55 protein-coding genes and 1 riboswitch (1 of these 56 running past the window's edge) are annotated in these 57671 nt (G+C 40.5%); of the genes, 38 read left to right on the plus strand and 17 right to left on the minus strand.

Annotated features, from left to right (window positions below):
• Positions 1–217: 217 nt before the first annotated feature.
• Entirely contained in the window at positions 218–472 is a 255-nt protein-coding gene (locus tag HNQ80_RS18235; RefSeq protein WP_184312116.1) for a hypothetical protein, read from the plus strand.
• 128 nt (positions 473–600) lie between these two features.
• Positions 601–750, plus strand: a complete 150-nt coding sequence (locus HNQ80_RS18240; RefSeq protein WP_184312117.1) for a hypothetical protein — start codon at positions 601–603, stop codon at positions 748–750.
• 399 nt (positions 751–1149) lie between these two features.
• Here the strand turns inward: HNQ80_RS18240 and HNQ80_RS18245 are convergent, their stop codons facing one another.
• From HNQ80_RS18245 to HNQ80_RS18255, 3 genes are all read right to left on the minus strand, one after another.
• The gene (locus HNQ80_RS18245; protein ID WP_184312118.1) at positions 1150–2064 is read right to left on the minus strand and encodes a pseudouridine-5'-phosphate glycosidase; all 915 of its coding nucleotides are present in this window, start codon (positions 2062–2064) and stop codon (positions 1150–1152) included.
• Positions 2064–3152: a PfkB family carbohydrate kinase gene (locus HNQ80_RS18250; protein ID WP_184312119.1), complete on the minus strand. Its 1089-nt coding sequence runs from the start codon at positions 3150–3152 to the stop codon at positions 2064–2066. Before HNQ80_RS18250 ends, HNQ80_RS18245 begins: the two co-directional genes overlap by 1 nt.
• Before the next feature lie 128 nt (positions 3153–3280).
• Positions 3281–3793, minus strand: a complete 513-nt coding sequence (locus tag HNQ80_RS18255; protein ID WP_184312120.1) for a ferritin — start codon at positions 3791–3793, stop codon at positions 3281–3283.
• 270 nt (positions 3794–4063) lie between these two features.
• Here HNQ80_RS18255 and HNQ80_RS18260 point away from each other — a divergent pair, with 270 nt between their 5' ends.
• The 21 genes from HNQ80_RS18260 to HNQ80_RS18360 all read left to right on the plus strand — a co-directional run bounded on the left by HNQ80_RS18260 (position 4064) and on the right by HNQ80_RS18360 (position 23609).
• A complete protein-coding gene (locus HNQ80_RS18260) occupies positions 4064–5332 on the plus strand; it encodes a sensor histidine kinase (RefSeq protein ID WP_184312121.1) in 1269 nt (422 codons plus the stop codon).
• The gene (locus tag HNQ80_RS18265) at positions 5307–6347 is read left to right on the plus strand and encodes a response regulator (RefSeq protein ID WP_184312122.1); all 1041 of its coding nucleotides are present in this window, start codon (positions 5307–5309) and stop codon (positions 6345–6347) included. Before HNQ80_RS18260 ends, HNQ80_RS18265 begins: the two co-directional genes overlap by 26 nt.
• Before the next feature lie 877 nt (positions 6348–7224).
• Positions 7225–7497, plus strand: a complete 273-nt coding sequence (gene pduA, locus HNQ80_RS18270; protein ID WP_069981016.1) for a propanediol utilization microcompartment protein PduA — start codon at positions 7225–7227, stop codon at positions 7495–7497.
• A gap of 32 nt (positions 7498–7529) precedes the next feature.
• Entirely contained in the window at positions 7530–8321 is a 792-nt protein-coding gene (pduB, locus tag HNQ80_RS18275) for a propanediol utilization microcompartment protein PduB (protein WP_184312123.1), read from the plus strand.
• A gap of 32 nt (positions 8322–8353) precedes the next feature.
• Positions 8354–10015: a propanediol/glycerol family dehydratase large subunit gene (locus tag HNQ80_RS18280; protein ID WP_184312124.1), complete on the plus strand. Its 1662-nt coding sequence runs from the start codon at positions 8354–8356 to the stop codon at positions 10013–10015.
• A gap of 28 nt (positions 10016–10043) precedes the next feature.
• Complete coding sequence (locus tag HNQ80_RS18285) at positions 10044–10703, plus strand: propanediol/glycerol family dehydratase medium subunit (protein WP_184312125.1); 660 nt, start codon at positions 10044–10046, stop codon at positions 10701–10703.
• Positions 10704–10717: 14 nt separating this feature from the next.
• The gene (locus HNQ80_RS18290) at positions 10718–11227 is read left to right on the plus strand and encodes a diol dehydratase small subunit (protein ID WP_184312126.1); all 510 of its coding nucleotides are present in this window, start codon (positions 10718–10720) and stop codon (positions 11225–11227) included.
• Positions 11228–11257: 30 nt separating this feature from the next.
• Positions 11258–13087 carry a diol dehydratase reactivase subunit alpha gene (locus tag HNQ80_RS18295; protein WP_184312127.1) on the plus strand — a complete coding sequence of 610 codons (1830 nt, stop codon included), beginning with the start codon at positions 11258–11260 and terminating at the stop codon, positions 13085–13087.
• Positions 13084–13545, plus strand: coding sequence for a glycerol dehydratase reactivase beta/small subunit family protein (locus HNQ80_RS18300; RefSeq protein ID WP_184312128.1), 462 nt, complete (start codon positions 13084–13086; stop codon positions 13543–13545). Before HNQ80_RS18295 ends, HNQ80_RS18300 begins: the two co-directional genes overlap by 4 nt.
• 20 nt (positions 13546–13565) lie before the next feature.
• Entirely contained in the window at positions 13566–14147 is a 582-nt protein-coding gene (locus tag HNQ80_RS26705; RefSeq protein ID WP_279289012.1) for a BMC domain-containing protein, read from the plus strand.
• Positions 14141–14422 (plus strand): BMC domain-containing protein, encoded by a 282-nt coding sequence (locus HNQ80_RS18310; RefSeq protein WP_330602946.1) that lies wholly within the window; start codon positions 14141–14143, stop codon positions 14420–14422. The genes HNQ80_RS26705 and HNQ80_RS18310 overlap by 7 nt, the downstream gene beginning before the upstream one ends.
• A gap of 78 nt (positions 14423–14500) precedes the next feature.
• Positions 14501–15151: a phosphate propanoyltransferase gene (locus HNQ80_RS18315; RefSeq protein ID WP_330602943.1), complete on the plus strand. Its 651-nt coding sequence runs from the start codon at positions 14501–14503 to the stop codon at positions 15149–15151.
• Positions 15152–15165: 14 nt separating this feature from the next.
• Complete coding sequence (gene eutJ, locus HNQ80_RS18320; RefSeq protein WP_207727088.1) at positions 15166–15987, plus strand: ethanolamine utilization protein EutJ; 822 nt, start codon at positions 15166–15168, stop codon at positions 15985–15987.
• A gap of 17 nt (positions 15988–16004) precedes the next feature.
• Complete coding sequence (locus tag HNQ80_RS18325; protein WP_330602947.1) at positions 16005–16769, plus strand: flavoprotein; 765 nt, start codon at positions 16005–16007, stop codon at positions 16767–16769.
• Positions 16770–16821: 52 nt separating this feature from the next.
• Positions 16822–17091, plus strand: coding sequence for a EutN/CcmL family microcompartment protein (locus HNQ80_RS18330; RefSeq protein WP_184312132.1), 270 nt, complete (start codon positions 16822–16824; stop codon positions 17089–17091).
• Between the two features lie 13 nt (positions 17092–17104).
• Positions 17105–18091 (plus strand): cob(I)yrinic acid a,c-diamide adenosyltransferase, encoded by a 987-nt coding sequence (locus HNQ80_RS18335; RefSeq protein WP_184312133.1) that lies wholly within the window; start codon positions 17105–17107, stop codon positions 18089–18091.
• Between the two features lie 7 nt (positions 18092–18098).
• The gene (locus tag HNQ80_RS18340; protein ID WP_330602948.1) at positions 18099–19487 is read left to right on the plus strand and encodes an aldehyde dehydrogenase family protein; all 1389 of its coding nucleotides are present in this window, start codon (positions 18099–18101) and stop codon (positions 19485–19487) included.
• Positions 19488–19501: 14 nt separating this feature from the next.
• Complete coding sequence (locus tag HNQ80_RS18345; RefSeq protein ID WP_184312135.1) at positions 19502–20833, plus strand: 4Fe-4S dicluster domain-containing protein; 1332 nt, start codon at positions 19502–19504, stop codon at positions 20831–20833.
• A 12-nt stretch (positions 20834–20845) separates the two neighbouring features.
• Complete coding sequence (locus tag HNQ80_RS18350; RefSeq protein WP_243183391.1) at positions 20846–21706, plus strand: hypothetical protein; 861 nt, start codon at positions 20846–20848, stop codon at positions 21704–21706.
• A 29-nt stretch (positions 21707–21735) separates the two neighbouring features.
• Positions 21736–22284: a BMC domain-containing protein gene (locus HNQ80_RS18355; protein ID WP_184312136.1), complete on the plus strand. Its 549-nt coding sequence runs from the start codon at positions 21736–21738 to the stop codon at positions 22282–22284.
• Between the two features lie 152 nt (positions 22285–22436).
• The gene (locus HNQ80_RS18360; protein WP_184312137.1) at positions 22437–23609 is read left to right on the plus strand and encodes a 1-propanol dehydrogenase PduQ; all 1173 of its coding nucleotides are present in this window, start codon (positions 22437–22439) and stop codon (positions 23607–23609) included.
• Positions 23610–23667: 58 nt separating this feature from the next.
• On the opposite strand, the gene abc-f is transcribed toward HNQ80_RS18360, so the two are convergent.
• The 3 genes from abc-f to HNQ80_RS18370 all read right to left on the minus strand — a co-directional run bounded on the left by abc-f (position 23668) and on the right by HNQ80_RS18370 (position 26572).
• Complete coding sequence (gene abc-f, locus HNQ80_RS18365) at positions 23668–25557, minus strand: ribosomal protection-like ABC-F family protein (RefSeq protein WP_184312138.1); 1890 nt, start codon at positions 25555–25557, stop codon at positions 23668–23670.
• Positions 25558–25758: 201 nt separating this feature from the next.
• Positions 25759–25881, minus strand: a complete 123-nt coding sequence (locus HNQ80_RS26330) for a hypothetical protein (RefSeq protein ID WP_279289013.1) — start codon at positions 25879–25881, stop codon at positions 25759–25761.
• Positions 25882–25948: 67 nt separating this feature from the next.
• Entirely contained in the window at positions 25949–26572 is a 624-nt protein-coding gene (locus HNQ80_RS18370) for a peroxiredoxin (RefSeq protein WP_184312175.1), read from the minus strand.
• Positions 26573–26877: 305 nt separating this feature from the next.
• Between HNQ80_RS18370 and HNQ80_RS18375 the strand changes: the two genes are divergently transcribed.
• A complete protein-coding gene (locus tag HNQ80_RS18375) occupies positions 26878–27600 on the plus strand; it encodes a DUF421 domain-containing protein (protein WP_184312139.1) in 723 nt (240 codons plus the stop codon).
• 19 nt (positions 27601–27619) lie between these two features.
• On the opposite strand, the gene HNQ80_RS18380 is transcribed toward HNQ80_RS18375, so the two are convergent.
• Entirely contained in the window at positions 27620–28672 is a 1053-nt protein-coding gene (locus HNQ80_RS18380) for an asparaginase (RefSeq protein WP_184312140.1), read from the minus strand.
• Positions 28654–29727, minus strand: coding sequence for an asparaginase (locus HNQ80_RS18385; protein ID WP_184312141.1), 1074 nt, complete (start codon positions 29725–29727; stop codon positions 28654–28656). Before HNQ80_RS18385 ends, HNQ80_RS18380 begins: the two co-directional genes overlap by 19 nt.
• Positions 29728–29934: 207 nt before the next feature.
• Here HNQ80_RS18385 and HNQ80_RS18390 point away from each other — a divergent pair, with 207 nt between their 5' ends.
• On the plus strand, positions 29935–30666 hold the full coding sequence (locus HNQ80_RS18390; protein WP_184312142.1) for a class I SAM-dependent methyltransferase: 732 nt from the start codon (positions 29935–29937) through the stop codon (positions 30664–30666).
• A gap of 15 nt (positions 30667–30681) precedes the next feature.
• Entirely contained in the window at positions 30682–30936 is a 255-nt protein-coding gene (locus HNQ80_RS18395) for a cysteine-rich small domain-containing protein (protein WP_184312176.1), read from the plus strand.
• 35 nt (positions 30937–30971) lie between these two features.
• Here HNQ80_RS18395 and HNQ80_RS18400 read toward each other — a convergent pair whose 3' ends face one another.
• On the minus strand, positions 30972–34085 hold the full coding sequence (locus HNQ80_RS18400) for a cation-translocating P-type ATPase (protein WP_184312143.1): 3114 nt from the start codon (positions 34083–34085) through the stop codon (positions 30972–30974).
• 231 nt (positions 34086–34316) lie between these two features.
• Between HNQ80_RS18400 and HNQ80_RS18405 the strand changes: the two genes are divergently transcribed.
• The 5 genes from HNQ80_RS18405 (at position 34317) to HNQ80_RS18425 (ending at position 39786) form a co-directional block, all read left to right on the plus strand.
• Positions 34317–34574, plus strand: a complete 258-nt coding sequence (locus HNQ80_RS18405) for a hypothetical protein (RefSeq protein WP_184312144.1) — start codon at positions 34317–34319, stop codon at positions 34572–34574.
• Between the two features lie 112 nt (positions 34575–34686).
• Positions 34687–36858, plus strand: coding sequence for a heavy metal translocating P-type ATPase (locus tag HNQ80_RS18410; RefSeq protein ID WP_184312145.1), 2172 nt, complete (start codon positions 34687–34689; stop codon positions 36856–36858).
• A gap of 9 nt (positions 36859–36867) precedes the next feature.
• On the plus strand, positions 36868–37104 hold the full coding sequence (locus tag HNQ80_RS18415) for a hypothetical protein (protein ID WP_184312146.1): 237 nt from the start codon (positions 36868–36870) through the stop codon (positions 37102–37104).
• 17 nt (positions 37105–37121) lie between these two features.
• On the plus strand, positions 37122–37523 hold the full coding sequence (locus tag HNQ80_RS18420; RefSeq protein WP_184312147.1) for a hypothetical protein: 402 nt from the start codon (positions 37122–37124) through the stop codon (positions 37521–37523).
• A gap of 88 nt (positions 37524–37611) precedes the next feature.
• The gene (locus tag HNQ80_RS18425; protein WP_184312148.1) at positions 37612–39786 is read left to right on the plus strand and encodes a heavy metal translocating P-type ATPase; all 2175 of its coding nucleotides are present in this window, start codon (positions 37612–37614) and stop codon (positions 39784–39786) included.
• Between the two features lie 133 nt (positions 39787–39919).
• On the opposite strand, the gene HNQ80_RS18430 is transcribed toward HNQ80_RS18425, so the two are convergent.
• From HNQ80_RS18430 to aroF, 4 genes are read right to left on the minus strand one after another with little or no spacing between them, the layout of a single operon-like run.
• The gene (locus HNQ80_RS18430; protein ID WP_207727090.1) at positions 39920–40717 is read right to left on the minus strand and encodes a chorismate mutase; all 798 of its coding nucleotides are present in this window, start codon (positions 40715–40717) and stop codon (positions 39920–39922) included.
• 50 nt (positions 40718–40767) lie between these two features.
• Positions 40768–42051, minus strand: coding sequence for a 3-phosphoshikimate 1-carboxyvinyltransferase (gene aroA, locus HNQ80_RS18435; RefSeq protein WP_184312150.1), 1284 nt, complete (start codon positions 42049–42051; stop codon positions 40768–40770).
• Positions 42052–42105: 54 nt separating this feature from the next.
• Positions 42106–43248, minus strand: coding sequence for a chorismate synthase (aroC, locus tag HNQ80_RS18440; protein WP_207727091.1), 1143 nt, complete (start codon positions 43246–43248; stop codon positions 42106–42108).
• A 6-nt stretch (positions 43249–43254) separates the two neighbouring features.
• A complete protein-coding gene (gene aroF / locus HNQ80_RS18445; RefSeq protein ID WP_184312152.1) occupies positions 43255–44262 on the minus strand; it encodes a 3-deoxy-7-phosphoheptulonate synthase in 1008 nt (335 codons plus the stop codon).
• 592 nt (positions 44263–44854) lie between these two features.
• Here aroF and HNQ80_RS18450 point away from each other — a divergent pair.
• Together HNQ80_RS18450 and pheA are read left to right on the plus strand one after the other, a co-directional pair.
• Entirely contained in the window at positions 44855–45964 is a 1110-nt protein-coding gene (locus HNQ80_RS18450; RefSeq protein WP_184312153.1) for a prephenate dehydrogenase, read from the plus strand.
• Between the two features lie 55 nt (positions 45965–46019).
• On the plus strand, positions 46020–46853 hold the full coding sequence (pheA, locus tag HNQ80_RS18455; RefSeq protein WP_184312154.1) for a prephenate dehydratase: 834 nt from the start codon (positions 46020–46022) through the stop codon (positions 46851–46853).
• 144 nt (positions 46854–46997) lie between these two features.
• Here pheA and HNQ80_RS18460 read toward each other — a convergent pair whose 3' ends face one another.
• Together HNQ80_RS18460 and HNQ80_RS18465 are read right to left on the minus strand one after the other, a co-directional pair.
• Positions 46998–47138 carry a hypothetical protein gene (locus HNQ80_RS18460; protein ID WP_184312155.1) on the minus strand — a complete coding sequence of 47 codons (141 nt, stop codon included), beginning with the start codon at positions 47136–47138 and terminating at the stop codon, positions 46998–47000.
• A 195-nt stretch (positions 47139–47333) separates the two neighbouring features.
• Positions 47334–48731 (minus strand): oxaloacetate decarboxylase subunit alpha, encoded by a 1398-nt coding sequence (locus HNQ80_RS18465; RefSeq protein WP_184312156.1) that lies wholly within the window; start codon positions 48729–48731, stop codon positions 47334–47336.
• A 206-nt stretch (positions 48732–48937) separates the two neighbouring features.
• Here HNQ80_RS18465 and HNQ80_RS18470 point away from each other — a divergent pair, with 206 nt between their 5' ends.
• The gene (locus HNQ80_RS18470) at positions 48938–49369 is read left to right on the plus strand and encodes an Lrp/AsnC family transcriptional regulator (RefSeq protein WP_184312157.1); all 432 of its coding nucleotides are present in this window, start codon (positions 48938–48940) and stop codon (positions 49367–49369) included.
• Between the two features lie 142 nt (positions 49370–49511).
• Here the strand turns inward: HNQ80_RS18470 and HNQ80_RS18475 are convergent, their stop codons facing one another.
• Positions 49512–50705 carry a pyridoxal phosphate-dependent aminotransferase gene (locus tag HNQ80_RS18475; protein ID WP_184312158.1) on the minus strand — a complete coding sequence of 398 codons (1194 nt, stop codon included), beginning with the start codon at positions 50703–50705 and terminating at the stop codon, positions 49512–49514.
• A 339-nt stretch (positions 50706–51044) separates the two neighbouring features.
• On the opposite strand from HNQ80_RS18475, the gene HNQ80_RS18480 reads away from it, so the two are divergent.
• On the plus strand, positions 51045–51776 hold the full coding sequence (locus HNQ80_RS18480) for a lysophospholipid acyltransferase family protein (RefSeq protein ID WP_184312159.1): 732 nt from the start codon (positions 51045–51047) through the stop codon (positions 51774–51776).
• Positions 51777–51865: 89 nt separating this feature from the next.
• On the opposite strand, the gene HNQ80_RS18485 is transcribed toward HNQ80_RS18480, so the two are convergent.
• The gene (locus tag HNQ80_RS18485) at positions 51866–53560 is read right to left on the minus strand and encodes a stalk domain-containing protein (RefSeq protein ID WP_184312160.1); all 1695 of its coding nucleotides are present in this window, start codon (positions 53558–53560) and stop codon (positions 51866–51868) included.
• A gap of 134 nt (positions 53561–53694) precedes the next feature.
• A riboswitch (cyclic di-GMP riboswitch) is annotated at positions 53695–53777 on the minus strand.
• A gap of 523 nt (positions 53778–54300) precedes the next feature.
• On the opposite strand from HNQ80_RS18485, the gene rsgA reads away from it, so the two are divergent.
• The 3 genes from rsgA to addB form a co-directional block, all read left to right on the plus strand.
• Positions 54301–55371 (plus strand): ribosome small subunit-dependent GTPase A, encoded by a 1071-nt coding sequence (rsgA, locus tag HNQ80_RS18490; protein ID WP_243183392.1) that lies wholly within the window; start codon positions 54301–54303, stop codon positions 55369–55371.
• A 269-nt stretch (positions 55372–55640) separates the two neighbouring features.
• The gene (locus HNQ80_RS18495; RefSeq protein ID WP_184312161.1) at positions 55641–56147 is read left to right on the plus strand and encodes a hypothetical protein; all 507 of its coding nucleotides are present in this window, start codon (positions 55641–55643) and stop codon (positions 56145–56147) included.
• 130 nt (positions 56148–56277) lie between these two features.
• Positions 56278–57671: the 5' end (the start) of a helicase-exonuclease AddAB subunit AddB gene (gene addB, locus HNQ80_RS18500; protein ID WP_184312162.1), read on the plus strand. Its footprint extends 2014 nt past the window's final position; the window shows 1394 of its 3408 coding nt (coding positions 1–1394); its start codon is at positions 56278–56280; its stop codon lies beyond the right edge, outside the window.

The following is a 57671-nucleotide window of genomic DNA, read 5'->3' on the forward strand; positions in this document are numbered from 1 at the left end:
AACACATCAAAATTTGAATTATTCTTCAAATTTTGATGTGTCTTATTTTGTACAATTGATTTAGCTGAAAAACTATCTATTTTTCAGCGGCCTCGATATTTCTGGGGTTTTTCTATATCTTGCAATAATTGGAAGGCACTTAAACTTGTGATAGAATGATAGTATCAAAAAAGTGGGAAATACATAGATAGAATAAGGAATGAAGGATGGGGTCGAAATGTGGGAGGAGATTATAGAAAGTGGAATGCCAAGGGCATATATAGAAGCATACCTTAACAGTCTAGGCGGAAGCAATGATGAAAAAGGCTTATATCAAGGCAATGATTGGGAGATTCAAATCTATGAGGAAGCGGATCGATGCTTTGGAAAGCTTTGTCTGCCTGCGAACCGGGTGCATTTCAGGGGAGAAAAGTCTAAGTGTATGGAAATGGTAGAAAGGTTTCGGCTAAATTTCTTGTCGGCAGGTGGATGATGAGTCAAGGTATGGAAAGGAGAAAAAAGTGGGAAAGAGAAAAGTCATCATAGGTTTGCTATTATTACTGATGGCATAGGTTTTGTTGGAAGTTTTATCTTATGGTGAATTATAGGATGTCCATCTTTATGGCATTTTCCATCAATATAAATATCCAAATAGCTCCTTTCTGGATTGTATTCATCATCGCAGGATTGGCAGCAGAACTTCTATTTATCGGGTTGATCCGACATGCTGGCAAGGTCCTGGGAAGCCCTATCGAGCCAATTCAGGATTGAAAGATTGAAAATATGGATACTTCATTGTATTGTGTCAGATATGTAGAAAATTGCGACATAACAATAACGGTTGGACAGGGTCGTCCAACCCTATAAAACCACAAAAAATCATGTTTTTGTAGGAAACGATGCCCCCATCGTTCCGAAAAAGATAGGGATTCAAAACCACGGAACGGCGAGGGCGCCGATCCCTACGAGATACTGAATACATTGGTAGGGGCGATTCATGAATCGCCCTTTGACCTTCGCTACGCTCAGTATGACATGATCTAGGGATTGACACATATACGACAAATACAGGCGAACAATGTTCGCTAACCTTATCTTACGTGATTCATCATGTTGCATCTTTTATTTATTACGAATCAAGGTTGCTAATACTACATCCAATCTGTGAATCTATAATTTTGCCAATTCTACTGCCAATTGGGCACCTACCTTGGCGTTGTTGGATACCAATTGTATATTGGACTCCAAGCTCTTGCCCCCAGTCAAGGCCTTTATTTTAGAAAGGAGGAAGGGGGTTGTTTCTTTTCCTTTAATTCCTGTCTCCTGTGCTTCCTTTAATGCATCTGCAATGGCATGGTGAATTGTATCATAGTCCATCTCAAAGGCTTCTGGAATGGGGTTTCCAATGACCATACCACCTTTTAAATTGAGATCCCACTTGGCTTTTAATGCCTTGGCCAATTCTTCGGGGGAATCAACGCGATAATCAGTTTGAAAGCCGCTTCTTCTCGTATAAAAAGCAGGAAATTCTTCTGTCTGATAGCCTATAACAGGAACTCCATGAGTTTCTAAATATTCTAGCGTTAATCCAATATCAAGAATAGACTTGGCTCCTGCACAAACGACAGCTACATTGGTGTTGGCTAGTTCTGTTAAATCAGCAGAAATATCGAAGGTTTCCTGAGCATCGCGATGCACGCCGCCAATGCCGCCGGTAACAAATACTTTGATGCCAGCTAAGGCTGCAATGATCATAGTAGAAGCCACGGTGGTAGCACCATTTAACTGCTTTGCCACAACAAAAGGCAGATCCCTTCGGCTAACTTTCAGAATATCCTTGCCTTTACCCATATATTCTAACTCTTCATCGGTTAGACCTACCTTTAGCTTGCCATGCAGTATGCCGATGGTAGCAGGTATTGCTCCATGCTCGCGGACAATTTCTTCAACTCTTCTGGCAGTTTCAATGTTTTGGGGATAGGGCATACCATGGGAGATGATGGTGGACTCTAAGGCAACCACTGCTTTGCCAGCAGCAAGAGCCTCTTGCACTTCGGGATGTATTTCTAAATATTGTTGATACATTATTTCAACTCCTTCATTATATTTTGAACGCTGTGAACAGACATCATAGGATGGATGGTATTTTCATGGGATATAGCTAAAGTAGAGGCAGCCATGGCAAAACGAACACTTTGCTCCAATGAGTATTCTTGTAAGAAGCTAAATACCAAGCCTGCCATAAAGGCGTCTCCGGCACCCGTGGCATTGACTACGGCTGCCTCTGGCGCTGCTAAGAAACGGATATGCTGATGATTTCCGTAGCAGATGCCCTCCTTACCCATACTGATAAACACTTGTTGAACACCTTTATTCAGAAAATAGTAGCATGCTTTTTCTGCATCCAATTTTGAATCAATGGAGATCCCCGATAATGCCTCTGCTTCATACCTATTTGGCTTAATGGTATGAAAAGCACCGATGATTTCTTTGACTTTGATTGCCTTACTGGTAGACACTGTATCTAAGAAGAATAAACGATCTTTAAACTGGGTAGTTACAAATTCGATGGAAGGTTGGGGTATATTGGTATCAAGGACAATCAACTGAGCATTATTGAGGATCGGCCCATGACTTTTTAAATAATCAACAGAAAAATTATCGAAGATATCCATATGGGATACGGCTACGGCCATATCTCCATCGTGATCCAGAATAGAAAGATACGTAGAAGTAGATGTGTTTTGCAGCATAAGACAATAGTCCATATCTATTCCAGATCCTCTCGATTCTTCCAGTAGTTTTTTTCCGTAAACATCGTCACCTATAGCAGAAAAAAGTTTTGTTTGGATATCAAGCTTTACTAGATTTTCTGCAATATTCCTTCCCACGCCCCCAAGGGAAATGCGAACATAGCCTGGATTCGAATCTTTGAGTATCAAAGGTTTTGGAACAAAGCCTTGGATATCAATATTTGCTCCTCCAATTACAGCCACATAGTCTGCTTCTTTCAATATATAGCCTTTACCAGCAATAAAGCCCTTCTTTACTAGATTTGTAATATGAACAGCGGCAGAGGAACGGGTAATTCCTAAGGTATCCGCCAGATCTTGCTGAGAGATCATGGGATTTCTTCGGATCAAGTCTAATATTTCTTTTTCTCTTTCGGTCAAGGAATTCACCAACTTTTGCTTATAATATAAACATATGCTTATTTATAGTATAACCTATTCTATAGGATTTAGGAAGAAAAATTTAAAAAATCCCATGATTTTTCATGGGATTTTTAGATTCTTTTCGACTATTCTGCTGCCACTGGGGGTGTAAAGACTCTCTGGGCCAATTCAGCATCCAGCATATATAGGGCATTGGCATTGTCACCAATTCTTTGAAGTTTTTTAACTAAGCCATTAAACATGGATTCTTCCTCTACTTGCTCATCAATAAACCATTTTAGAAAACTGATAGTGGCGTGCTCTCTTTCCTCCATGGCCAGATCCATAAGGGTATAGATTCTTTTGGTTACAAATTGTTCGTGCTCATAGGCATGCTCAAATGCATCTAGTACAGAAGAAAAATCACTCTTTGGTTCATCTAAAGCTGAAATCTTTGCTCTGCCGTTCCTTTCGATAATATAATCAAAAAACTTCATCGCATGGAATTTTTCTTCTTCCGCCTGCACTCTAAAGAAATTAGCAAAGCCCATTAAATCTTCATCGGCACAATAGGAAGCCATAGATAGGTAAAGATTTGAAGAAAAGAGTTCATGCTTGACTTGTACATTTAATTCATTCATTAGTTTTTCACTGATCATATGTAATCCTCCTTCTTTCTCTTATGTATTTCATACCACAAATTATTGCCATAAAACAAAAAACCAATTCCTTCAGAAGAATAGTTTAACACAAACGACATCTTTTGTTAATCAGAATCGACAAAAATAAATATCTCAATAATCGGAAAATTCCAATGAATTTTAAATTTATTGATGAGAGATTGTTTTTTATCAAGAATATTTGTGGTACAATGCTAATAAGTATAGAATGTGGACAAAGATTCAAAAGATCTCTTAGGGGGTGTGATAATGGAGATAGTGCATCTAAGGGATATCATTGACGTAGAGATTTTGCAGGAAATTCAAGATCGGTTTTCCGAAGCTACGGGGATTGCAGCAGTAACAGTGGATTTTCGGGGTAAGCCTATCACCAAGTACAGTAAGTTCTCTCGATTTTGCAGCCTCATACGTGAAAATGGTAGATGCAGAGATGCATGTTATCAGTCTGATGCCCATGGTGGGTTAGAAGCGGCAAGACGAGAAGAACCGTATATTTATCGTTGTCATACTGGATTGGTTGACTTTGCGATTCCTATCACTGTGAATGGGCAATACATGGGATCCATTATGGCTGGACAAGCTAAGATAGAAGAAAGCGAATTAAATCGACTGGATCAGATTGTAAAGGAAGTGCCTGGCTGGAAGGATAAGGAAGAAATCAAGGCGGCCTATGATGAGATTCCAGTAATTTCCTATGATAAAATTGTGGGCGCTGCTCGGATGATGTTCTTAGTATCCAATTATATGGTAGAAAAAGACATGATGAACTTAATGCAAGAAGAGCTCAATGCGAAAAATTTGAAGCTCATGGAGCAGGTTAAGGCTCGAGCTGAATTAGAAAGAGCATTAAAAGATACAGAAATAAAAGCTTTACAATCTCAAATCAATCCCCACTTCTTGTTCAATGTGCTCAATACAGTAGGCAGATTGGCTCTGATCGAGAAAGCGCCTAAGACTCAGGAAATCGTTTACGCCTTGGCTGAATTGTTGCGGTATATATTAAAGAATATCAACCAAATGGTAAAATTAGAGGATGAGATCGCCCACATTGAAAGATATTTAAAAATACAGTCTGTACGATTTGGAGATCGTATTCAGTTCATGTTAGATATTCCAGAGTCTATTCGAAATATTTGTGTACCTTCTATGATTTTACAGACCCTCGTCGAAAATGCCATCAATCATGGATTAGAACCTAAGGAAGAACCAGGGACCATTAAGATTATTGGGTATACCTTGGAAGATGACGCAGTGATTGAGATCATTGATGACGGTGTAGGTATGTCAAAGGATCGATTGCATATGATTCAGGATGAGTATCTCGATATGGGTGCTATCAGCGATTCTACAGGCATTGGCATCAACAATGTAAACAAGCGATTAATCTATCACTATGGGCCAGAATATAAGATAAAAATCAAAAGCAAGCCCAATGTGGGTACTACAGTAAAGGTAAGAATTCCGATGAAAATAAATGCTAGGAGAGTTGCCCATGTGCAAAGTGCTATTGGTCGATGACGAATACTTAGAACGAGAGGCACTGAAGATTATACTCCATGAAGAGCTGGAGGGAATGATGATTGTAGGGGAAGCATCTACTGGTAGAAAAGCCGTAGAACTGTGTGAGACTCATAATCCAGATATGATTTTTATGGATATTCGGATGCCTGGAATGGATGGATTAGAAGCCACAGAAATTATTAAAAGTCGAGACAAAGAGAAAGTAATTATTATTTTGACAGCCTATGACGATTTTCGTTATGCCCAGAAGGCAATAAAATCGGGTGCTGATGATTATATATTGAAACCTGCGCGGCCTGCTGATATTGTTGAAGCCGTGAAAAAACACAAAAAATTAAAAGAGAGTTATAGAGAAGCTCGGGAATTAAAAATTGATGAATTGATACATCAGATTCATATAGAGGATTATAAGTGTGCCAAAGAAAAATTAAAGACAGTTGTCCATCAGTTGATCCGTTTGTATGGGGAACAACAAGAGCAGCTCAAGGAAAATGCCCAGATGATTGTAAAAAAAATGCTGGAGACCTGTGAAGAAAAAGATTTAAAACCTATGCAGCACTGGAGCAAAGGAAGTAGTCCTCTGGAAGGAATCACCCTATTTACGGTAAAAGAAAGACTATTTAAGGTCTTGGATCATATATTTGAGGAAATCGTTCACGGGAAAGCTGTGGAGGACAACAAGGAGATTTATGCCATTTTGAATTATATCGAAAAAAATATCCATCGCCCCATTACCTTGGAGGAAGCCGCAGAATATGTACATTTGAGCTCCTTTTATCTCAGTAAGCTCTTTAAAAAGGAACTCAACGTGAATTTTATCCAATATGTGACGGAGAGAAGGATGGAACGGGCCAAAGAACTATTGGAGAACACAGATCTGCCGATTTTGAATATTGCATTAGAATTGTCATATCATGAACCCAATTATTTCAGCAAGGTTTTTAAAAAAGTCGTAGGGATGACACCTACGGAATACAGAGAGTCGAAAGGGAAAGAAAAAAGTCAATCATAAAATCGACAAAAAAACACCCAAAGGATACGGAATATCCTTTGGGTGTTTTTTTGTCGAAAAGTTGAGGCTGTAGGGGCGAACAGTGTTCGCCCAGCAGACCCAAGAGATCACTCTGTCTGTCATCCTGAACGATCGTGAAGGATCTATTATGAGGCCTTAAGATACTTGGCAGCGCTCAACATGAGGTAATCTAGGTGTTGCCACAAATGGGGGAATATTAGGCGATCACTGATCGCCCCTACGGGTTTTTTATATCTAGCAGGAAATTATGTGGCTAGGAGTTCTGTGGATGAATTGAATTAGAATATCGAAGCTGTTTAAGCAACGGAAATTACGAGAGTTCGTCTCGAGTAATTTTGTTGGCGCCACGAAGTTTTAAGCAACGGAAATTACGAGAGTTCGTCTCGAGTAATTTTGTTGGCGCCACGAAGTTTTAAGCAACGGAAATTACGAGAGTTCGCCTCGAGTAATTTCGTTGGCGCCACGAAGTTTTAAGCAACGGAAATTTCAAGAGCCTTGCTCGAAGGAATTTCGTTGGCGACATGAGGAGATGCGGTAGCAGCATCCGAATTTTTTTCTCTTAGCGCTGATTTGCACAAAAAAGTATCCAAAGATAGCAAGAAAGTATCATTTCCAGCAATAAGACAAAATGTTGTGGTCCTATGGTAAAAAGATGCCTGTATCGTGTATACACGCACACAAATCATTATCCCTTGAGGACAAATACGTATCAAGGCTATTGGCACTAAATATCGAAATTTATAAATACACATATAGCAAGTCGCTATAGACGAGCCTGAAGGGCAAACGTTTTGCGATAGACATATGTTATAAAGCCCTAGGGCTTAAATAAAAAAACAAAAAGGAGGCATTTCAAATGACCAAGGAAGCATTAGGCATGGTAGAAACAAAAGGATTGGTAGGCGCCATTGAAGCAGCAGATGCTATGGTGAAGGCAGCCAATGTTGCATTAGTTGGCTATGAAAAAATCGGATCAGGTCTTGTAACCGTTATGGTAAGAGGAGATGTTGGCGCAGTAAAAGCTGCAACAGATGCAGGTGCTGCAGCTGCAGAAAAAGTAGGCGAAGTTGTTTCCGTTCATGTAATCCCAAGACCACATACAGACGTAGAGAAAATACTACCAAGATAGTAGAAATGTAAATTTAATGGAGGTGTAAGAAAATGAAAGACCAATTAATTGAAAAGATTATGGAAGAAGTAATGAAAAAAGTTGATCAACCAAAGGCAGAGGCAAAGGCTGAAGAATGCAAACCACAACAAAAATTCTGCGGACTAACTGAATTTGTAGGGACAGCCATTGGAGATACTATTGGTTTGGTTATTGCTAATGTAGACAGCCAAGTCCATGAAGCCATGGGCCTTGATAAGAAATATCGTTCTATCGGTATCCTAGGTGCTCGTACAGGAGCAGGTCCTCATATCTTTGCAGCAGATGAAGCTGTAAAAGCAACGAATACAGAAATTATCAAAATAGAATTACCAAGAGATACAAAGGGCGGCGCAGGACATGGTTCCTTGATTATCTTCGGGGCTGAGGATGTATCCGATGCAAAGAGAGCTGTAGAGGTAGCGTTAAAAGAATTAGACAGAACTTTTGGAGATGTTTATGCGAACGATGCAGGTCACTTGGAGTTCCAATATACAGCGAGAGCTAGTTATGCATGCAATAAGGCATTCAATGCACCAATAGGAAAAGCATTCGGTATCATCGTAGGTGCTCCTGCTGCCATCGGTGTTTTAATCGCAGATACAGCTGTAAAGGCTGCCAACGTAGATGTTATTGGTTATGCTTCCCCAGCAGGCGGAACAAGCTTCTCCAACGAGGTAATTCTATTCATCAGTGGAGATTCAGGAGCTGTAAGACAGGCAATCATCGCTGCAAGAGAAGTAGGCGTGAAGCTTCTTGGAACGATGGGCGAAGAACCAAAGCCAGTAACAGTTCCTTATATATAAAAAGTCAGTAGCATATAAAGGAGGGAAAACGGATGAAATCAAAACGCTTTCAAGTTTTAGCAGAGCGTCCTGTAAATAAAGACGGTTTCGTAAAAGAGTGGTCAGAAGTAGGTCTAATTGCCATGAACAGCCCTAAGGACCCAAAACCAAGCATCAAGATCGTAAACGGAAAAGTAACAGAGCTTGACGGTAAAAGAAGAGAAGATTTTGATATGCTTGACAGCTTTATCGCAGACCATGCCATCAATTTAAGTAGAGCTGAAGAGGCAATGGCAATCAACTCCCTTGAGTTTGCAAGAAGACTTGTGGACATCAACATTCCTAGAGGGGAAATCGTAAAATATACAACAGCGATGACACCTGCAAAAATTGTAGAGGTTGTAGGACACTTGACTGTTTTAGAAATGATGATGGCAGTGAATAAGATGAGAACAAGAAGAGTTCCATCCAATCAATGTCATGTTACAAACTTAAAGGATCATCCTGTTCAAATCGCCGCTGATGCTGCAGAAGCAGCAGTAAGAGGATTTGATGAGCAGGAGACAACTGTAGGGGTTGCTCGATATGCTCCTTTCAATGCCTTAGCATTAATGGTAGGTGCGCAGGTTGGTAGACCTGGTATCTTAACACAGTGCGCAGTAGAAGAAGCAACTGAGTTAATTCTTGGTATGAGAGGACTTACTGCCTATGCAGAAACCGTTTCTGTATATGGTACAGAACAAGTATTTATCGATGGTGATGATACACCATGGTCAAAATCCTTCCTAGCTTCTGCCTATGCATCTAGAGGATTGAAGATGAGATTTACATCCGGAACAGGTTCTGAGGTACAAATGGGTTACGCAGAAGGCAAATCCATGTTATATCTAGAAGCTCGTTGCCTATATGTAACAAAAGGTGCTGGTTCTCAAGGTACACAAAACGGTTCTGTAAGCTGCGTAGGGGTACCTGCAGGGGTTCCTGGTGGAATCAGAGCCATCTTGGCTGAGAACTTAATCGCCATGATGTTGGATCTTGAGTGTGCATCCAGTAACGATCAAACATTTACCCACTCTGATCTTAGAAGGGTAGCAAGATCCTTGATGCAAATGGTACCTGGAACAGACTTCATCTGCTCTGGCTATAGCGCAACACCAAACTATGATAATATGTTTGCTGGTTCCAACTGGGATGCAGACGATTATGACGATTGGAACGTTATCCAAAGAGACTTGAGAATCGATGCAGGATTAAAGCCAGTAACAGAGGATGTTGTCGTAAAAGTAAGAAATAAGGCTGCAAAAGCAATCCAGGCTTTATTCGAAGAACTTGGACTTCCTGCAATTACCGATGCCGAGGTTGAAGCAGCTACCTATGCCCATGGAAGTAAGGATATGCCAAACAGAAATGTAGTGGAAGATTTAAAAGCGGCTGAAGAAATGATGGCAAGAGGCGTAACAGGTCTTGATGTAGTTAAAGCCCTTTATAAGAGAGGATTTGAAGATGTGGCCAATAGCGTATTCTCTTTGTTAAAGCAAAGAGTTGCTGGGGACTACCTTCATACTTCTGCTATTTTAGATAAAGACTTCAAGGTAATCAGCTCTGTAAACGATCCTAACGACTATCGTGGTCCACAAACAGGATACGTCATCAGCGAAGAAAGATGGGAAGAAATCAGAAACATTCCTAACGCTGTGAATCCAGAAGACTTTTAGAGACTAATAAGGAAAGGGGTGCAACGAAATGAATTTAAATGAACAATTAATCCGTAGTGTAATAGAAGAAGTATTGAAGGATTTCAATTTAGATACAGCTGCAAAAGGAAGTGCTGCTGTTTACGTTCCAAGCAATGTGGATGGACTTACCCTTGTAGAGAAAGGTGAGGCAAAAAAAGGCACAAAGAGTGATGAAGTTGTAATTGGTCTTGCGCCAGCATTCGGTGTTCATCAAACAAAGACAATCATCGATATTCCTCACTATAAGGTTCTTAGAGAAATCATTGCTGGGATCGAGGAAGAGGGCTTAAAAGCAAGGGTTGTCAGAATTAAAAGAACATCTGACGTGGCATTTGTTTCCCATGATGCGGCGAAATTAAGCGGTTCTGGCATTGGTATTGGGGTGCAGTCCAAAGGAACGACAGTCATCCACCAGAAGGATCTATTCCCATTAGGAAACTTAGAGTTATTCTCTCAAGCGCCATTGATCGATGAGGAAACTTACCGAGCGATTGGTAAAAATGCAGCCAAATATGCAAAAGGTGAGAGCCCAACACCAGTACCTGTAAAAAATGATCAGATGGCAAGACCAAGATATCAAGCAAAAGCAGCTTTATTGCATATTAAAGAAACAGAACACGTTCAACTCGGAGCAAAGCCTGTTGAGTTGGATGCTCAGTTTAAATAATGGAGGTGAAGTTCATGAATCAACAGCAATTAATTGAGCAAATGGTGAGAGAAATCATGGCTTCTATGGGTACAGTAGATAAAGCAAGCGAAGTAAAGAGCGCTTGTGCAAACGCTGTTTCGAAGTCAGATTACCCATTAGGAGAAAAAAGGCCTGAATTATTAAAAACACCAACAGGAAAGTCCCTGAATGAAATTACTTTGGATAAGGTAATCGATGGAAAGGTAACTGCTGCAGATGTAAGGATTTCTCCAGAAACCCTTGAACTTCAAGCCCAGGTTGCTGAGTCTGTAGGTAGAGATTCTTTCGCAAGAAATCTTAGAAGAGCAGCAGAGTTGATTGCCGTTCCTGATGAAAGAATTCTTGAAATTTATAATGCATTAAGACCTTATCGTTCATCAAAAGCGGAGCTTCTTGATATTGCAGCAGAATTAGAAAACAAATACAGTGCAAGAATCAATGCCGCTTTCGTTAGGGAAGCAGCAGAGGTTTATGCCATCAGAAATAGATTGAGACAAGAGTAGAATCTTGGATAAAATCCAGGAGGTAAAAATATGAAGCTAATTGCAGGCGTAGACATTGGAAATGCCACCACTGAAGTAGCCATCGCTCAGGTATCTCCGGAAAAAGGTGTGAGCTTCCAGGCCAGTGGTACAGTATTTACAACGGGTATCAAAGGAACACGACAAAACATCCATGGTGTCTTTGCCGCTTTAAAACAAGCTTTAGACAAAATCAACCTTAAGATTGAAGATTTGGATCTGGTGAGAATTAATGAAGCTGCTCCTGTGATCGGGGATGTGGCCATGGAAACCATTACGGAGACGATTATCACAGAGTCTACCATGATTGGTCACAACCCCTCCACACCAGGAGGAATCGGTTTAGGCATTGGAACAACTGTTGATATAAGCAATCTTGAGAATACAAATCTAAAAGAACCCGTTATTGTTCTGATTGGAAAAAGCGTGGATTTTGCTGATGCAGCAGAACGAATCAATCGGGCTGTTGAAAAGGGAGTCCAAGTGCAAGGAGCTATTGCTCAAAGAGACGATGGTGTATTGATTCATAATCGGCTCAAGCAAGTGATACCTATTATTGATGAAGTATCTCTGTTAGAAAAAGTACCGATTGGTATGAAGGCAGCGATTGAAGTCGCGCCACCTGGTGGTGTGGTGGAAGTCCTTTCCAATCCCTACGGTATCGCAACGGTTTTCGCGCTAAATGGAGAGGAAACGAAGCTGATTGTACCCATAGCGAGAGCCCTTATTGGCAATCGTTCCGCTGTAGTCATCAAGACACCTAAAGGAGATGTACAAGAGCGTAGAATACCAGCAGGTCAAATACACATTTTGGGTGAAAAACGAAAAGGTGTTGTAGATGTGGATGACGGGGCTTCTAAAATCATGGAAGTGTTGAGATCATCCGCTCCCGTTGAAGATATCAAAGGAGAACCTGGAACCAATGCAGGCGGCATGCTGGAACGGGTAAGGCAAGTCATGTCCGAGCTCACAAAGCAGCATCCAAATGACATTAAGATTCAGGATCTTTTGGCAGTAGATACCTTTGTACCTCAAAAAGTCAAAGGCGGATTGGCAGAAGAGTTTTCTATGGAAAATGCTGTGGGCATTGCAGCCATGGTAAAAGCCGACAAGCTGCAGATGCAGATGATTGCCGATGAATTGAGAAAAGAAATCTCCGTAGATGTTGAAGTCGGCGGTGTAGAAGCAGACATGGCAATACGGGGTGCCCTGACGACACCAGGAACCAATGTACCTTTGGCCATATTGGACATGGGAGCGGGCTCCACAGATGCGTCCATCATCAATAGAAATGGTGAAATCACTTCCGTCCATCTGGCAGGGGCAGGAAACATGGTAACCCTGCTGATTAATTCAGAATTAGGACTGGATGACCTAGCATTGGCAGAGGATATTAAAAAATATCCCCTTGCAAAAGTAGAAAGTCTATTTCATATACGTCACGAGGACGGTACAGTAGAATTTTTCGACAAACCGCTGAATGCCAATGTTTTCGCTAGAGTTGTAATTCTAAAAGAAGGAAATATGCTGCCCATTCCAGGCCAGCAATCTATCGAGAAAATTAAATATGTTCGTAGAGGGGCCAAGGAAAAAGTATTTGTAACCAATGCACTAAGGGCCTTGAGTATGGTTTGTCCCACCGGGAATATTCGTGATATCGAGTTTGTGGTGTTGGTAGGAGGATCTGCATTGGACTTTGAAGTGCCTCAGCTTGTGACCGATGCACTATCACAATTCGGCGTTGTGGCTGGCAGAGGAAATATCAGGGGAACGGAAGGACCACGAAATGCTGTGGCTACAGGTCTGATATTAGCACTAAAAGAAGGGAGAGGAATTCAGTGAAAATAAACTATGGAAATCAACAACCGGCAATCCATATTTATTATAGTTCACTGGGAATAACCCCCTCCCTTTTCAGTCAAATGCTCTTTGGTATGGAAGAAGAAAGTGTTCCTTATTTGGTACAGAGCCAAGATGAGAAGTCAGCCTTGAAATTAGGTTACCTAGCTGCGGAGGATTCCAGTCTTGGGGTTGGCGTTGGTATTGGTGAAGACGGCACAGTGATTCTTCACTATAAAAAGTTGAAGGAAGATGAACCCTTATTTCAAATCCATCTTCAAAGAGATATGCAGAAACTTAGACAGCTGGGAGCCAATGGGGCTCGACTGGTAAAGGGTATCCCCTTTAAGGATCTGGAAGAGCAGGAAAGTGAAAGGGATACGCAGGAAGAATCCGTGACCAGAGAGGATATGGCCCTTTTGGTAGCAAAGGTACTAAGTAAAATGAAGGAAATTGTATAGATAGATGGGAGGTGTAGACTTTGCCAAAGCTTGCTTTAGGAATGATTGAAACTGTGGGCTTAGCAGCAGCCATGGAGGCGGCGGATACTGCTGTAAAATCTGCCAATGTAACTCTGTTGGGCTATGAAAATTCCAAGGGTGGTGGGTTAATTACCATTAAAATAGAAGGGGATGTGGGCGCTGTGAAGGCTGCTGTGGAAGCTGCCTGCGCCGCTGCCAGTAAAATCAACAAGGTTTTTAGTAAGCAAGTGATTCCCAGACCCCATGAGGAAATTGAAAAATTAATATATACCAAGGATACAGTAGGAATCACACAGCCAATGGAAGAGGATAAGCCTGAGATTGAAACCGAGATCGAGGTTAAGGTTGAAGATAAAGAAGAGGTTGAAATTGAAGAAGTTAGGGCTGAGGTTGAGGTTGAAGAACCCGTCATGGAGGTATTAGAAGAGAATACGGACGATGATGGGGAAGAGGCCCTAGCATTTATAAATAGCAGTGAAGAGGTGTGCAACCTATGTAAGGATCCAAAGTGTACGAGAAGAAAAGGTGATCTAAGGTCCACTTGTATCCATTACGATGAATTGAAGGAGGAATTATCATGAGTGATGCACTAGGAATGATTGAAACAAAAGGCTTAGTAGGGGCAATAGAAGCTGCTGATGCCATGACAAAGTCTGCCAATGTGAACTTGATAGGCTATGAAAAAATAGGCTCTGGCCTGATTACTGTAATGGTCAGAGGAGATGTAGGCGCTGTAAAAGCCGCTGTAGATGCTGGCGCCAGCGCAGCAGCAAAAGTAGGAGAATTGGTTTCCAGCCATGTGATCGCAAGACCTCATATGGATACTGAAAAGATATTACCAAAGACAGTGGAGTAGTTCCCTATGAAGAACAAAAGCATTTCCTTCCATTTCAGACCATGGAATGCTTTTGTTCATACTTTAGGAGGCGTTTGAATGATGATAGGCGATAATCAAGCATTGGTTGAAAAAATTGTATCAGAGATCGTAAAAAGGCTGCAGTCTTATGGAGAAGAGCCTATGGTACCCATCGGGGTTTCTAACCGCCATGTCCATCTGAGCAAAGAGGATCTGGAAATACTCTTTGGAACAGGATATGAATTGACAAAAATGAAGGATTTAAAGCAGCCAGGCCAGTATGCTGCTCAAGAAACCGTAACGGTGATCGGACCTAAAGGAAGGTTTGAGAGCGTAAGAATCCTAGGACCGGTGAGAAAGGAAACACAACTGGAAGTCTCCATAAGCGATGGGTTTGTTTTGGGACTGAAGGCTCCTGTACGAGAATCCGGTAAAACCCAAGATACACCTGGAATCATTTTGAAAGGACCGAAGGGTACTGTTGAAAAGGATTATGGCGTAATTGCTGCTTTAAGACATATCCATATGCCGCCTGATTATGCAGCTCATTTTGGATTGAAGGATAAGGAAATGGTAAGTGTAGAAGTGGGAGGATTACGGAAGGTCGTTTTCCACAATGTACTGATTCGAGTTTCAGACCAATATGTGCTAGAGATGCATCTAGATATTGATGAGGCCAATGCAGGGGAAATCAGAAACGAAGCCCTAGGGAAAATCGTGAAGGGTTAAAGGAGAATATGTCTATGGATCTGATAAGAGCAAACGAATATGTAGAAAGCTTTGCCAAGCTGATTGAAGGGCAGCAGGTGAATGGATATAAAGGAAATCTAAAGGTAGGCGTCGATTTGGGAACGGCCAATATCGTACTATCCGTCTTGGATGAAATGGATCAACCAGTGGCAGGAGCTTTATATCCTGCTTCGGTGGTGAAGGATGGACTGGTGGTGGATTATGTGGGTGCAGTACGGATTGTTAGGAACCTAAAGCAGCAGGTGGAGAGCTTGTTGGGTGTAAGGTTGACCCACGCGGCCACGGCTGTTCCTCCTGGGACCATTGGAGGCAATGCAAAAGCCATCGCCAATGTGGTAGAGTCATCGGATATGGAGGTCATCAATGTGGTGGATGAGCCAACGGCAGCAGCAGCAGTACTTGGGGTTACCGATGGCGCTGTAGTCGATGTAGGTGGCGGTACCACAGGGATTAGTATCCTAAAAAATGGTGAAGTCATCTATACAGCAGATGAACCTACAGGTGGTACCCACATGAGCTTGGTAGTGGCAGGAAACTATAAGGTTTCCTTTGAGGAAGCAGAAAAATTGAAAAAAGATCCCAATAGGCAAAAAGAGATTTTTGTGGTGATTAAACCAGTCGTGGAAAAGATGGCTTCTATTGTAAAAAGACATATTGCATCCTTTGATGTAAACAAGATCTATGTGGTAGGAGGCGCTTGCTGTTTTGAGGAATTCGAGAATGTGTTCTTTAAGGAAATCGGTGTACCAACGGTAAAGCCTGAGAGACCCCTCCTAGTCACACCCCTGGGTATCGCACTGAACTGTAAGAAGTGAGGTGAGAAGTATTGAATGTGAATGAGGCATTAAATTGGATTATTGAAGAGGTAATTCGTAGGTTGGAGGCTAGAAGGAAGAAGGCGCTGGTTATTTTTACTGGGGCTGCCATTGGCTTTCAAGAGGCAGTGCCTCAATTGAAAGCCCTTTTGGCTGAAGGCTGGGATTTTAAAATATTACTTTCCAACAGTGCAGAGTATGTCTTGACACTACAGCTGGTGAAGGAACAGTTAGGTGTTAAGGAAATTTATCTGGAAAGGGAAGTGAAGGGGTTAAAACCCTTATATCAGGATATTGGTCAAGTGATCATTCCAACATTGACATTAAACACTGCGATAAAAATCGCCCTAGGGATTGCAGATACCCTAACAACCAATGTGGTAGCCCATGTGCTTATGGAAGGAATCCCTATCATCGCAGCCAAGGATGGATGTGATTTAAAGAATCCTACACGACTGCAGCTGGGGATGAATAAAACGCCAACGCCTTATTTGATGAGAATGGAGCAGTATCTAAGTACCCTGGAAAGTTATGGTATTCGTCTCGTGGAAGCAAGTCATTTATACAGCAATATCAAGGATGGACAAATAGCTATTTCTTCAGTAAGACAGAGTCAAGGGGAACCAAAGACCTATACATTAAACAAAAAGGTCCTCAGCAGGGCAGATATTGTGGAAGCAAAAAATAGGGGCAACGCACTTCATGTACCAGCTACCACAATCATTACGTCATTAGCCCGGGATACCGCGAAGGAGTTTGGCATTCGAATTATCCAGGAATAATGGCGTCTTGGAATGAAATGCAGTGGATCATAGAAAGAGGCAGGTGTTACGAATGTATGTTGGAAAAGTGATTGGCATGGTAGTGGCTACCAGAAAAGATGACAACCTAATAGGGAAGAAGCTCATGGTCGTTCAACCGACAGATACAAAGGGAGAACCTATTGGAAAAGTGGAAGTAGCCATCGATTCCGTAGGAGCAGGGACAGGAGAATATGTGTTGGTATCCAAGGGCAGTTCTGCCAGACATATTTTTGGCAATCCCAATTCTCCTATCGATGCTGCGATTGTTGGCATTATCGACAGTATAGAAGTTCAGCCGTAGAGGAAGTGAAGCTATGGGTATTTATACAAAAAAAGGCGACAAAGGAGAAACAGGCTTATTAGGCGGCAGCAGAATTAGAAAGGATGATCTCAGGGTATCTTGCTATGGTACCTTGGATGAAGCCAATGCCGCCTTGGGTGTGGCCTACTCTCTAATAGAAAGTAAAAGTATTCAAGGAATCGTGAGAGATATTCAAAAACGATTGTTTGTGGTGGGTGCTGAACTCGCCAGCGATGAGGCCGGCCGTGAGTTTTTGAAAGATACTGTTCAGCAAAAGGACATTGAAGCTTTAGAAAGCATCATCGATCGGTATGAAGAACAGTTGGGACCTCTGAAGGAATTTATCATTCCTGGTGGAACGACAGCCTCGGCATCTATACATTTGGCCAGAACCATTATACGAAGGGCTGAACGACTCATTGTAGAACTCAGCCAAGGAACGGATGTACGACAAGAATTGATTCGATACGTCAATCGATTGTCAGATACATTGTTTATGCTGGCTCGGGGCGAAGAACAGTATAGCTTTAAGGAAGCGGTGAAGCGTAAGGTGTTGGAGCGATTAGGATACAAAGCAAACCGTAAAAATCTAAACTTAGATCTGGCGAAAAAGATGGCTGAGGCGGTGGAAGAGAAAGCAATTCAGATGGGCGTTCCCATCGTATTCTCTGTTGTGGATGCCGGGGGAAACATGATCTTACTTCATCGAATGAATGATTCGTTGCTCGTAAGCTTGGATATTGCCCAGAATAAGGCCTACACAGCAGCGGCATTAAAGATTCCTACCCATGAAGTTGCACCATTGATACAGCCTGGAGAAGTCTTATATGGATTACAGTGGACCAATCAAAATAGGATCGTAACCTTTGGTGGTGGATATCCTCTGAAAATTCACAACGAGATTGTGGGAGGCATCGGTATAAGCGGCGGCACTGTGGAAGAAGACATGATGATCGCAGCCCAAGCATTGAGAGTATTTGAATACGAAAGGGGGATCTAAATTGAACGTGGAAGCGTTGAAGATAGAAGAAATTGTAAAAAAAGTATTACTAGAGATCAGCAATAAAACGGAAACCGTTGATGAGCAATATGGCATATTCCAAGATATGAACGAGGCTGTAGAAGCAGCATGGCATGCCCAAAAGAAGCTGGTCAAGTTCAATCTGGAAACCAGAGGAAAGTTCATTGAAGCGATGCGTAAAGAAGCAAGGAAGCATGTAGAGCTCTTTGCGAAGATGGCTGTAGAAGAATCTGGTATGGGAAGATATGAAGACAAAGTATTGAAAAACATTGTAGCGATTGAAAAGACGCCTGGAATCGAAGATTTAAGATCTGAAGCCTATTCTGGGGATGATGGATTGACATTGATTGAATTGTCTCCCTTTGGCGTGATCGGAGCCATTACACCTACTACCAATCCTACAGAGACAGTAATCTGTAATGCCATAGGCATGATCGCGGCAGGCAATACGGTTGTATTTAGCCCCCATCCCACGGCAAAGAACACTTCATTGAAGTGCGTAGAAATTTTAAACCGTGCCATCATAGCAGCAGGAGGACCAAGCAACCTCTTAACAACAGTAAGCAATCCTACGCTGGAGCAGGCTGAGATCATGATGAAGCACAAAAAGATCAATATGCTGGTAGCTACGGGTGGCCCTGGTGTCGTAAAGGCCGTCTTATCCTCAGGGAAAAAAGCTATTGGTGCAGGTGCAGGGAATCCACCAGCAGTGGTGGATGATACAGCCGACATTGAAAAGGCAGCTAAGGATATCATCTCAGGGTGCAGCTTTGATAATAATTTACCTTGCGTTGCAGAAAAGGAAGTTATTGTGTTGGATTCTGTGGCAGACTATCTGATCTTCAATATGAAGAAGCATGGAGCCTATGAAATCAAAGATATAGATGTTTTAAATAGACTTCAAGTTTTAATATCTGATGAAAAAGGTAATCCCAATAGAGATTTTGTTGGGAAAAATGCCGATTATATCCTAAAACAAATTGGTATTGATTGCGATCCAAACGTGAAGGTAATCATCATGGAGGTTGACAGAAGCCATCCTTTTGTGGTTGGAGAGCTGATGATGCCTGTACTGCCTATCGTGCGAGTAAAAGACATTGATGATGCCATTGAATTGGCTGTGAAGGTGGAACATGGATTTAGACATACAGCCATTATACATTCAAAAAATATTGACCATTTGACCCGTTTTGCGAAGGAAATTCAAACAACCATTTTTGTGAAGAATGGACCATCCTATGCAGGTATTGGTGTAGGTGGCGAAGGCTATACCACATTTACCATTGCAGGGCCTACTGGCGAAGGTCTGACTTCCGCCAAGAGTTTCGCCAGAACAAGACGATGTACTCTTGTAGGAGGATTCTCCATTAAATAGATGAGGTGGAAAACATGGATAAGCAGCTGATTACTTTCATTCGTGAAGCAGGAATCGTGGGTGCTGGAGGAGCAGGATTTCCCACCCATGTGAAAGTAAATGGAAAAGCTGACTACATCGTGGTGAATGGGGCTGAATGTGAGCCCCTGCTGCGAGTAGATCAGCAACTGATGACCTATAGGGCTACTGAGGTCCTGGAAGGATTAAAGGCCATCGTAAAGGAAGCAGGAGCGCAAAAAGGAATCATTGCTTTAAAGAAAAAATATAAATTGGCCATCGAAGCTTTAGAAAAAGAGATTCATCCGGAAGATCCCATTGAACTTTTCGAATTGGGAGATTTTTATCCAGCAGGTGATGAACAGATTACGGTTTACGAGGTATTGAAACGTATTGTTCCTGAAGGTGGTATCCCTCTACAAGTGGGTGTGATCGTAACCAATGTAGAAACCTTGTTAAATGTTTGTAATGCCATGAAAGGAATACCTGTGACCCATAAGTATCTGACTGTTACTGGAGCTGTTAAGGAACCCATTACAGTGAAAGTGCCAGTAGGTATCAGTATCCGGGAAGTGATTGCCTTGGCAGGTGGCGCTACTGTTGCTGGGTTTAAGGTGATCGATGGAGGTCCCATGATGGGAAAAATCGTGGACAATATCGACAAGCCGATTACCAAAACATCAAAGGGCGTTATTGTATTACCAGAGGAGCATCCATTGATTCAGGCAAAGGAAAGATCTATAGAAACCATGCTTAGACAAGCAAGGACAGCTTGCTGCCATTGCTCTCTATGTACAGAAGTTTGTCCAAGAAATTTACTTGGGCATAAGCTCCACCCTGATAAATTGATGAGAATTGCCAGCTACAACAGTACCTGTGAAAACGATACATCGGTTACAGAAGCTTTCCTATGTTGCGAATGTGGGTTATGTGAGATGGCATGTATTATGAGTCTTCAACCTTGGAAATTGAATCGCTTTTTGAAGGGAAAGCTAAGCAGCGCGGGCATTAAAAATTCGAATAACAGGCAGCCTTTTAAAACCAACGAGTTTAGGGACTATCGAAAGTTTCCTGTGAAAAAACTTATTGCACGTTTGGGACTGGAAGCGTATAACGTGGATGCGCCCCTAATAGAAGATATAGATAAAGAATTTCCACGTATCGTATTGGAAAGGAGACAGCACATCGGCGCAAAAACAGAACCTTTGGTTCAAGTCGGTGATGCAGTAAAACTTGGGCAAGCAGTTGCTGATGTACAGGATGGACAACTGGGAGCCAGAATCCATGCCAGTATCCAAGGTAAAGTGCAGAGGATAGACGAAAACGTTATAGAGATATCTAAACAATAAGGGGGAAAAAATATGTTTAGTATGGAATTGATTTTAGCAGCGTTTGGCGGAGGTATTTTAGGTGCGCTTATTGGTGCATTGCCAGCTTTCATATTCACAGGCTTTGTTGGATTGATTGGTGTAGCAGTGATTGCTTCTGGCGGACCTGCTACAATTCTAGGAGATGTGGTTTTCGGAACATTATTAGGGCCTCATATCGCTTTCGCCGGCGGGGTAGCAGCAGCAGCTTATGCAGCAAATAAGAAGAACTTGCTGGCAAGTGGTGGAGACATTTTAACTCCTTTAAAGAAAACCAATGATGCAGGTGTCATTTTGGTTGGTGGGATCTTTGGAATTTTAGGTTACGTAATCAATAGCTTATATGCATCTATTGCATTGCCAACAGATACAGTGGCATTAACCGTATTTACATCAGGGGTACTTGCAAGATTTATCTTTGGTCAAACTGGATTGTTTGGAAAATACAGTGCTCAGGGTGAAGTTGCAGCAGCAACAGAATTGCCAAAAAGAAGCTTTGTTCCTGATGCCAAGTCATTGACCTTTGTTGCCTTATATTCATTGGGTCTAGGCTTAGTGGTCTCTTATCTTGTGGATCTTACACAGATCAATGTCCTTGGCTTCTGTATCAGTGCAGCTCTATTAATCTTTGCACAAATGGGCTTTGATATGCCAGCGACCCATCACATCACCTTGGTAGCAGGATATGCAGCCATTGCTACTGGAAACATCTTCATCGGAGCTGCTTTTGCAGTGATTTCAGGAATTTTATGTGAAATCGTGGCTAGAACATTCAACAGCTACTGTGATACCCATATCGACCCACCTGCTACGACCATCTTTATCCTTAGCTTTATCATTTTCATATTTATGTAAATCTTTTGATGATGAGAGAGGCGATGTCCATGAAAAAGTCAATCGGGCTAGTAGAATTTAAAAGTATCGCAAAGGGAATAGAAGCAACGGATGCAATGTTAAAAGCTGCTCATGTTGAACTGATCCTTTCTACACCAATATGTCCTGGAAAATACGTTACATTGATCAGTGGTGATGTGGGGGCGGTGAAAAATGCGGTGGAAGTCGGAAAACAAACGGGGAGCATATTTACCATAGAGAGCTATGTCATTCCCAATGTCAGTCCTACGATCTTCCCTGCTTTGACAGCAACCATGGATGTAAATAAGATTACTTCTTTAGGGATTATCGAGACCATATCTGCCATTACTTCCATTGTAGCTGGAGATGTGGCTGTAAAATCAGCGAACGTTCAGCTTTTGGAGATCCGATTAGCAAGAGGATTAGGTGGAAAAGGATTTGTGCTTATCTCTGGAGAGGTAGCAGCCGTAAAACAAGCCATTAAAGCTTGTGAAAATAAACTGGAAGAGACCGGCGGCATCATTAGTGCTGTGGCCATTGCTTCACCTAGTCACGAACTCATATCAAAACTATTATAGGATGTTTATCTATAAGCCTTAATTTATCCTTGGATGAGTTAAGGCCCAATATTTTATGGGGCTTCATAAATCGTGATTTGTTAAAGGATTGTATCGATATATTTTAAAATATACATTAGACTTTGTTTGAAAACCTGGAGGTGTATGCGGAAATGAAAAGGTTCTTGGTAAGGCCCGAAATATATTATGGAAGCAATGCGTTAGGGTATCTAGAAGGAATTGAAGGCAAGAGAGCCTTTATCGTAACAGATGCTTTCATGGTAAAGCTTGGTATGGTTACAAAGATTACCGATATTTTGGAGAAAAAGCATATAGAATACGAAGTCTTCTCTGAGGTTGAACCAGATCCATCCCTGGATACAGTAAAAAAAGGCTTAAATCAAATCATCTATACGAAGCCAGACCTGTTGATTGCCATTGGGGGCGGATCTTCTATTGATGCAGCCAAGGCGATTATGTGCTTCTGTATCCATCTGAAGGAAAAATTTATTGACACCCATAGTATCAAAAAACCATGGTTTGTTGCAATTCCAACGACCAGCGGTACAGGATCTGAAGTTACCTCCTATGCTGTGGTTACGGACAAGGTAAACAATATCAAAATTCCATTGAATGAAGCCCTCATGATCCCTGATGTAGCCATTCTGGATGAAGAGTTGACAAAAACGGTACCCCCTGCGGTGACAGGAGATACGGGAATGGATGTCTTGACCCATGCGTTGGAGGCATATGTATCTCTTCAAGCCTGTGACTATACGGATATATATGCGGAGAAAGCCGTTCAGAGTGTTTTTGGATATTTGCTGCGGGCTTTTAAAAACGGCGGGGACATGGAAGCAAGGGCAAAACTCCACAATGGATCTTGTATGGCAGGAATTGCATTTACCAATGCAACATTAGGCATTAACCATAGTCTTGCCCATGCCTTTGGCGCCAAGTTTAAACTTCCCCATGGAAGAAGCAATGCCATATTTCTACCTTACGTAATTAAGTTCAATGCTGGACTTGAAAATGGAATGGTGAAAAACCCAGCCGTGGCTGAGAAATATGCAGCCATTGCAAAACAATTGAATTTTCCTGCTGCAACAGCCCCAGAAGGCGTTCGAAGCCTTATAGAAGGAATAAAAGTATTAAATAGGGTGTTAGGTATCCCTACAGCCATAAAGGATATGAATATTTCAAAGTATGAATTTGAAGGAAGTATCGCTGAAATGACAGAAGGGGTTATGAAGGACATCTGTACACCAGGAAATCCAGTACAAGTAACAGAAAAGGATATTATACGAGTCTTCAAAGAAGCCTATGTTGGATTGGAAAATTTATAGAAGGTAGATAAAATAGAGCTATTGGGTTCAATTCTCTAAACCCAATAGCTCTTTGATTTTATTCCTGAAGCAGGAGCCATTCTTCCATCAAAACATCTAGATTGTTCTGAAAAGTTTCTTTTTCTGCGAATGCAGTTTGGAGCTTTTCATAATCGGATGAAAGGGCCTTGATATATTCGTCCTTTTCCTGGATCAATTTCTGTAAAGCTTCTATTTCCTGTTCAATGTTAGAAATGCGGTGCTCCTTTTGTCTCTGGTCATCGACAGATTTGACAGGTATCTCTTTGAAAGGCTTAGGAGTTTTATGGACAATTGGTGCAGCTTTTACTTGAAACATTCTTTTCTCACGATAGTAGTCATAATTTCCAAGATAGTCTACCAATCTACCCCCTTGTAACTCCACAATGCGATCTGCCAATTTATTGATGAAATATCGGTCATGGGATATAAAGAGTATGGTACCGGTAAAATCATCTAAGGCTTCTTCTAACATTTCTCTAGAGTCAATGTCCAAATGATTGGTGGGTTCATCCAGTATAAGAAAATGAAGGTCCTGCATCATCAGTTGACATAACTTTAGTCTTGATTTTTGTCCTCCGGAAAGATTCTCCACTTTACGAAAAACATCCTCACCACAAAAGAGAAACTTTGCCAGAATACGGCGAGCTTCACCTTCAGAGATGGCCAAATTTTCTCTGAACGCTTCAAGAGCCGTTTGTTGCGGTTTTGGAAAGATGATGTCCTGCTCTAAATATCCGATCTGCACATTAGAACCTACTTTAATTTCACCTGCATCGGGTATATACTGGCTGAGAATTCCCTTAATCAATGTAGATTTACCTGTTCCATTTTTGCCTAAAAGGGCGACTCTCTCTCCGGACCGAATGTGTAAATTTATATCCTCCAGAAGGGGCTGACTGCCATAGCTTTTCTTTAGCCCTTGAATTCTGACCACATCTTTGCTGGATGATTTGATGCTTTGGAATTGGAGCTGAATTTTCCGACGTTCCATGATTGGTCGATCTACCTTATCCATCCTTGCTATTCTTTTCTCCATATTGGCAATTTTTATAAACATCTTAGGGTTACCAGATCGATTTCCCCAATCTCGAAAACGGGCGATGGCTTCCTCCATGGCCTTTATTTTCTTCTGCTGATCTTTAAAGGCATCAAACTGTTCCATCAGCATGCGGTCCTTCTCGGCAACATAGTAGGAATAGTTACCAGCATATGCAGTAGCTTCTCCGTCTTCAATTTCAATAATTTTATTTACTGCAGCATCTAAAAAATATCGATCATGGGAAATAATCAGGACACTACCTTTATAATTGGCAATAAAATTCTCCAGCCACTCGATGGAGTCAAGATCTAAATGGTTGGTAGGTTCATCTAATAATAATATATCAGGATTCAGCAATAGTATTTTGCCCAGCTGAACCGTAGTCTTTTCACCACCACTGAGGGTGGAAAATCTCCTGCTTCTAAAATCTTCTGTAATTTTTAGCCCAGTACATATTTTCGAAAAGGACTCTTCGATGGTATATCCACCTTTGGATTCGAATGCTAGCTGAAGCTCTCCATACTTTTTTACCGCATGCTCTAGGGATAAACATTGTAAAGCAGACATTTGTTCCTCTAATAGCTCCATACTTTTTTTGATGTCCATCACAGTCCCAAAGGCTTCGTATAGTACATCGTTTACAGTAATGTGTTCTTGCCCATCAGGAATCTGATGAAGATAGCCAATAGAGGCACCTTTTCGAACTGCCAGCATACCACCATCATAGTTTTCCAAACCAGAGATAATTTTAAAAATCGTTGTTTTGCCTGTACCATTAGCACCGACCAATCCCACTTTTTCATGGGAAAGTACCTCAAAACTTATGCTATGGAGTACCCTATGGGCACCATAATATTTTTCCAGTTCCTTTAATGCAATTTCAATCATAACAAATTCCTCCTTAAAATCCTTTAAAAAAATAAAGCCTAGGTCAGTAAATACGGCCTAGGCTTAGACAGCAAGAAAAAGAAGGATATAGGAGAAGAAACAACCCACATCATGATTTATTGCAATATAAAAGCCTAGGCAAGCAACCATCTCCCTAGGCTGTGAAAACCATATGGTTTTGTAAAGATGATGTACTTACTTTTAGTTAACATAATATTTAATTTTAGATAGACTTCCCCCTGAAATAGCAGAAATAAAAATAATTCCTGAATTTGAAGCGGGTAGTTTCTCTAAAATTGTGTTAACCAAAAGCTGCTTTCTCATCCTTACACCTCCTTAAAATTGATCTTCTATATTTTACCATAATATGCTGGGAATTATCAATATATTTTTAATATTTACCTACATATTCCCATCCTGTTGGGATACCTGGATTTCCAGGCACCCAGCCCGATGGAGCACCCATGCCTGTTTTCTCTGTATATTGCAGCCCTGCAAGAATCCTCAATATTTCATCAATATTTCTGCCTACAGGTTGAGGATTTACGGAGAAGGCTTGAATGTTCCCCTCAGGATCAATGATAAAGGTAGCGCGATAAGCATAACCACCGGCTTCATCTAAAACACCATAGGATTTTGATACCTCATGGGTACGATCCGATAGCATAGGGAAATTGATTTTTCTCCCCGACGGAGAGATCTCCATAAACATCTTGTGGGAAAAGATGCTGTCGGTACTTATGGCCAGAATCACTGCATTCAAATTGGAAAACTGCTCTATTCGGTCAGCAACTGCCGCCAGTTCTGTAGGTCAGACATAAGTGAAATCAGAACCGTAGAAGAAGAGAACCACCCATTTTCCTTGATAGTCAGAGAGACTGATATCCTTAGGTTCTCCTTCGATTACGGCTTCTAAGGTAAAATCAGGAGCTGGATCTTCTAAATCGAAATAGTCATAGAAATCTTTTCTATATTCTTGGGAACGATAGGAGGGAGTGGATCTATAATAGTCCATTTCGCTGCCTTGCCAGGTGCGCCAATAGGGATTCATCCAATGATGATGGGGAAACTGCATAAGAAAACCTCCTTTGATTTTTTTCACTATATCATATTCCAAAGGAAGATAACTCGTTCGAAGTTTTAAATTTTCTTATGCTTGTGTAGCCAATAAATGAAGAGAAAGCCTATAACAATAAAGGATAAGGTAAAAATACTTTGCATTAGCAGACTCATAAGGTATCCTCCTGTATAAAAGATCAAAAATAATACCACATTATTAGTATGATTTATAACGATAGAATTATCCAGGGAGAGAAGTATATGACGACGATTACAGAAGTTTTTTTACAGACCATACTATCATTCTTTACAATTTTATTCATTACAAGAATTTTAGGAAGGCAGCAAGTAGGCCAGCTTACGCTTTTCGATTATATCAATGGCATTACCTTTGGATCCATTGCTGCTACCGTGGCTACAGATTTGAATCAGCGGACATGGCATCATCTGTTGGGCCTTGTGCTCTTTGGCGGCTTAACCTTTCTCATGCAGTACATTTGTGTAAAGAATAGAAGGGTATCAAAAGTTATTCAAGGAGAGCCAATTATTGTGATTCAAGATGGAAAAATTCTAGAGAAAAATCTCTCAAGGTTCCACTATACTGTTGACGATCTAACCCACTTACTACGAAAAAAAGATGTATTTGATATCAATAGTGTCAAGTACGGTATATTGGAAACCACAGGAGAAATTAGCGTTTTAAAGGTGGCGTCGAAAGAATATGTTAAGGCAGAGGACATGAACCTTCAGACGAAGCAGGAAAGCTTACCTACAGAAGTGATTATTACAGGTAATATTATCTATGAAAATCTCCAAAGAAGAGGATTAACAGTCAAATGGTTATTAGACCAGCTAAAAATGATGAATGTAAAAAGTATGAAGGAAGTTTTCTATGCAACAGTTGATGGGGATAAGCGTGTATATATCGATAAAGAAGAAGATCATTTTAAGAAAAGCGAAGACATTACGGAAGAACAAAGGTGATTGCATCAATTCATTCAGTCTATAATATATCGCTGATCTTTTTACCCATGATATAGGGGTTTTCCCTAGGCACATGAAGGTCAAACACAGGAATTATTTCACCAATGGTTTCATTCAAATTGTTCTTTAATATAGGACGATGCCACTGGCGCAGCTTAGAAAGTTCTGCGTTGCTGAGGATGCCGAGGAACTTTAATATTTCAATGACAACCGGATAAATGGCCCGTTCATTGCCATCTATAATCTTTACGCAAACGCCCAAGCTCCCCTCTTGAATACCTAAGCAATAGACTGCTTCTGAACCTACCTTTCCAATGATCTTGCTTCCAGTGGTCTGCATCAGTTCTGTGCAAAATTCTTTGTCTCCGCCGACCATTTCGGGAAATTGGGTCATAGCATCTACCACAGTTTTGCAAGCACGGTGATATAATTGTTGAGAATCCTTGGACCATTGGATCAGCTTGGCGTAGGATAATGCTATTTTTTCCATGGAGAGAAGGTAAATAGGAATACCACAGCCATCCTTTCCCATTGGAATTTCTTCTGGGTTCTCATTGGTAAAATAGGCGATGGCTTCTAAGATTTCTTGCTGAACTGGATGCGAGAAGTCCTCATAACGATCGATGGAATAACCCCTATATTTGGCTAACGCCAATATGCCAGCATGTTTTCCAGAACAGCTGGAGTGAAGGACGGTAGGCTCAGCAGCATTCCTTAATATTTTTCTATGTTCCTCTTCATTATAAGGGAACATGATACCACAATGGAGATGCTTGGGTTCTAGCTGAAGGCGGCCTAAAATATCAGCAGCAGCCTGCTGATGATATTCTTGACCACTGTGGGAAGCACATACCAAGGCAATTTCTTGGAGAGAGAAGCCAAAGGCCTCTGCAGCACCAGAGTGAAGCAGAGGAATCGCTTGAATCGGCTTGGCAGAAGAACGAAAAAAAATTTTGGTTTTAGGATCTCCAAGGCTATATAGGATCTTACCAGAAGCATCTACAATGGTTATGTATCCATAATGAATGCTTTCGATATAATCATTTCTTGTCGCTACTGCCAATGGTTCCATATATATTCTCCTCCGTATGAAAATTCTTTTCCAATCTCTATCTCTGGGAGCTGCCTACCATGGAGATCAAAGGCTGGCAAGGTATAACCTACAATTTTGCCTTTATGATCTTTTACAGGGGGATAGGCCCAGGGCTGTAAGCCTTCAGGAAGACTACCATTTAAAATGCCCAACTGTCGCAGCAAATGAAGAGATACAGGATAAACAGCCCTTTCATTGCCATCATCAACTTTGATCATCATACCCCAATTCATTTCTGGAACAGCAATAGAATAAATGCCTTCACCGCCGACCTTGCCAATGACCTTACCATGGGTATGTAACATCAGTTCTGTACAAAACTCGCCATCACCACTGATCATGACAGGATAAGACAACATGGCTGTCTTGATTTGCTCTAAAGCAAGAGCGTATGGATGCTGGATATTGGTACCTGCAGCCAAGCGAGCGTATAGCGTCGCACCTTGCTTCATAGAGAGCATGAAATTTGGCACCCCACAACCATCGATTCCAAGAGGGATTTGATCGGTATTGATAGCTAACAATTCGGCCACTACCTTTAGAATAAGCTGTTGAACAGGATGGGCAGAATCTGTATAATTTTCTATGGGATAATGATGATATCTACATAGGGCTAGCATTCCTGCATGTTTACCAGAACAACAATTGTAAAGGGGTGTAGGTTTTTCTTTTTTCTGTATCAGTAAAGCGTTCATTTCTTTATTATAAGGATTGCATGCGCCGCATTCCAATGCATCCTCTGTGAGACCGATCTTGCGAAGAATAGAATCCACAGTACTGCGGTGTATATCCTCTCCACTATGGGAGGAACAGATGATCGCAAGTTCTTCCATGGTAAGACCATACTTTTCCATGGCTCCCGATGCTACAAGGGCTACAGCTTGAAAGGGTTTTGCGGAGGATCGCATGTAAATTTTTCCCTGGGGATCTCCAATATGGGATAGGACACGACCAGAAGCATCTGAAATACATATTTTTCCTCTGTGCACGCTCTCAATGCGATTGGATCTCGTTAATATAACTAAGGAATTCATAGACCACCTCTTGATATAGAATGAATTGTGCAATGTCATTAGTATCGGTGACTTCTCCTTATAGGATTTGTTGAATAAAAAGGTATTATACTGCGAATCTATTATTGGTATAGCAATCACCGATGAGAACGCATTAATTTTTTTACGAAAGGAAAAAGTAAAACAAAGTAGAATTTCTATTACTAAGGAGCTAAGGGAGGTGTTTTGATGGAATTTTATGAAGCTTTAAGTGGCGTGTATGATATTGTTTTTCCAATGAGTGAAGATACCTTGCAGTTTTTGAAAAAGGATTTAGAACCGAGGTCAAAAATATTGGATATCGCTTGTGGGACAGGAAATTACAGCATAGCCCTAGCGAAAGCAGGCCATCATGTGGATGCCATTGATCTCGATGAAACGATGATTCAACAAGCAAATGAAAAGGCACAAAGTTTATATGTTCATTTTATCCAGGGAGATATGACAAAAATTAGGGAGCAGCTGCAAGAAACGCTCTATGATTTGATCTTCTGTATCGGTAACTCCATCGTACATTTAGACAACAAGAATATGATAGAAAAACTCATACAGGATATTTTTGACATGCTCCGTGATGGAGGACAGATGGTGATTCAAACCATTAATTATGATAGAATTATTAAATACAATATTGATCATTTACCTACCATCGAACCCAAAGGGGAAGGAATTACCTTTGTCCGCAAGTATTTCCATAGAAACGATATGGGAAAAGTAGATTTTGATACGGAGCTAACCATTCATCAAGGAACAGAGACTCACAAGTATCATAATTCTATCCCATTACTTGCCCTACAGAAGGGTGATTTGGAAGCCATGATAAAGAAGGCCGGATTTCAAAGGGTAGAATTTTATGGCGGATTTGGGAGTATGCCTTATGCATTAGATGCCTATGCGATGGTGGTAAGAGCTATAAAATAATAAAGAAAAGAGGTAATAAAGATGTCCTATAGATTTAGCCAGAACAGGGCTTGCGAATTTTTTCCATGTCACAAGGTAGCAGACGATAGCAAGTTCAACTGTCTTTTTTGTTATTGTCCTTTATACCTATTAAAAAAGGATTGTGGTGGAAATTTTAAATACTCAGAGAATATCAAGGATTGTAGTTTTTGTCTAATTCCCCATGGGGAAAATGGATATGACTATATCATGGAGAAAATGGAAGAAGTCATTAAACGATGTGGTGAATAAGTATAGGACAGCGAGTATCGCTGTCCTTTGCTATGTTACGCTATAACACCAAAGGAAGGTCGATTTCTCAATCGGGCTACATAGAGCAAATCCTTAAAGAAATCATCAATTCTGCTCAAGATCGTTGTTGATAACAGAATGGCTCCCCAATCCATAAGGTTTAATGGCACCATGGCAAACAAGGAAGCCAAAGGCGGCATATAGATAGATGCTAACATTAATCCTGTGGATAGGATGATAGAGGGCATTAAATATTTGTTTCGCGTGATGGACATAGAGCTGCACTCAAAGGCATGGAGCATTTGACAAGATACGATGTTGGCGAAGGCCATAGTTCTTGCTTTAGCCAAATTGCCCGTTAAGAACAGTGTACCACCGAATACACCCAACGTAGTAAGTCCTGTGGCAATACCTCTTGTGATAATTCTACGCTTTAATTTGTTGTCAAAGATACTCACACTGGCATCTCGAGGTGCCTCCAGCATGATATCCGCTTCAGGAGGGTCTACACCTAAGGACAAGGCAGGAATGCCCTCGGTAACCAGATTGATCATAAGGATTTGGCTTGGAATCAGAGGAACGGGCATGCCAGTGACGGCAGCAGCAAATATAGACAAAACCTCGGCGAAATTCCCTGATAGTACATATTTCATAAATTTCTTGATATTTCGATTGATGGTTCTACCTTCCTCAATGGCCTTCACGATGGTGCTAAAATTATCATCTGTTAAAATAATGGAGGAAGCCTCCCGGGTGACATCCGTCCCAGACTTGCCCATGGCAATTCCCACATGGGCTTCCTTTACAGCGGGGGCATCGTTTACGCCATCCCCCGTCATGGCAACAATATATCCTTTCTTTTTAAAAGCTTTCACGATTTTAAGCTTTTGCTGTGGACAGGTTCGTGCAAATACCTGAACTTGGTCGATAACATTTGCAAGCTCTTCATCGGTCATGACATCTAGTTCTTCGCCAGAAAGAACAATGCCATCTTTTGTGAGCAATTCAATGGATTCAGCAATACTAGCTGCTGTACTTTTGTGATCTCCTGTAATCATGACTACCTTGATACCTGCTTGATGACATTTTTTTATGGCATCCTTTACCTCTGGACGAGGTGGATCCATCATACCCACGAGACCTAAGAAAATCATATGGGCTTCTATTTCAGGATCATCTAGGAGCTCTGGTTTATTCTTCAAAGGTCGATAAGCGAGGCCTAATACGCGCAAACCTTGAGAGGCCAAGTGTTCGTTTTTCTTCATCATTTCATCAATATGGGATTGGGTTAATGTTTCTACGTTATTACCAACCATGATACGGCTGCATTGATGAATAATCCTATCTGCTGCACCCTTGGTAAAGACATAATAATCTCCATCGGCATCAGAGCAGATGGCAGTCATCCGTTTGGTTTCAGAATCAAAGGGTGTTTCATGTTCTCTTTTATAGCAGGAAAAGTCATCTAGAGAGATTCCTGACTTTTCAATGGCAATCAATAGGGCTGCTTCCGTAGGATCTCCTTTGATTTCATATTGTCCATCGACTATTTCTTGAATACTTGCATTGTTACATAGAGCGGCTGAGGTCAGCATCCAGTTCAGGTCTTCATGTTTCGATGCGTCAAGAATCTCACCATGAAGATAAAGGTATCCATGACGATTATATCCTTCCCCATCTATATGAATCTGCTTATCAAAGGTTACAATTTCTTTGACTGTCATTTCATTTTTCGTAAGGGTACCTGTTTTATCGGTACAGATGACCTTGGTACAGCTTAGGGTTTCCACCGCGGGCAATGTTTTTACAATGGCATTTTTCTTGGCCATCCGTTGCACCCCAAAGGCCAATGATATGGTAAGGACTGTGGTCAATCCTTCGGGTATAGCACCTACTGCCAAGCTTACGCCCGTATTAAGCATCTCCAAAAGAGGATGGCCGCCCAAAATACCACCAAGGGTAATGATACCGCAAATTCCTATACAAGCCATAGAAATTATCTTTGCCAATTTATCTAGGTCTTTTTGCAGCGGAGTACGTTCCTCCTCTGCTTCATTTAACATCGCTGCAATTTTACCCATCTCTGTATTCATTCCAGTGCTGACGACAATAGCTTTACCCTTTCCTCGTACCACAGAGGTACCCATATAGAGCATATTGTTCCGATCCCCCAAGGTAAGATCGGCATCCAGGGAATTTGACGGAAATTTTGATACTGGATAAGATTCTCCTGTCAGGGAGGCTTCATCCACCTCAAGACTATATCCCTCTAGGAGACGAACATCAGCAGGAACGCTATTCCCCGCCTCTAAATAAATAGTATCGCCGGGTACCAGATAAATGGCTGGAATTTCTAAGATCTTACCTTCTCGCAAAACGGTGGCGGAGGGAGAAGCCATTTGCTTCAATGCATCAAGAGACTTCTCAGCCTTAAATTCCTGCCATACACCCAAAGTAGCTTCTAATCCAATGATTACAAGAATTGTCGCAGCGTCAGCAACCTGGCCCAGTAGAAGGGAAATGCCGCTGGCTCCTAGCAATAGCTTGATGATGAAGCCATCAAACTGATTGAAAAACATAGACAACAGGGAGCGATGTTTTTTTTCTTGAAAAACATTCATCCCATATTTTTTTAGGCGATCTTCTATGACTTCTTTACTGAGGCCCTCCGAGAGATTGGCATGAAGTTGATCCTGAATATCGTCAACCGTAAGGGTATGCCAAGGGGCATGATCCTTTAGTTGCTGTACATAGGGCAGCATGGTATTCAGATTATAATGATAATATTCATCAGACAATACAGATTTGTTTTTTTGAAAATCTTTTAATGGCAAAGATTTTTTAAATCGAAAATTGGGACGGAGCACCTTGCCGCCGTCCTCTTTCCTTTTTTTGTTCCCCAATAAGGACTGAACTTCATCTTGAATATCATGGATATTGATTTTGTCAATGTCATAGACAATCAAAATCTTACCTGTATAACAATTGGCCGATACCAAAAGAATGCCAGGGATTTTTCCTAAATAAGCCATAAAATGAGTACATAAGAACTTGTTATTTTGCAGAGCGTCAATCTTGATCCTCATTCGCCCGGGAATATTTAGGGTATATTGTGGGTTTTGTAGACTCTGGATATTTGTCTCTCGCATATAAACCTCCTAGATTGCCACGTAAGAGAAAAGATTCAAAATATAGTATAAAACAGTAGAAGGATTGTTATTCTCTGTTTTACTGGTATATTTAACAAAATGCAGTAAAATATTACAAACTACATGGAGATTTAACGAAATATTTACCTATAAATCAGTAGGAAAAGGTGAATAATAAAATGGTATCTGTTCAAAATAAATGAAAGGCTATTTAAAGGAGGTGTATGATGCGTGGAGCCGTTGGGATTTATTCTGGGTGTGGTTACTTTTAATGCTTTCGTAAGGGCGAAGGAGCCCATAAGAAAAGCGACGATCATGGCTACAAGCCAGGTAATGAATATAGCAGAGCATGCAAAGGGGGCAGTCTATGGTATCAAGGAAGAGGTTGAAGACATTATTGCTGAGGCCCATTATGAAAATATGAAGAGGAATATGACGCCCCTGGATTATTATCAGGGAGAAGTAGATCAACAATTTACAGAACACTAAGGAGGGATAGAAAATGATGCTATTAAAAATCGCACTGCTGGGTGCAATCATGTATTTCAGCTCTATGGCAATAAGCATGGTAATGGCAATATAGTTTTAGGAGGTATAGGCTTTGTACTATGCAAATGTATCAAATAACAAATTTGTTCTTCCTGGGAGAGCAAGAATAAAAATCCAGGGATTAAAAGGAAATCAAGCATATGCAGAAAAGATTCATCAGCATCTTTCCAATATAGCGGGTGTATATCAAGTTACTGCCAATCCATATACCGGGAATATTCTTATTTATTTTGATGACAAAGGGTTAGATGTCCTAACTTTAGAGCAGTTGATCCATGCTGCCAAGGATATGGATTACAACCAGAGTCATAGTCTTACTACGGAGTTATCTTATGCCTTGAGAGAGAAAGATGAATTTAGAACAGGACTCCGCAAGGTGGTCATTTGCGGTTCGATCTTGGCAGGTATCATGGTAAAACAATTATTTTTGGGCAGATCGCCTTTAGCTGCAAATTACGGCATTTTTTCTGTAGCCGCTGTAACCACCATCGTCACGGGATATCCTTTGATGAAAAAAGGCGTTGAGACGATGAAACGGAAGGGATTGATGAATTGTGATCTGCTCTTGAGTGCGTCAGCTTTCACTTGCATAGTCCTTCGGGAAAGTACCTTGAGCCTATTTATTATTACCATGACTTATCTCAGTGAGACTATTGTACAATATTTTGATGTTCAGTCAAAGAAGCTACTAGTGGAGCTGTTGCGACACCGAAGCGGCAGCGTATATAGAATTGAAGGAGATCAAAGAATCCGGACTTCCTATGAGGAGATCCAGCCAGGAGACAGAATTGCACTAATGACCGGTGATTTTATTCCTGTAGATGGAAACGTGATCACAGGCAGCGGGGCATTAAGTCATGCGATCCTTACAGGGGAATCCGCACCCCATTATGTGCATATGGGAGATCGGGTTTATTCTGGGACAACCCTTGAAGATGGGGAGCTCGAAATTCGAGTGCAAAATGTGGGAAACACCACAGAATATAGAAAGATTCTAAACTTGGTAAATGAATCATGGAAGGAAAAATTAGAATTTGAGGATAGCGTGGACCAATATTATCACAAATTGATGCCTTTTGCGACCCTTGCTTCCCTAACAGGTTTCATCTTCACTAGAAATCCCATGATATTGCTATCTGTTTTATTGGTGGCATGTCCTAAACCAGCCTATGGAGCTACACCTATGGCCTTAAGGACAGCCATGATGAATGCCTATGCCAATGGTATTTTTGTGAAAAGAGCCCAGTCCCTCGAAAAGGTAAGTAAAATAGATCGCGTCATCTTTGATAAGACCGGTACCCTCACCACAGGAAAACCGCAGATAAAGGATATCATTCGAATTGGTGAAAGCACGGAGGAGAGAATTCTAACCTTAGCTGCTTCCTGTGAAAAGAACAATCATCACCCTGTAGCCAGAGCACTAAAAATGGAGGCTGAGAGGCGAAGGCTTGAACTCTTGGAACTATCTAATGGGAATTACAAGATTGGTAAGGGAGTATCAGGGAAAGTAGATGGGAAAGAGCTTGTTGTGGGAAATAAAGAAATGATGTTAGACCATCATATTCGTATCACAGATTTTAAAGCCAAGGAAAAGAGGTTGAAACAGTCAGGACAGAGTCCCCTCTATATAGCTTATGATCAGAAAATCATTGGTTTGATCGGCATTCAGGATAGCCTAAGAAGAGATGCACGCTCTTCTATAGATGGCATTCGGGAGATCGGTATCCATGATATTGAGATTATCTCAGGAGATGCGAGAGAAATCGTTAATCATGTTGCATTAGAGATTGAGGCAGATTTTTATCGAGGGAATATGTTACCTCAAGATAAGATTGAAAGGATTACACGACTCAAGGAGATGGGAAAAGCTGTAGCGATGATTGGTGATGGTATTAACGATTGTCCTGCCTTTAGTCAAGCAGATGTGAGCATTGCCTTGGTCGATGGCACAAATCATGATGCAGCCAATTGTGCAGATATTGTTGTCACCAATGGTGCCCTGGATTCGATTCCCAGCTTGATGGATCTCAGCAAATATACCATGGGGAATATATATCAGAGTCATATTTTATCCATAGGGTTAAATGGTTTAGGAATAATTTTGGCGCTGACAAATGTCATTGGGCCCTTTGGAGCATCCTTATACAAGGATATTCACAGCTTGATCATCTTGCTTAATGGCATGCGGCCCATAAAATATAAAATGAATTATATAGACAGGTAGGTGAGGCAGTTGGAAAATATTGATGAAATAAAAGAAGGCTTCGAAAAATCTTTCGCAGATTTGCGAAATCTCATAGATTCTAGTTTTTACATCATGGAAAAGCAACCCCAGTATCGAGACCAGATCATTGATATGTGGAAGGAGTCCATTCAGAACTTTTCCACCTATGCGGTACAAAGCAGCGAGAAACATAACAACCGAGATGTATACAAGGCCATTAGCAAAGCACTAATCTTCGGAAAATAATGGAGGAGGTAGATGAAATGAATGATTTGATGAAGCCTTTTGGTTCCCAGAGCTTTTTAATCGGCTTAGGCGTAGCTGCTGTAGGCTATTTTTTCGGACCCCAGATCAAACAAGCAATTCGTCCAGCAGCAGTAAAAGGTGCCCAAGGGGTAATGATGTTTTCAGATAAAACAAAAGAGATGTTTGACGAAGGCAAGCATATGATGGGAAATATGATGGATAAAGCCAGTCATATGGGACAAGAGCAACAAATGGCCGGGCAAATGGGTATGTACGAAATGCTTATGAAGGAGCTAAAGGACGAACGGGAACGTTCAAATCGACTCATGGAGCAGTTGAATATCTCCATTGCAGGACTGAAGGATGAGATTACCTACATGAAGGGCAGCAAGGATGGCATGGCGCCAGAAAATATGTAAACAGACATCAAGGAATCTATAGATGGCGAAGGATTCTCTTCGCATCATGAAAAGGCAATCCGATGATGACAACAAGGAGAAATGAAGAATGCGTCGTTTTGATATACTCTCTGCCATACCAGGTAGAATCAGAATCAGATACCATGATTTGTTTCATTGTCCGAAGAAATCCCTTGTTTTACAAAGGGAGCTTTCTGGCATGAATGGGATTCATGAAGTAAAGGTAACCAGCTGTACCAATGGTGTTTTGGTATTATATAATCCGAAAGCCATTGAAATCAAGGAGCTAATCCAAAACATTTTATCCATTAACTTGAGAAAAACCATTGAAACTCTAGTAGAGGATATAAAAGAAAAAAAGATATTGGAACCTAAGGAGCTGCCTATATCCTTGCAAAAAAAGCAGGTGATTTTGTCAGGAGCGGTATTGGCCTATACCTTCATCAAAACCGTTGTATTTGGCGTGCCGCTGATTAGCTTGGGTCCCCTAAATATTGCTTCAATTACCACTCTGGCCACAGGTTACGCCATCTTCAAAAGTGGAATCCATGGACTGTTACATAAAAGAAAATTCAATAATGATTTTTTGATAGCAACGGCTACCGCATTATCTCTGGCTATGCAGGAGTATATGACAGGATTGGTGGTTATCTGGCTCATCAATATCAGTGAACTGTTTGAAGCCATCACCGTAGATCGTTCCAGAAAAGCCATACGCAACATGCTAAGCAATACTCAGGAAAAGGCATGGCTGTGGGTAGATGGAGAGGAACTTTCAGTGGATGCAAAGGAACTAAAGGTGGATGATATCGTAGTGGTACACAGTGGAGAAAAGATTCCTGTGGATGGAACTATTATTAGAGGAGAAGCCCTGGTCAATCAAGCTGCCATCACTGGAGAATCTGTTCCCATCATAAAGGAAGTAGAAGGATTTGTCTTTGCAGGTACCATCGTAGAACAGGGGAAGATCTATATCTGTGGGCAGAAAGTAGGAGACGATACTTCCATCTCGAGGATTATTCACTTGGTGGAGCAGGCAAGTACCACGCGGGCACCTATTCAGAATATCGCAGACGTTTATGCAGATAAGCTGGTACCCTGGTCTTTTCTCTTATCAGGGTTGGTATATCTGTTTACGGGTGATTTCATCAGAGCTGTAACCATCCTGATTGTGGCTTGCCCTTGTGCTGCAGGTTTAGCAACCCCAACAGCATTGGCAGCAGCCATGGGGAATGCTGCCAAGAAAGGGATCCTCATCAAAGGTGGGAGGTATTTAGAGGAAATTGGACAGGTAGATACCATTTTATTTGATAAAACGGGGACTCTCACAAAGGGAAAACCAAATGTTACTTCTATTTACCCCATCGATGCTTCTACCAACCAAGAGGAAGCCATGTATATTGCAGCCAGCTGTGAGCAGGGAAATCGCCATCCACTGGCTATGGCCGTGGTAAATAAAGCTCTGGAGATGGGGGTTCAGCCAGAGATGCCTGATGAAATACAGGTTGTCATCGGCAGAGGCGTTACGGCTGCATTTCGAGAAAATCGAGTGATTCTTGGCAGTAGAAGGATGATGCTGGAACATAATATTGACTTATCTATGGGGGAACAGTTTGAACGATTCATGGCCCAGGAAGGGGAAACCACCATTTACCTGGCCCAGAATCATAAATTGTCGGCCTTGATCGGTATCAAGGATGTGATCAAGGAAGAAAGTCCCGCAGCGGTAATGGGGCTGAATGAGAGGGGTATCGAGGACATCGGTATGATCACAGGAGATAGCGAAGCTACAGCCCTAGCCATTGCAAAGGAATTGGCAATCAAAAGAATCATGAGTGATGTATTGCCCGATGGAAAGGCAGAAATTGTGGCCTTGGAAAAGGAAAGGGGCAAGAGAGTACTGATGGTAGGAGATGGGGTCAATGACTCACCAGCCTTGGCTTTAGCTGATGTAGGGGTCGCCATGGGAACAGGGGGCACCGATATCGCCATTGAAACTGCCGACATCGTGTTGGCGGGCGACAATCCTGTGAAGATCGTGGAGGCCGTAGATATCAGCCGAAAAACCATGGCCGTCATCAAGCAGAGTTATGGTATTGCCATCGGAATCAATGCACTAGGGATTGTCTTAGGAGCTACCAGTCTGATCTCGCCTTTGGCGGCAGCGATTCTCCATAACGCCAGTACGGTGGGAGTGGTTATCAACTCTAGTAGGTTGTTGAAGTATGAGCCATCAGCGAAAAAAGAGGAAATACAGGTGTAAGAAAAATAAATTGATTCTTTAGTAACCTATGCCACAGAAAGGTAAAAAAGGTTAATCACCTTATATTGCGATTAACCTTTTATAATAAAAAATAGTAGACGATTTCGTGGTAAATTATTTTAGAATATCTATTTTACGAACGCAAAAGCGTGCCCACAATCTCTTTACAGATAGCATCGATATTTTTGTCATGGGTATCGACGATAATATCTGCTGCATCTAGATACAATGATTTTCTTTGGCATAATAGTTTATCAATATAGTCTACACTCATTTTATCCTTTAAAAGAGGCCTGCTTTTATCGTCTTTAATGCGATTATAAATCTCCTCGGCTTCTGTATTTAATAGGATGGTTTTTCCATTTCTCTTCAAATTAACAATATTCTCATTGTTTAGTATGATACCACCACCACAGACAATAATGGTGTTATTTAGGAGGCCCAATTCCATTGCGGTTTCTTTTTCATGCTGTCTGAAAAATTCTTCTCCGTATGTTTCAAAAATTTGCTCAATGGTCAAACCTAGCTTTTCTTGAATGTAATGATCCATATCTACATATTCCATTTCCAACTGTTGTGCCAGTAATTTTCCAACTGTACTCTTGCCGGAACCCATAAAGCCGATCAAAACAATATTACATGGAAACAAAACTTGTGACTGTCGTTTTCTGCTTAATCTCATGATCTCTTTGAAAAGTTCCTGTATTTCTATAGAAAATTCAGGATTTCGGAGATAAGAAGTGGTCTTTTCGATGACATCATGTTCCCGTTGAGGATGTTGGATAGGGAGCCCCTTTTCTTGTTTATATTTTAGAATATCTAGAACGGTTTCTAAACGCTTTTCTATAATTTCCACTAAAGATTTATCATACTGATCAATCTCTTTGCGCATTCTTTCCAGTTCGTACAAAATTTTCACACCTTTCTTCATCAATTACATTCTTAGACATTCACTGTTTGCAATGGTCTCCGTGCATTTTATCATTCATGATCCGTCATTTTATGCAATATATCAAAGAAATGAGGAAAAGATATATCTACACAGCTAGGATTGTCTATGATAACACCTTCTTCGCTTCTGAGCCCAGCAATGGCTAAAGCCATTGCTATACGGTGATCATGATAACTTTCAATCTGCCCACCATGAAGCTTCTTACGGCCCTGAATAATCATACCATCTGCCGTTTCATCGATATCTCCGCCAATCTTCTTCAGTTCTGTCACCATGGCTTTAATTCGATTACTTTCCTTTACCTTTAATTCCTGAGCGTCTCGAATTACTGTAGTTCCTTCTGCAAAACATGCAGCAACAGCGAGAACAGGTATTTCATCAATCAATCGGGGAACAATCTCACCACCAATTTCAACCCCTCGAAGTGAAGAAGTTTTTATCAATATGTCACCCACCAATTCTCCAGAGAGACTTCTCTCATAAATGATCTTTATATCTGCACCCATTTTCCGAAGTATATCGATAACGCCTGTTCGTGTTGGATTTAAACCTACATCTTTTATTAATATTTCTCCATCTTTTGCTATGGCACCTAAAACCATAAAAAAGGCAGCAGAAGATATATCTCCTGGCACATGAATCTCTCGGGCAAAAAGCTTTTCCACAGGTTTACAGATGACTTTCAGCCCTTGTATTTCGATGTCTGCCCCCATGTTTTTTAGCATGATTTCTGTATGGTTTCTAGATTTTTGAGGTTCTTGGATAGAAGTTATCCCTTCTGCATAAAGGCCTGCCAGCTGTATGGCAGATTTGACCTGGGCGCTGGCAACAGGGATATTATAATGAATGCCACGAAGTTTGCCGCCGCTGATCATTAATGGCGCATGATTTTCTTTTTCAATGCCACAAATGTTTGCTCCCATTTCTCTAAGGGGTTCAACGATTCTTCCCATGGGTCTTCTCTGAATAGAAGCGTCTCCGGTAATCTCGCAGTCAAAGTTCTGTCCACTTAGAATGCCTGATATCAGGCGAATTGTTGTACCAGAATTTCCTGCATATAATCTTTCAGAGGGTTTTTTCAAACCTCTTAATCCTACACCCTGTATCGTTATACATTGCTCTGTGATATCAATATTGACGCCAAGCTTTTGAAAACAGTCTATGGTACTCAGGCAATCTTCTCCCATCAGAAAGTTATATATCTTGCTTTCTCCCGTTGCAATGGAGGAGAACATAATAGAACGATGGGAGATGGATTTATCTCCAGGTACACTGAGTGCTTCTCTGATCCGTTTAGCAGGTCTAATGAACATATGCGATCTTCCTTCCTTATCTATCTACCAATGGGTTGGATTCTTTTCTAAAATCTATTTGAAACGTTTCCATCTCTCCGTAATTTCCTCCAGGGAGTCACCCCCAAACTTTCTTAAGAACTCCTCTGCGATGACGGTGATAGCAACCATTTCACCTACTATTGAAGCAGCCGGAACGGCACAAGTATCACTGCGTTCGATGGAAGCGGCAAAGCTTTCTTTCGTTTCAATATCTACACTGTTTAAGGGCTTATATAAGGTGGGGATAGGCTTCATGGCACATCGTATAATAATTGGCTCCCCATTGGACATGCCGCCTTCAATCCCTCCAGCACGATTGGTTTTACGGTAATAATCCTGTTCCTCATGGCAAAAGATTTCATCGTGGACCTTAGATCCTCTCTCGTGGGAATTTTCAAAACCATGGCCTATCTCTACACCCTTTATGGCCTGAATACCCATGAGGGCATAAGCCAGTTTTGCATCCAGCTTTCTGTCCCAGTGGACATAGCTGCCCAATCCACTGGGCACTCCCAAGACTTGTATTTCGAAAATACCGCCTAGCGAGTCACCTTCATCCTTTGCTTTTTTGATTTCTTCTATCATTTTTTCTTCGCTCTCGGGGTCAATGCATCGAACCGGTGATTGATCAGCCTTTTTCATTGCCTCAATATCCTGTATGTTTTCCGGAAGGCTTACCTTGCCGATAGACACCACATGACTTACCACTTGGACCTCAAAAATTTTCATCAATTGTTTGATGATGCTGCCAACAGATACACGGACAGCAGTTTCTCTGGCACTGCTTCTCTCCAGAACATTTCGAACATCAGTAAAATTATATTTGAGAGCGCCTGTCAAGTCTGCATGGCCTGGTCTTGGACGAGTTATCTTTTTTGTCAGTTCATCGATTTCTATAGGGTTCATATATCTTTCCCAGTTTGCATAGTCCTTGTTCTCGATTTGAAAGGAGAGAGGACTTCCAATGGTCTTTCCACCTCGAATGCCTGATAAAATTTCGATGCGATCTTGTTCGATCTTCATACGATCGCCCCGACCGTAACCCATCTGTCGCCTTTGCAAATCTCTATGGATTTCATCTATAGAGATGGGGACATTTGAAGGAAAACCTTCAATAATGCCTATCAGACATTTTCCGTGGGATTCTCCTGCTGTAAGATACCTAAGCACTTTCATCCCTCCTTAGTTCCCATTGATTGCTGCGATGCGGCTGACCGCTTCCATGAGTTTTGCAAATTTCACGGGTTTTAGTGACTGTGCACCATCTGAGAGGGCATTCTCAGGTTCATGATGTACCTCCACGATCAACCCGTCAGCACCAACAGCTATTGCAGCCTTGGAAAGAGGTTCAACCATCGCCCATTTGCCAGCAGCGTGACTAGGATCAACGATAATCGGCAAGTGGCTCAATTCTTTTATCGCGGGAATCGCACTAAGATCTAAGGTGTTTCTTGTATAGGTTTCAAAGGTTCTGATACCTCTTTCGCACAGAATTACGTTTTGATTTCCTTCCGACATGATGTATTCTGCCGACATCAGCAGCTCTTCAATGGTTGCGGACAAGCCTCTTTTTAGCAGAATTGGTTTGGTGGATTGACCACACTTCTTTAAGAGGGCGAAATTTTGCATGTTTCTTGCTCCAATTTGTAATATGTCAGCGTAGGCCGCAACCATATCAAAGGTCTCTACACACATGACTTCTGTGACAATAGGCATTCCAGTTTCTTCTTTTGCTTTGAGTAGGAGTTTCAAGCCTTCTTCACCAAGACCTTGGAAACTGTAGGGGGATGTTCTGGGCTTAAAAGCACCTCCTCTTAGAAATTGTGATCCATGTTCTTTCACACTGCGTGCGATGGTCATCAGTTGTGCTTCACTTTCTACGGAACAAGGTCCTGCCATAATGGCTATGTTTCCTCCTCCGATTTTATGGCCTTCGATTTCTACGATCGTATCTTGGGGATGGAAGATTCTGCTGGCAAGCTTAAAAGGGTGCTGTACCTTTAAAATTCTTTCCACATAACTGTTGGCTTCAATCTGACTAGGGTTTAGCTTCCTCGTATCTCCAATTAAACCCAGTATGCAGTAATTAACGCCTTCACTAATATGAACCGAGAATCCTTGATTCTCCAGTTTTTCTGTTAATCTTTCGATTTCTTCTTTTGGTGTATCAGGTTTCATAATAATTACCATCCATAATCCCTCCTAAATAGATTCGGTTGACTTCGAGTAATATGCTGCTTATATATCTTCAGCGCGCTTTGAAAATATATATAAAAAAAGGAGGCTCATCTAAGAGCCTCCTTATACCTACAGTAGTATTCATCCTTATGGCGATTACTGCCATTGAATTTGATGATCTATAGATCTTCTTAGAAAGAGTGAATTTATAACTATTTTTTTGAATGCAAAATAACCAGCGCTAAAAAAGTAAAAGCCCCAGTAAAAGTTAAAAAAATAGTTATTCAATTTGCAGCCCTTTCTAATTATTTTTTCCATGTTCATTCATCCTTACCAAAATGTAATATTTTAAAAATTAAAATTAATTATATTGAATGATTTTTGTTTTGTCAACGGTAAAATTTCTCTATGGGTATTTATTTCATTATTTTGTCCTGATCTTTATTATTTATTCTATATTCTTGTAGTATACTAATTATGCGCTTTGGGCTGGTTATGTGACGCTTCGATCAAATAATTTTCTTGACAATATTTTGAATGTTATATATATTCTTTTTTATATCTAGCAGGAAATGATAAGATTGGCGATAGGGGAGTGAACAAAATGGAGAACTTTAGCAAAATTTGTATTGTAGGACTGGGCTTAATGGGGGGATCTATGGGGCTTGGATTAAAACAGAAAGGCTTTCGTGGGCAAATTATTGGCTATGATCTATCCAATGAATCTATGCTAGATGCCAAAACTTTGGGTGCCATAGATGTGATTGCTGAAAATATGGAGCAGGCCGTCGCGGATGCTCAGTTGGTTGTTATAGCTGTTCCAATCGGTTACTATGTTCAAGTTTTAAAAGAAGTGTCCTTCCATATTCGTGAAGGCACTATCATTACTGATGTTGGAAGTGTAAAGAGCTATGTTTCCAAAATTGCTAAAGCCTATCTTCCTGAAAACATCTCTTTTGTGGGCGGTCATCCCATGGCTGGTTCCGAAAAAGATGGCATCAAGGCTGCAAATCCTTTTTTGTATGAAAATGCTTATTATTTTCTGACGCCTGCTGCTGATACTGCAAAGGGCGACATACAAAAATTAGAAAACGTGGTGAAAATGTTAGGCGCTTATCCTGTTGTGATTTCATGTGAAGAACATGATCAAATCGTTTCTCAAATAAGCCATTTGCCACATTTTGTGGCTGTCGTTTTAGTAAACATGGTTACGCAAAATTATGGCATCTCTTATTTGCCTTTTGTTGGAGGAGGATTCCGGGATACAACAAGAATTGCTTCGGGAAATCCTGCCATGTGGAAGGATATCTTTTTCTTTAATAGAGATAAATTGCTGCAGGGGATCGTAAACCTAGAGGAAAGTGTAACAGAATTAAAAGAAATGATTATCAATGATCAGGAAGAAGCGGTGTTGGAATACCTAAAAAACGCAAAGCTGATTCGAGACAGTATTCCTCGTCATGGGCAAGGCTATATGGCACCTCTTTACGAAATTATCGTAAGTGTGGAGGATCGTCCAGGTGTCTTAGGAGAATTGACACAACTGGTGGGCGCAAACCACATTAATATTAAAGAGATCGAAATTCTTCATTCGAGACAGGAAGAGCAGGGGGCTGTTCGGCTAGCATTTGAAACTTGTAGTGATCAGAAAAGGGCTTTAGAGATATTAAAAGACAGTGGATTTTCTTTAACATTTTGTAAGGATAAAGAATAGGTATATAGCAAATTTCGTTTCGATAGGCTGATATTTTCTATATGGAGGGGGAAAAATGAAACTTGGATATTTAGGACCGAAGGGTTCCTATAGCTATGAGGCTGCCTTATCCTACCAAACCCATGCATTACACCTTGGTTTTAAAACCTTTTATGAGATTATTCAAAGCGTGGAGGATGGAATGATTGATATCGGTATTCTACCGATTGAAAATTCTACAGAAGGAGCCGTTAATTCTGTTATGGATGGATTGTTGAGAACAAGTCGTGCAAAAATCACTGGAGAACTTGTTCTTCCCATCGTGCACAATCTTCTAGGGACGGATAAAAGCATAGAAGAAATTCGCTATGTTTATTCCCACCCCCAGGCAATAGAGCAGTGTAGAGAATACTTTCGCATAAATCATCCCAACATGATGCTACTATCTTGTGAAAGCTCTGCTACAGCATGTGTTCTTGCCAAAGAAAAAGGCAGTGGCTATGGGGCCATTTCCAGCAAAACGGCAGCGGAGATTTATGAATTGGATATCCTTGGGGAAGCTATCCAAGACAATTCCTTTAATCAGACACGATTTGTTGCGATCAGTCAAGAGGACGAAGTGATTACGAATCAAATATGCAAGACTTCCATTGCTTTTTCTTTTCATAATGATTCTCCAGGCAGCTTGTATGCTGTTTTAAAAGAATTTGCAGTGGAAAGCATAAACCTAACAAGAATTGAATCCCGTCCTGCAAAGGCTGAACTGGGAAAATACATCTTTTATATCGATCTCTGCGGACATCAAGATGACCCTGAGATTCGTAAAGTGTTATCCAACATTCAAAGGATTACCAATTTCTTCAAAATCTTTGGTTCCTATCCGGTTTTCACGAAACAAGCGAGATTTTAGATATAAAAAATGAAACCATCATACGATGTTCGTGATGGTTTCATTGTAAGCATCTACTGGATAAATTTTATTTTCGCAATCTGCGTAAGTTCTATCTATCCTTTACTTTTGGCCGAGCTGAAAGAATAAAAAAAGCAAGGGACGTTAGGCGATGTGATTGAGAAACTCTTTTCTTTGTTTTGTTAATTCTTCATATTGTGTTTCATTAATTTTCCCTTCGGTGAGCATTAAATCGCACAGGGTAATATAGTCTTCAATCACAGTAATCAATATTTTCTCTAGCATGCTGATAACCTCCATTTTTAGCAATAATGATTGATTTTATGGATAAATAATATAATAACACTAGAATATACGTGAAAAGAAAAAAGTTTTGGTACTATATTCCTATAAAAAAATAAAAATATTGGGACCATTCTCATGTAAAGAAATAAAATAAAACCACCACCCATGTAAGGATGATGGTTTTTATTGCATATTCTATACGGGATAGGTATTTTGGTCTTTATCCACATAATTACTGTCTATCTTATACTTTTGAGCTTGACGATACTTGAAATACTCTATCGCTACCTGAGGGAATAAGGCATAGGATAACACATCTTCTTCCTGTTCCAGATATTCCTTCATCTCATTGCGGATGTTTTCCAGTTGTGGTGGGATAAGATCTGCTGGTCTACAGGTGATAACTTCTTCGTCTCCAATGATTTTTTTACGAATTTCTTCCGATATCTCAACGGTGGTTTTGCCATATTCACCCTTTACATAGGCCTTGATTTCCTTTGGCACCATCTTGTATCTTTCTCCTAGCACCACGTTGAACACGGCCTGGGTTCCTACCATCTGGCTCATAGGTGTTACCAAAGGTGGGTAGCCTAGATCTTCCCGTACTCTAGGAACTTCTTTTAACACTTCTTCATATTTATCCACGGCATTTTGCATCTTCAATTGGGATACCAAGTTTGAAAGCATGCCGCCAGGCACTTGATATACTAGGGCATTTACATCAACACCCAGCACTTTTGGATCTAATTGTTTACTTTCAAGGTATTTATCCCGAATTGGTCTGAAATGCTCTGCGATTTCATTTAGGGTCTGTAAGCTTAATCCTGTATCATATTCTGTTCCTTGTAGGGTTGCAACCAATGGTTCTGTAGGTGGTTGAGAGGTTCCCAATGCCATGGGCGAGATGGCGCAATCCACCACATCAATGCCTGCTTCGATGGCTTTTAGGTAGGTCATGGACGCCATGCCGCTGGTATAATGGGTGTGGAGTTGGATTGGTACCTTTACCGTATTTTTTAGCTTAGATATCAATTCGTAGGCATAATAAGGGGTCAGTATGCCTGACATATCTTTGACACAAATAGAATCAGCTCCCATGTCTTCCATCTGCTTTGCTATCTTTAAATAAAGATCTGTGTTATGGACAGGGCTAATGGTATAGGAGATGGCTGCCTGGGCATGACCACCCTCTTTTTTTGTTGTCTTTAAGGCCACCTCTAGGTTTCTTACATCATTTAATGCGTCAAAGATTCGGATAATATCAATGCCATTGGCGATAGCTTTTTTGACAAACTCAGAAACAACATCATCGGCATAGTGTTTATATCCAAGAAGGTTTTGTCCTCTTAATAGCATTTGAAGCTTTGTATTTTTTACAGTTTTTCGAATCATTCTTAATCTTTCCCATGGATCTTCACTTAAAAATCTTAAGGATGAATCAAAGGTAGCTCCTCCCCACATTTCGAGGGAATGATAACCTACTTTATCAAGGGTTTCTAAAATTGGAGTCATTTCTTCCGTTTTCATTCTTGTTGCGATTAATGACTGATGAGCATCTCTCAAAACAGTCTCAGTTATCCTTATCTGTTTCATCAAACTTCCCTCCTATAACATAATGATATGTATTTCTAGTGTTAGCAAAAAATCGTTTTCCCAAAAATAAACTACTATATACAATTATGATTTTATAGAAAATAGAAATGTATGTACATGGCGTATATAAATTGTTACAATGAAAATATCTTAATATAAAATGAAAATACTGAGTATTTCTTTATTTTTTTAAGGGGGGCATTTCTATGGATTATACTGACTATAAAATTATTGAAATATTGCAAAAAGATGGAAGAATTTCTATGAAAGACTTGGGAAAAGCTGTGAATATGACTTCTCCAGCAGTAGCGGAAAGGGTAAGAAAGCTGGAAGAAAGCGGCGTTATTTCAGGATACAAGGCCATCATCGCTCCCGGAAAATTAAATAAAAACATCATGGCCTTTATCAGCGTAGGGCTTGCACCGGAAAATTATCAAGCTTTCATCGACTATGCAGAGAAAAATGAAAAAATCATTGAATGCCACCACGTGACGGGTGGGGTGAGTGTAATCATAAAAGTTCTTACAGAAAACATGAGCGATCTTAAAAATCTGATTGATGAAATTAAGAAAAAAGGAAGCACTCAGACTTCTGTGATCCTTTCCAGTCCCATAGAATCCAAACTCATAAGAAAGTAAGTCTCTATAGAATCAGCATAAAAAAGAGGTTTTATTTCTTTCCAGTGAAGCTTTGCTTACTAGAAAGAAGTGAAACCTCTTCGCGTCTTTTTACAAAAAATCTCGAAATATGAATGTATGATTATAGAATCCAGATAAAGGTCTAAGCCAGTGTAACCGCTTCTTCAATTCGTCTTAATCCTTCTTTTATATTATCAAGAGAAGTGGCATAGGATAGTCTTACATAATCATCCGAGCCAAAGCCAGCACCTGGAATAACAGCTACTTTGACAGAATCCAACAAGTACTCAGCGAAATCAATAGAGCTTGTAATTCGTCGACCATTTAAAACCTGTCCAAACAATTTTGATATATTGACCATCACATAAAAAGCACCTTCAGGCTTTCTACAGGATAAATTAGGAATAGAATTAATCTTGTCTACCATATAATCTCTTCTGGTAGAAAATGCATCCTTCATTTCTTGAATCGCTTTTTTATCACCTTTAAGGGCGGCGATGCTTGCATATTGAGCAATTGTATTTGGATTTGAAGTGGCATGGCTTTGGATATTTTTCATGATTTGAGCGATCTCTTTGCTGGAAGCGGTATATCCGATTCTCCAGCCTGTCATGGCATAAGCTTTTGACATTCCGTTGACTACGATGGTAAGATTTTTAATCTCTTCTCCTAGAGAAGCGATACTGACATGCTCTCCTTCATAGATCAATTCTTCATATATTTCATCGGATATTACATAAAAGTCATGTTTTACAGCCAGCTTTGCGATTTCCATTAAATCGTTTTTTGTATATACGGTTCCTGTGGGGTTATTTGGGCTATTTACAATGATAGCTTTGGTTTTTGGCGTAATCGCTTTCTCTAATTTCTGAATATCATATTTGAAACCGTTGGATTCAGGCGTTTCTACCAATATGGGGGTAGCATCTGCCAGCTTCACCAGTTCAGGATAACTTACCCAGTAAGGATTCGGAACGATGACCTCATCTCCTGGATTGCAAATTGCTTGAAGTGCATTGAAGAGAGAGTGCTTGGCACCATTGGAAACAACAATTTCTTCAGCGGTATAGGGCAAATGGTTATCTTTTAATAATTTATCGCATATGGCTTTTTTCAACTCAGGTAAACCTGAAGAATCTGTATAGCCTGTAAAGCCCTTTTCAATGGCATCAACAGCGGCATCGCTGATATGCTTGGGCGTTTTAAAATCTGGTTCACCAGCGCCAAAACTAACCACGTCAATACCTTCTGCCTTCATTTTTTTTGCCTTTGCTGTTATGGCTAATGTAACGGAGGTAGATATGTTCCTATTTTTTGTTGATAAAGATTTGGTCATAGTATTAAACCCCTTTCCTAACTTGTTCAAGACAATAAATTTCTCTGTGACAGCAATGATTGGTAAATAAGAGATAAAACTAGTATAAATGATGGAAGCGTTTGCAAGGTAGATATTTCTTCTTTCAATTATAATTTTATATAACATAGAAATAGATGTACACGGAATAGATAAATTATTATCAGTAAAACACTTTAAGTAAATACCTAAATCAGGGACGTTTCTTTATTTTTTAAAAGGCCAGGAGAATATAATCTACTGGGAAAGTGGCTTGTAAAAATTAGACAAAATGATATAGAATATAAGAGAGAATTGTAAAACTTTTTGATGGGGTGGGTTATGGTTAAGACAGTCATATGGTTTATTTATTTTGGGATTTATTTGCTAGGGACAGTACCAGCTCTGATAAAGGTGAAGAGACTGGATCAGCAGGGACGTATTCCAGAAAGGGATAGGATCATTTATGAAACAGCTCAACGATGGGCCCAGCGTTTGGTGAATCTTACGGGAGCTCGTATTCAAGTAATAGGAAAAGAAAATATACCTGCAGAAGGACCTGTACTTTTTGTCAGCAACCATCAAGGTAATTTCGACATTCCTATTCTTTTGGGATTTATTGACAAACCGAAGGCATTTATTGCAAAAAAGGAATTGAAAAAGATTCCAATCCTCTGTACTTGGATGGAATATATGCAGTGTGTATTTATTGATCGAGGAGATCCTCGACAATCTTTAAAAGCGATTAATAGGGGTGCCGAATTATTAAAGGAAGGATATTCCCAGGTGATTTTTCCTGAAGGCACGAGAAGTGAAGATGGCACCATGGGAGAATTTAAGCCAGGAAGCTTAAAGCTGGCATTAAAAGCCAAGGTACCCATCATTCCAGTTACCATTAAGGGTGCCTATGACATGATGCCAAAGGGTGAGTGGAAGATTAGGGCAGCGAAGGTAGAAGTGATTATATCGCCAGCTGTTCTAACAGAAAATCTCTCCATGAAGGAATCAAATGAACTGACAGAGAATGTGAAAAATATCATTGAAAGCAATCTCGACTATGCTTATAAACATTAAAAGGTACAATAACTTCCCTAAAATACATATAGAAAGAGCCCTAAGTAGACTTTTATGTACTTTAGGGCTCTTTCTATAATAATGGGAAATCACTGTAACATTTTCTGGAATTCCTCAAGGTTTCGAATATCATCAAAGGCTTCATCTATTTTGATATACTCTATATTTTCAGGATTAAGCTGAATTGCTTTATCAAGTGATTGGATAGCTTCTTGATCTCGATCTAATTTTACTAAAATCATGGCCTTGATATAGTGAGCATAATCATCAGTAGGGTCTACAGCCAGCGCTTCATCAATAAATTCCAAGGCGTCTTCATATTCCTCGTCATAATAGGAATAGAAAGCATTTTCTATGTCGGAAGTATCTGAATCGGTGAAGGTGGATAGATCATTATTGTCTACATACTGATAGGAAGAACGGGAAATTACTTCATCCTTCCCAGGCATTTGAATAGGCGGTTGTATCCCATTTACGTTGCGCCTATTGGTGTTTCCGTCAATCTTCAAGCTAAATGAGGAACCATCTTGTGGATTTACAAAGTTCATATCAAGGTAAAGACTTTCTCCAACCAAAACATCATTCTGAATTGTAGTTTCTGACTTTAAATCAAATCTGAAAAGACTTTCTATTTCTTTAAGCTCCATAAGTTCAGATAAATTGAAGCTAATCTCTTTATCAGATAAACTGCTAAGACTTACAATAAAGCCTAAGATATCATTTTTGTTTAAGCTGTATTCGTAGACCTTCGTAGATCCCTTTGTCTGCTTTAATTTAAAATTATCACTGTCTACAAGCTTTATAAAGCTTTCAAAGATCACATTCATTTCATGGAAGGTATTGACATTTAAGTTTATATTTCCAGTCTTGTATAGTGCAGTTAGGTTGAGGGTCTGGTTTTGGTTCTGAAGATCCTTCAAGTCTTGATAGCTGGTTACATTGGGAATATCTAGCTCATCATAATCAAATGACAACCATTTGTCACCAATGGAATAGCCGTATTCTTCGGCTTTTTTAAATAGGCTGGACTTTACATAAATATTTTCATTATCAAATTTCAAATTGAAAGAGATATTCTCATAGTCCTTCAAGTCTATATCACTGCCCAACATTCCCTGTAAATGGATGAGAGCATCTAAGGCGCCGCTATTTTCACTCAACTGTCCTTTGATATCAGCTTTTGCAGAAAGATCGATATCTTCTTCATAAGGAAGATCGGTGAACTTTAAATACATATTATATAAGGCTTCTACTTCTCCTGTATTCATGGTGGCGTACTTTTTCATAGCGAATTCGTAGAAAATAGGAGCTTTTGTATGAAGTTGTTCTAAGAAATAGTCACCGTCGATGATAACTACAGTTTTTGCTTCTTGATCCCAATCAACAAGAGCATTGAATGCCTCAGAAATTAATCTTAGGGGCACATACGTTTTATCTCCTTTGATGAACGGGGGAGCCTGAGCAGTAATCTCACTGATTTTGCCATCCTTATTTAAGATTACATTGGTTGTATTAATCGTTAAGGATAGACTGCTGGTATCTTCTGTAACGATGATGGTTTTGGTGTCTTTTTTCCATTGGACAGATGCACCTAGGGCTTCGGCAATATCTCTAATTGGAACGAAGGTGCTCCCTTCAATAACGATTGGGGATTCAGAGAGATTTAAGAATTGTCCATTAAGCTGTACGCTAATATTGCTACCTGTAGCGCCTTCTCCATAGGCAGGGACAAATAAAGAAAACATGAATATGAGGGTCATCATTGCAACTAGTTTTTTTTTCATAGTATACCTCCTTAGATGTTTTATTGGGTACGAAGCGTGATTTAACCTATAGAAAATACTATATGACGAGTAAAGATCTATGTCATGCAAAGAAAAATATCCATGCCGAAAAAAGCATGGATAGATGCATTCTCATCGGCAGCCCGGCGATCATAGCTTACACCTTAGACCCGTAGCTTTGCGTCACCACCTTTCAGCAGCTTTGCCCTTTACAAGTTGTTTGATCACGTATAAATATAATTAGACAAAAAAATACATATTCCTCCAATGATAAACCGACAAAAAACGACAATGAAAAATTTGACAGGGTTTCTTTTAGAGGTGTAAATGGATGATGGTATTTAACAAATCATTTATTAAGTGAATTATAGCTAGCCTTGACATAGAGATGAGGTTTTATTAGAATAAAGTTGTATAGTTTCTTTATAAAATTTATAATCCATAAAGGAGTGATGATATATGAAGACATTCAGCATAGAGGTGATCGTAAAATAACTGAATAGGGTTTAGAAAATAGGTGGCTAAAAATATTCAAGCCTATGGACAGGCTTTATTGTTGTACCTATTTTCTAGAAAACTAGGAACCATCAATAGGTCTATAAGGGAGTCATGTATGACTCAAGCATTGACACACGGTAGGTTTATCGTGTTTTTTGATTTTTTGTCAATGTATTATATCCCATGGTTGGTAAATTTCCATGGGATTTTTATTTTCATTTTTAATAATGGAGGATGATCGCTTGAATAAATATCTTAAAAAATTAGGTTGGGATGATTTTTATCAATCTCATTTTGAAAAGCAGTATGACGAAACCTATAGCGTTGGAAGAGTAGCCATTGAGCATACCCATATGTATACGATCTATAGTGAATATGGGGAGTTATTAGGAGAATTATCTGGAAAGATGCGCCATGGGGCTGTAGGACGTGAGGATTTTCCTGCGGTAGGAGATTGGGTAGTGATTTCAGCAAGACCAGAAGAGAAAAGAGCAACGATTTACGGGGTACTCCCCAGGAAAAGCAAGTTTTCTCGAAAAGTTGCAGGAAGAAGCGTAGAGGAGCAGATCGTTGCTGCCAACGTGGATATACTATTTTTGTTTAATGCTTTGAATGGAGATTTTAATATTCGAAGGATTGAGCGGTATTTGATCTTGGCTTGGGAAAGTGGTGCAAATCCTGTGATTATCCTAAGCAAGGCAGATCTATGTCACGATGTGGAGGAAAAGGTAAGGGCTGTGGAGGAAGTTGCCATTGGGGTGCCTGTCCATGTGATTAGCTCCTTGAAAAGGGAAGGTATTGTCGATTTGTATCCTTACTTGGGAGAAGGAAAAACCATTGCTTTGCTGGGATCATCAGGGGTAGGAAAGTCGACCTTTATCAATACATTGGTGGGAACGGAAGTCCTTAAGACCCAGGAGGTCCGGGAGGGAGACGACAGAGGCAAGCATACGACGACCCACCGAGAGCTGATTCTTTTGCCAGGTGGGGGGCTCATCATTGATACGCCAGGGATGAGAGAGTTGCAGTTATGGCATGGAAATGAAGGGATGGGGGAGACGTTTGAGGACATTGAGGCTCTAGCCACTGAATGCTTTTTTAAGGATTGCAGTCACGAAAATGAACCCCGCTGTGCAATCAAAGAGGCCATGGCAAACGGAAGTCTAAGTGAGGAGCGGTTTAGCAACTACAGAAAACTTCAACGAGAACTTCTCTACTTAGAGCGAAAACAAGATAAGCAAGCTCAGGCAGCAGAAAAGGAAAAGTGGAAGAAGATCCATAAAGAATTAAAGGCGAGCTATAAAAAAAGATAGAGCTGTGGAAGCGCACAGATCAAGATTGAGAAAAAACTGTAGGGGCGTGCATTGCACGTCCGTTTTCCAGTAGGGGCGATCAGTGATCGCCCGCTACTTATCTCTAGGGCCTAAGGGCGATTCGTGAATCGCCCCTACAGTCTCAACCTTAACCTATTGTCAGTTTACAACTTAATTGAAATAATATTTTGAAAACAGTATCAAATTTATGTACAGGCTCAAATCATGCTGTGATATAATGAAGCTATAACTTTGAAGGGGGCATGAGGATGAGAAAAATGGGGGTAGTAGCAGTACTGATGATGCTGTTTGTATTATTGTCAGGCTGTGGGGAAAGTGGAGAGTATTTTACATATAAAGGCTTGGATGAAGATTGGAGTATTCAGCTGCCTAAGACTTTTGAAAAAGCCAATGAAGAAAAAAATGAGCAATTAAAGATGAGCTTAACAATTTTCAAAGATAATCAAGGAAGAATTTTAAATATCGGAGAGATTCTGGATTCAAGTATTGAGGTGAATGAAGAAACCTTAAAGGAAGAAGTAGCTTTGGATTCCTATCTTCATTTGGAGCGAACAGAGACCATCGATTTAAAAAGTGTAGGTACCCTCTATGGGGCCCTTATTGAGGATCATTCTACGGGCCAGTTCATGCTGTACTATAAGCTAAAGCTTGAGGACAAGGTGTTAACCTTTATTCTGCAACAGAAGGAAGAATTTACATTGGAAGAGGAAGCGAAAGTCAAAAGTATGATGACTACTTTGAAAAAACTGAAATAAAAGTACTTCCAATATTTCACAAGATGCCCTTCACCTACAAAGGTGGAGGGTATTTTCTACATATTAGAGCATGAAATGCTTTTGTTCAGATGGTATAATTGAGTTGGAAAAGCAAAAGGGGGTGGAGGATATGAGCATTCGATATATCTTTGGAAGATCAGGAAGGGGTAAGACCCATTATATATTGGAAGAAATCAAGGCGCGTTTGAAAGAAGATCCTGATCATAAGCTGATTTTGATTGTACCTGATCAGTTTACGCTCCAGGCAGAGCGGGATCTAATAGAGAAGCTGAAGCTTCCTGGTATCCTCAAAGTGGAAGTGCTAAGCTTTACAAGGCTTGCCCACAATGTGTTGAATGAAGTAGGTGGCCGTACGAGGGTACATATCAACGACCAGGGAAAAAGCATGGTCTTAAGGAAAGTAATTGATGCTGGTGAAAAGCAACTGACAATTTATCGTAAAATTTCTCAACAGGAAGGCTTTATTGAAAAGTTCTGTCAGCTACTATGCGAGTTGAAACAGCATGATGTGAAGCCTGGAGATTTAGTAATACAAGGAGAAGCGTTAGAGGAGGATAGCATCCTTCGCAGCAAACTCCAGGACATTGCTTACATATATGAACAGTTTGACCAATCTTTACAGGGAAACTATATCGATACGGAAGATTATATGAATATGATGGCGGATAAGCTCGAACAAGCACAATTCCTTCAAGGTGCAGAAATTTGGATTGACGGCTTCAATAGCTTTACGCCACAGATTTATCGTATACTGGAGAAACTGATGCTGGTGGCGAAGCGGATAACTGTTAGCTTTACCATGGACTTTGCAGGACGGGAAAGGGATGGAGATCTCTTTAAAATTTCAGAAACTACCTATGGGCGACTTCATGAGATTGCTCTGAATCTGGGGCTGCCGGGAGAGATCATTGACCTGGAAGCCATGGCTTACCACGATTCCAAGAAGCCACCCGAGCTTCTACACTTGGAGAGAGAGCTGTATGCCTATCCTTATGTACCTTATCCAGGAGAGGTAAAAAACCTTGAACTTTTTGCAGGTATCAATCTCCATACGGAGATAGAGACCATGGCAGCCCAGATTCTTTATTTGATACGGGACAAAGGGCATCGTTGGAATGACATTGCAGTGGTGTGTGGTGATTTGGAAAGCTATGGAACCTTGATCAAGCGAGTTTTCGAAGAGTATGAGATTCCTTATTTTCTAGATCAAAAAAGGCCTATTTCCAATAATCCATTAATTTTGTTTTTATTATCAGCGTTGATAACAATTCAGCGGGGATATCGTTATGAGGATATCTTTCGATTGCTGAAGACAGGATTTGGAGGGTTATCCAGTGAAGAATATGAGGAACTGGAAAACTATGTTCTCCGATATGGGATACAAGGCAATCGATGGAAGGAAGATTTTGATCGGGGAGAAGTAGATGTTATAGAAAGCGTGAACAGTTGGCGTGTACGTCTGATCAATCCCATAGAAAAACTTGAGAAGAAAATAAAGGGTAA

Source organism: Anaerosolibacter carboniphilus (assembly GCF_014205875.1).
Lineage (GTDB): Bacteria > Bacillota > Clostridia > Peptostreptococcales > Thermotaleaceae > Anaerosolibacter > Anaerosolibacter carboniphilus.

Bases quoted from the DNA above. Each gene is read 5' to 3' on its own strand.
- HNQ80_RS18285 (WP_184312125.1), top strand. From the start codon at position 10,044: ATGAATTTAAATGAACAATTAATCCGTAGTGTAATAGAAGAAGTATTG.
- HNQ80_RS18485 (WP_184312160.1), bottom strand. From the start codon at position 53,560: ATGAAAAAAAAACTAGTTGCAATGATGACCCTCATATTCATGTTTTCT.
- HNQ80_RS18425 (WP_184312148.1), top strand. From the start codon at position 37,612: ATGCGTCGTTTTGATATACTCTCTGCCATACCAGGTAGAATCAGAATC.
- HNQ80_RS18265 (WP_184312122.1), top strand. From the start codon at position 5,307: ATGTGCAAAGTGCTATTGGTCGATGACGAATACTTAGAACGAGAGGCA.
- aroF (WP_184312152.1), bottom strand. From the start codon at position 44,262: ATGGTAATTATTATGAAACCTGATACACCAAAAGAAGAAATCGAAAGA.
- HNQ80_RS18390 (WP_184312142.1), top strand. From the start codon at position 29,935: ATGGAATTTTATGAAGCTTTAAGTGGCGTGTATGATATTGTTTTTCCA.
- HNQ80_RS18350 (WP_243183391.1), top strand. From the start codon at position 20,846: ATGTTTAGTATGGAATTGATTTTAGCAGCGTTTGGCGGAGGTATTTTA.
- HNQ80_RS18330 (WP_184312132.1), top strand. From the start codon at position 16,822: ATGTATGTTGGAAAAGTGATTGGCATGGTAGTGGCTACCAGAAAAGAT.
- pduB (WP_184312123.1), top strand. From the start codon at position 7,530: ATGAAAGACCAATTAATTGAAAAGATTATGGAAGAAGTAATGAAAAAA.
- HNQ80_RS18245 (WP_184312118.1), bottom strand. From the start codon at position 2,064: ATGTATCAACAATATTTAGAAATACATCCCGAAGTGCAAGAGGCTCTT.
- HNQ80_RS18375 (WP_184312139.1), top strand. From the start codon at position 26,878: ATGACGACGATTACAGAAGTTTTTTTACAGACCATACTATCATTCTTT.
- HNQ80_RS18385 (WP_184312141.1), bottom strand. From the start codon at position 29,727: ATGAATTCCTTAGTTATATTAACGAGATCCAATCGCATTGAGAGCGTG.
- HNQ80_RS26330 (WP_279289013.1), bottom strand. From the start codon at position 25,881: ATGAGAAAGCAGCTTTTGGTTAACACAATTTTAGAGAAACTACCCGCT.
- HNQ80_RS18280 (WP_184312124.1), top strand. From the start codon at position 8,354: ATGAAATCAAAACGCTTTCAAGTTTTAGCAGAGCGTCCTGTAAATAAA.
- HNQ80_RS18430 (WP_207727090.1), bottom strand. From the start codon at position 40,717: ATGAAGAAAGGTGTGAAAATTTTGTACGAACTGGAAAGAATGCGCAAA.
- HNQ80_RS18495 (WP_184312161.1), top strand. From the start codon at position 55,641: ATGAGAAAAATGGGGGTAGTAGCAGTACTGATGATGCTGTTTGTATTA.
- HNQ80_RS18470 (WP_184312157.1), top strand. From the start codon at position 48,938: ATGGATTATACTGACTATAAAATTATTGAAATATTGCAAAAAGATGGA.
- HNQ80_RS18290 (WP_184312126.1), top strand. From the start codon at position 10,718: ATGAATCAACAGCAATTAATTGAGCAAATGGTGAGAGAAATCATGGCT.
- aroA (WP_184312150.1), bottom strand. From the start codon at position 42,051: ATGTTCATTAGACCTGCTAAACGGATCAGAGAAGCACTCAGTGTACCT.
- pheA (WP_184312154.1), top strand. From the start codon at position 46,020: ATGAAACTTGGATATTTAGGACCGAAGGGTTCCTATAGCTATGAGGCT.
- HNQ80_RS18450 (WP_184312153.1), top strand. From the start codon at position 44,855: ATGGAGAACTTTAGCAAAATTTGTATTGTAGGACTGGGCTTAATGGGG.
- pduA (WP_069981016.1), top strand. From the start codon at position 7,225: ATGACCAAGGAAGCATTAGGCATGGTAGAAACAAAAGGATTGGTAGGC.
- HNQ80_RS18380 (WP_184312140.1), bottom strand. From the start codon at position 28,672: ATGGAACCATTGGCAGTAGCGACAAGAAATGATTATATCGAAAGCATT.
- HNQ80_RS18465 (WP_184312156.1), bottom strand. From the start codon at position 48,731: ATGAAACAGATAAGGATAACTGAGACTGTTTTGAGAGATGCTCATCAG.
- eutJ (WP_207727088.1), top strand. From the start codon at position 15,166: ATGGATCTGATAAGAGCAAACGAATATGTAGAAAGCTTTGCCAAGCTG.
- HNQ80_RS18295 (WP_184312127.1), top strand. From the start codon at position 11,258: ATGAAGCTAATTGCAGGCGTAGACATTGGAAATGCCACCACTGAAGTA.
- HNQ80_RS18255 (WP_184312120.1), bottom strand. From the start codon at position 3,793: ATGATCAGTGAAAAACTAATGAATGAATTAAATGTACAAGTCAAGCAT.
- HNQ80_RS18260 (WP_184312121.1), top strand. From the start codon at position 4,064: ATGGAGATAGTGCATCTAAGGGATATCATTGACGTAGAGATTTTGCAG.
- abc-f (WP_184312138.1), bottom strand. From the start codon at position 25,557: ATGATTGAAATTGCATTAAAGGAACTGGAAAAATATTATGGTGCCCAT.
- HNQ80_RS18475 (WP_184312158.1), bottom strand. From the start codon at position 50,705: ATGACCAAATCTTTATCAACAAAAAATAGGAACATATCTACCTCCGTT.
- HNQ80_RS18480 (WP_184312159.1), top strand. From the start codon at position 51,045: ATGGTTAAGACAGTCATATGGTTTATTTATTTTGGGATTTATTTGCTA.
- HNQ80_RS18420 (WP_184312147.1), top strand. From the start codon at position 37,122: ATGAATGATTTGATGAAGCCTTTTGGTTCCCAGAGCTTTTTAATCGGC.
- HNQ80_RS18240 (WP_184312117.1), top strand. From the start codon at position 601: ATGGCATTTTCCATCAATATAAATATCCAAATAGCTCCTTTCTGGATT.
- HNQ80_RS18360 (WP_184312137.1), top strand. From the start codon at position 22,437: ATGAAAAGGTTCTTGGTAAGGCCCGAAATATATTATGGAAGCAATGCG.
- HNQ80_RS18335 (WP_184312133.1), top strand. From the start codon at position 17,105: ATGGGTATTTATACAAAAAAAGGCGACAAAGGAGAAACAGGCTTATTA.
- HNQ80_RS18345 (WP_184312135.1), top strand. From the start codon at position 19,502: ATGGATAAGCAGCTGATTACTTTCATTCGTGAAGCAGGAATCGTGGGT.
- HNQ80_RS18460 (WP_184312155.1), bottom strand. From the start codon at position 47,138: ATGCTAGAGAAAATATTGATTACTGTGATTGAAGACTATATTACCCTG.
- HNQ80_RS18315 (WP_330602943.1), top strand. From the start codon at position 14,501: ATGATGATAGGCGATAATCAAGCATTGGTTGAAAAAATTGTATCAGAG.
- HNQ80_RS18400 (WP_184312143.1), bottom strand. From the start codon at position 34,085: ATGCGAGAGACAAATATCCAGAGTCTACAAAACCCACAATATACCCTA.
- HNQ80_RS18355 (WP_184312136.1), top strand. From the start codon at position 21,736: ATGAAAAAGTCAATCGGGCTAGTAGAATTTAAAAGTATCGCAAAGGGA.
- aroC (WP_207727091.1), bottom strand. From the start codon at position 43,248: ATGAAAGTGCTTAGGTATCTTACAGCAGGAGAATCCCACGGAAAATGT.
- HNQ80_RS18235 (WP_184312116.1), top strand. From the start codon at position 218: ATGTGGGAGGAGATTATAGAAAGTGGAATGCCAAGGGCATATATAGAA.